The organism is Rhizorhabdus argentea (genome assembly GCF_037861105.1).
GTDB classification, from domain to species: Bacteria; Pseudomonadota; Alphaproteobacteria; order Sphingomonadales; family Sphingomonadaceae; genus Rhizorhabdus; species Rhizorhabdus argentea.
This window is the reverse complement of the sequence record NZ_JBANFK010000001.1, coordinates 1-56,043: the sequence shown is the minus strand read 5'-3', so window position 1 is coordinate 56,043 and position 56,043 is coordinate 1. Positions and strand designations below refer to the sequence as shown.

At 63.7% G+C, this 56,043-nt stretch carries 55 protein-coding genes (1 of these 55 only partly in view); 31 read left to right on the top strand and 24 right to left on the bottom strand.

Features of this window, described 5'->3' with window-relative positions:
- On the bottom strand, positions 1–1,322 hold the 5' portion of the coding sequence (locus AAC645_RS00275; protein ID WP_340312992.1) for a hypothetical protein. It extends 478 nt beyond the left edge of the window; 1,322 of the gene's 1,800 nt are visible here — the first part of the coding sequence; it begins with the start codon at positions 1,320–1,322; its stop codon lies off the left edge, out of view.
- The gene (locus AAC645_RS00270; protein ID WP_340312991.1) at positions 1,303–1,440 is read right to left on the bottom strand and encodes a hypothetical protein; all 138 of its coding nucleotides are present in this window, start codon (positions 1,438–1,440) and stop codon (positions 1,303–1,305) included. The genes AAC645_RS00275 and AAC645_RS00270 overlap by 20 nt, the downstream gene beginning before the upstream one ends.
- 72 nt (positions 1,441–1,512) lie before the next feature.
- Between AAC645_RS00270 and AAC645_RS00265 the strand changes: the two genes are divergently transcribed.
- The gene (locus AAC645_RS00265; RefSeq protein ID WP_340313315.1) at positions 1,513–2,055 is read left to right on the top strand and encodes a shikimate kinase; all 543 of its coding nucleotides are present in this window, start codon (positions 1,513–1,515) and stop codon (positions 2,053–2,055) included.
- The gene (gene aroB / locus AAC645_RS00260; protein WP_340312990.1) at positions 2,052–3,152 is read left to right on the top strand and encodes a 3-dehydroquinate synthase; all 1,101 of its coding nucleotides are present in this window, start codon (positions 2,052–2,054) and stop codon (positions 3,150–3,152) included. Before AAC645_RS00265 ends, aroB begins: the two co-directional genes overlap by 4 nt.
- Before the next feature lie 28 nt (positions 3,153–3,180).
- On the opposite strand, the gene AAC645_RS00255 is transcribed toward aroB, so the two are convergent.
- From AAC645_RS00255 to mutM, 6 genes are all read right to left on the bottom strand, one after another.
- Positions 3,181–3,534, bottom strand: a complete 354-nt coding sequence (locus tag AAC645_RS00255; protein WP_340312989.1) for a DUF423 domain-containing protein — start codon at positions 3,532–3,534, stop codon at positions 3,181–3,183.
- Positions 3,531–5,315 carry a cation:proton antiporter domain-containing protein gene (locus AAC645_RS00250; protein ID WP_340312988.1) on the bottom strand — a complete coding sequence of 595 codons (1,785 nt, stop codon included), beginning with the start codon at positions 5,313–5,315 and terminating at the stop codon, positions 3,531–3,533. The genes AAC645_RS00255 and AAC645_RS00250 overlap by 4 nt, the downstream gene beginning before the upstream one ends.
- Positions 5,312–5,749: an iron-sulfur cluster assembly scaffold protein gene (locus AAC645_RS00245; protein WP_340313314.1), complete on the bottom strand. Its 438-nt coding sequence runs from the start codon at positions 5,747–5,749 to the stop codon at positions 5,312–5,314. Before AAC645_RS00245 ends, AAC645_RS00250 begins: the two co-directional genes overlap by 4 nt.
- A gap of 68 nt (positions 5,750–5,817) precedes the next feature.
- On the bottom strand, positions 5,818–7,230 hold the full coding sequence (gene dnaA, locus AAC645_RS00240) for a chromosomal replication initiator protein DnaA (protein WP_340313313.1): 1,413 nt from the start codon (positions 7,228–7,230) through the stop codon (positions 5,818–5,820).
- A 442-nt stretch (positions 7,231–7,672) separates the two neighbouring features.
- On the bottom strand, positions 7,673–7,936 hold the full coding sequence (rpsT, locus tag AAC645_RS00235; protein ID WP_340312986.1) for a 30S ribosomal protein S20: 264 nt from the start codon (positions 7,934–7,936) through the stop codon (positions 7,673–7,675).
- 116 nt (positions 7,937–8,052) lie between these two features.
- Positions 8,053–8,865 carry a bifunctional DNA-formamidopyrimidine glycosylase/DNA-(apurinic or apyrimidinic site) lyase gene (gene mutM, locus AAC645_RS00230; RefSeq protein WP_340312985.1) on the bottom strand — a complete coding sequence of 271 codons (813 nt, stop codon included), beginning with the start codon at positions 8,863–8,865 and terminating at the stop codon, positions 8,053–8,055.
- A 148-nt stretch (positions 8,866–9,013) separates the two neighbouring features.
- On the opposite strand from mutM, the gene AAC645_RS00225 reads away from it, so the two are divergent.
- Genes AAC645_RS00225 through AAC645_RS00200 form a run of 6 tightly spaced genes read left to right on the top strand, consistent with a single transcriptional unit; the run spans position 9,014 to position 14,064 of the window.
- Positions 9,014–9,745 carry a class I SAM-dependent methyltransferase gene (locus AAC645_RS00225; protein WP_340312983.1) on the top strand — a complete coding sequence of 244 codons (732 nt, stop codon included), beginning with the start codon at positions 9,014–9,016 and terminating at the stop codon, positions 9,743–9,745.
- The gene (gene ubiB, locus AAC645_RS00220) at positions 9,742–11,274 is read left to right on the top strand and encodes a 2-polyprenylphenol 6-hydroxylase (RefSeq protein WP_340312982.1); all 1,533 of its coding nucleotides are present in this window, start codon (positions 9,742–9,744) and stop codon (positions 11,272–11,274) included. Before AAC645_RS00225 ends, ubiB begins: the two co-directional genes overlap by 4 nt.
- 5 nt (positions 11,275–11,279) lie before the next feature.
- On the top strand, positions 11,280–12,497 hold the full coding sequence (gene coaBC, locus AAC645_RS00215) for a bifunctional phosphopantothenoylcysteine decarboxylase/phosphopantothenate--cysteine ligase CoaBC (protein ID WP_340312981.1): 1,218 nt from the start codon (positions 11,280–11,282) through the stop codon (positions 12,495–12,497).
- The gene (gene dut, locus AAC645_RS00210; RefSeq protein ID WP_340312980.1) at positions 12,484–12,933 is read left to right on the top strand and encodes a dUTP diphosphatase; all 450 of its coding nucleotides are present in this window, start codon (positions 12,484–12,486) and stop codon (positions 12,931–12,933) included. Before coaBC ends, dut begins: the two co-directional genes overlap by 14 nt.
- 31 nt (positions 12,934–12,964) lie before the next feature.
- Positions 12,965–13,714: a HesA/MoeB/ThiF family protein gene (locus tag AAC645_RS00205; RefSeq protein ID WP_340312979.1), complete on the top strand. Its 750-nt coding sequence runs from the start codon at positions 12,965–12,967 to the stop codon at positions 13,712–13,714.
- Positions 13,696–14,064, top strand: coding sequence for a hypothetical protein (locus AAC645_RS00200; protein WP_340312978.1), 369 nt, complete (start codon positions 13,696–13,698; stop codon positions 14,062–14,064). Before AAC645_RS00205 ends, AAC645_RS00200 begins: the two co-directional genes overlap by 19 nt.
- A 16-nt stretch (positions 14,065–14,080) precedes the next feature.
- Here the strand turns inward: AAC645_RS00200 and AAC645_RS00195 are convergent, their stop codons facing one another.
- Positions 14,081–15,184, bottom strand: a complete 1,104-nt coding sequence (locus AAC645_RS00195; RefSeq protein ID WP_340312976.1) for an NAD(P)/FAD-dependent oxidoreductase — start codon at positions 15,182–15,184, stop codon at positions 14,081–14,083.
- A gap of 48 nt (positions 15,185–15,232) precedes the next feature.
- Here AAC645_RS00195 and AAC645_RS00190 point away from each other — a divergent pair, with 48 nt between their 5' ends.
- From AAC645_RS00190 to AAC645_RS00155, 8 genes are all read left to right on the top strand, one after another.
- Positions 15,233–15,706, top strand: a complete 474-nt coding sequence (locus AAC645_RS00190; protein ID WP_340312975.1) for an A24 family peptidase — start codon at positions 15,233–15,235, stop codon at positions 15,704–15,706.
- Between the two features lie 69 nt (positions 15,707–15,775).
- Complete coding sequence (gene cpaB, locus AAC645_RS00185) at positions 15,776–16,777, top strand: Flp pilus assembly protein CpaB (protein WP_340312974.1); 1,002 nt, start codon at positions 15,776–15,778, stop codon at positions 16,775–16,777.
- A 2-nt stretch (positions 16,778–16,779) separates the two neighbouring features.
- Complete coding sequence (locus AAC645_RS00180) at positions 16,780–18,393, top strand: type II and III secretion system protein family protein (protein WP_340312973.1); 1,614 nt, start codon at positions 16,780–16,782, stop codon at positions 18,391–18,393.
- Between the two features lie 13 nt (positions 18,394–18,406).
- The gene (locus AAC645_RS00175; RefSeq protein ID WP_340312972.1) at positions 18,407–19,039 is read left to right on the top strand and encodes a CpaD family pilus assembly protein; all 633 of its coding nucleotides are present in this window, start codon (positions 18,407–18,409) and stop codon (positions 19,037–19,039) included.
- Entirely contained in the window at positions 19,039–20,310 is a 1,272-nt protein-coding gene (locus tag AAC645_RS00170; protein WP_340312970.1) for a pilus assembly protein CpaE, read from the top strand. The genes AAC645_RS00175 and AAC645_RS00170 overlap by 1 nt, the downstream gene beginning before the upstream one ends.
- A 22-nt stretch (positions 20,311–20,332) precedes the next feature.
- Complete coding sequence (locus AAC645_RS00165; RefSeq protein ID WP_340312969.1) at positions 20,333–21,307, top strand: type II secretion system F family protein; 975 nt, start codon at positions 20,333–20,335, stop codon at positions 21,305–21,307.
- Between the two features lie 7 nt (positions 21,308–21,314).
- Positions 21,315–22,307, top strand: a complete 993-nt coding sequence (locus AAC645_RS00160; protein ID WP_340312968.1) for a type II secretion system F family protein — start codon at positions 21,315–21,317, stop codon at positions 22,305–22,307.
- Positions 22,308–22,365: 58 nt separating this feature from the next.
- Positions 22,366–22,938 carry a hypothetical protein gene (locus AAC645_RS00155; RefSeq protein ID WP_340312967.1) on the top strand — a complete coding sequence of 191 codons (573 nt, stop codon included), beginning with the start codon at positions 22,366–22,368 and terminating at the stop codon, positions 22,936–22,938.
- 48 nt (positions 22,939–22,986) lie between these two features.
- On the opposite strand, the gene AAC645_RS00150 is transcribed toward AAC645_RS00155, so the two are convergent.
- From AAC645_RS00150 to AAC645_RS00135, 4 genes are all read right to left on the bottom strand, one after another.
- Complete coding sequence (locus AAC645_RS00150; protein ID WP_340312966.1) at positions 22,987–24,159, bottom strand: DUF418 domain-containing protein; 1,173 nt, start codon at positions 24,157–24,159, stop codon at positions 22,987–22,989.
- 138 nt (positions 24,160–24,297) lie between these two features.
- Positions 24,298–26,967 carry a pyruvate, phosphate dikinase gene (gene ppdK, locus AAC645_RS00145; RefSeq protein ID WP_340312965.1) on the bottom strand — a complete coding sequence of 890 codons (2,670 nt, stop codon included), beginning with the start codon at positions 26,965–26,967 and terminating at the stop codon, positions 24,298–24,300.
- Between the two features lie 54 nt (positions 26,968–27,021).
- Positions 27,022–29,328: a glycine--tRNA ligase subunit beta gene (glyS, locus tag AAC645_RS00140; RefSeq protein ID WP_340312964.1), complete on the bottom strand. Its 2,307-nt coding sequence runs from the start codon at positions 29,326–29,328 to the stop codon at positions 27,022–27,024.
- Between the two features lie 2 nt (positions 29,329–29,330).
- Positions 29,331–30,206, bottom strand: coding sequence for a glycine--tRNA ligase subunit alpha (locus tag AAC645_RS00135; protein WP_340312963.1), 876 nt, complete (start codon positions 30,204–30,206; stop codon positions 29,331–29,333).
- Positions 30,207–30,895: 689 nt separating this feature from the next.
- On the opposite strand from AAC645_RS00135, the gene AAC645_RS00130 reads away from it, so the two are divergent.
- From AAC645_RS00130 to AAC645_RS00120, 3 genes are all read left to right on the top strand, one after another.
- The gene (locus AAC645_RS00130; RefSeq protein ID WP_340312962.1) at positions 30,896–32,617 is read left to right on the top strand and encodes a calcium-binding protein; all 1,722 of its coding nucleotides are present in this window, start codon (positions 30,896–30,898) and stop codon (positions 32,615–32,617) included.
- 70 nt (positions 32,618–32,687) lie between these two features.
- Positions 32,688–33,620, top strand: a complete 933-nt coding sequence (locus AAC645_RS00125; protein WP_340312961.1) for a TraB/GumN family protein — start codon at positions 32,688–32,690, stop codon at positions 33,618–33,620.
- Positions 33,621–33,733: 113 nt separating this feature from the next.
- Positions 33,734–33,910 carry a hypothetical protein gene (locus AAC645_RS00120; protein ID WP_340312960.1) on the top strand — a complete coding sequence of 59 codons (177 nt, stop codon included), beginning with the start codon at positions 33,734–33,736 and terminating at the stop codon, positions 33,908–33,910.
- Positions 33,911–33,948: 38 nt separating this feature from the next.
- Here AAC645_RS00120 and AAC645_RS00115 read toward each other — a convergent pair whose 3' ends face one another.
- Positions 33,949–34,992: a glycosyltransferase family 4 protein gene (locus tag AAC645_RS00115; RefSeq protein WP_340312958.1), complete on the bottom strand. Its 1,044-nt coding sequence runs from the start codon at positions 34,990–34,992 to the stop codon at positions 33,949–33,951.
- 107 nt (positions 34,993–35,099) lie between these two features.
- Between AAC645_RS00115 and AAC645_RS00110 the strand changes: the two genes are divergently transcribed.
- Both AAC645_RS00110 and AAC645_RS00105 read left to right on the top strand, forming a co-directional pair.
- Positions 35,100–36,017, top strand: a complete 918-nt coding sequence (locus AAC645_RS00110) for a polysaccharide pyruvyl transferase family protein (protein ID WP_340312956.1) — start codon at positions 35,100–35,102, stop codon at positions 36,015–36,017.
- Positions 36,010–36,885 (top strand): glycosyltransferase family 2 protein, encoded by an 876-nt coding sequence (locus tag AAC645_RS00105; protein WP_340312955.1) that lies wholly within the window; start codon positions 36,010–36,012, stop codon positions 36,883–36,885. The genes AAC645_RS00110 and AAC645_RS00105 overlap by 8 nt, the downstream gene beginning before the upstream one ends.
- 13 nt (positions 36,886–36,898) lie before the next feature.
- Here the strand turns inward: AAC645_RS00105 and AAC645_RS00100 are convergent, their stop codons facing one another.
- Complete coding sequence (locus AAC645_RS00100; RefSeq protein ID WP_340312954.1) at positions 36,899–37,117, bottom strand: hypothetical protein; 219 nt, start codon at positions 37,115–37,117, stop codon at positions 36,899–36,901.
- 278 nt (positions 37,118–37,395) lie between these two features.
- Positions 37,396–38,115, bottom strand: a complete 720-nt coding sequence (locus AAC645_RS00095; RefSeq protein WP_340312953.1) for a dienelactone hydrolase family protein — start codon at positions 38,113–38,115, stop codon at positions 37,396–37,398.
- A gap of 308 nt (positions 38,116–38,423) precedes the next feature.
- On the opposite strand from AAC645_RS00095, the gene AAC645_RS00090 reads away from it, so the two are divergent.
- Positions 38,424–38,603, top strand: a complete 180-nt coding sequence (locus AAC645_RS00090; protein WP_340312952.1) for a hypothetical protein — start codon at positions 38,424–38,426, stop codon at positions 38,601–38,603.
- Positions 38,604–38,732: 129 nt separating this feature from the next.
- Positions 38,733–39,428, top strand: coding sequence for a response regulator transcription factor CtrA (ctrA, locus tag AAC645_RS00085; RefSeq protein ID WP_340312950.1), 696 nt, complete (start codon positions 38,733–38,735; stop codon positions 39,426–39,428).
- Between the two features lie 96 nt (positions 39,429–39,524).
- Here the strand turns inward: ctrA and AAC645_RS00080 are convergent, their stop codons facing one another.
- Positions 39,525–39,914 carry a nuclear transport factor 2 family protein gene (locus AAC645_RS00080; protein ID WP_340312949.1) on the bottom strand — a complete coding sequence of 130 codons (390 nt, stop codon included), beginning with the start codon at positions 39,912–39,914 and terminating at the stop codon, positions 39,525–39,527.
- 57 nt (positions 39,915–39,971) lie between these two features.
- Between AAC645_RS00080 and AAC645_RS00075 the strand changes: the two genes are divergently transcribed.
- A complete protein-coding gene (locus tag AAC645_RS00075; RefSeq protein ID WP_340312948.1) occupies positions 39,972–41,903 on the top strand; it encodes a CHASE2 domain-containing protein in 1,932 nt (643 codons plus the stop codon).
- 162 nt (positions 41,904–42,065) lie between these two features.
- Positions 42,066–42,509 carry a BLUF domain-containing protein gene (locus AAC645_RS00070; RefSeq protein WP_340312947.1) on the top strand — a complete coding sequence of 148 codons (444 nt, stop codon included), beginning with the start codon at positions 42,066–42,068 and terminating at the stop codon, positions 42,507–42,509.
- Between the two features lie 87 nt (positions 42,510–42,596).
- Here the strand turns inward: AAC645_RS00070 and AAC645_RS00065 are convergent, their stop codons facing one another.
- From AAC645_RS00065 to AAC645_RS00055, 3 genes are read right to left on the bottom strand one after another with little or no spacing between them, the layout of a single operon-like run.
- Entirely contained in the window at positions 42,597–43,070 is a 474-nt protein-coding gene (locus AAC645_RS00065) for a GreA/GreB family elongation factor (protein WP_340312946.1), read from the bottom strand.
- Entirely contained in the window at positions 43,067–43,864 is a 798-nt protein-coding gene (locus tag AAC645_RS00060) for a DUF1365 domain-containing protein (protein WP_340312944.1), read from the bottom strand. Before AAC645_RS00060 ends, AAC645_RS00065 begins: the two co-directional genes overlap by 4 nt.
- A complete protein-coding gene (locus AAC645_RS00055; protein ID WP_340312942.1) occupies positions 43,861–45,207 on the bottom strand; it encodes an NAD(P)/FAD-dependent oxidoreductase in 1,347 nt (448 codons plus the stop codon). The genes AAC645_RS00060 and AAC645_RS00055 overlap by 4 nt, the downstream gene beginning before the upstream one ends.
- A gap of 224 nt (positions 45,208–45,431) precedes the next feature.
- Between AAC645_RS00055 and AAC645_RS00050 the strand changes: the two genes are divergently transcribed.
- From AAC645_RS00050 to AAC645_RS00040, 3 genes are all read left to right on the top strand, one after another.
- Entirely contained in the window at positions 45,432–46,232 is an 801-nt protein-coding gene (locus tag AAC645_RS00050) for a DUF1295 domain-containing protein (RefSeq protein WP_340312940.1), read from the top strand.
- Between the two features lie 13 nt (positions 46,233–46,245).
- Positions 46,246–47,271, top strand: a complete 1,026-nt coding sequence (locus AAC645_RS00045; RefSeq protein WP_340312938.1) for an SAM-dependent methyltransferase — start codon at positions 46,246–46,248, stop codon at positions 47,269–47,271.
- 134 nt (positions 47,272–47,405) lie between these two features.
- Complete coding sequence (locus AAC645_RS00040; RefSeq protein WP_340312937.1) at positions 47,406–47,918, top strand: host attachment family protein; 513 nt, start codon at positions 47,406–47,408, stop codon at positions 47,916–47,918.
- A gap of 230 nt (positions 47,919–48,148) precedes the next feature.
- Here the strand turns inward: AAC645_RS00040 and AAC645_RS00035 are convergent, their stop codons facing one another.
- Positions 48,149–49,366 (bottom strand): cytochrome P450, encoded by a 1,218-nt coding sequence (locus tag AAC645_RS00035; protein WP_340312936.1) that lies wholly within the window; start codon positions 49,364–49,366, stop codon positions 48,149–48,151.
- A gap of 198 nt (positions 49,367–49,564) precedes the next feature.
- Between AAC645_RS00035 and AAC645_RS00030 the strand changes: the two genes are divergently transcribed.
- The 3 genes from AAC645_RS00030 to AAC645_RS00020 all read left to right on the top strand — a co-directional run bounded on the left by AAC645_RS00030 (position 49,565) and on the right by AAC645_RS00020 (position 53,126).
- Positions 49,565–50,248 (top strand): TetR/AcrR family transcriptional regulator, encoded by a 684-nt coding sequence (locus AAC645_RS00030; protein ID WP_340312934.1) that lies wholly within the window; start codon positions 49,565–49,567, stop codon positions 50,246–50,248.
- A 262-nt stretch (positions 50,249–50,510) separates the two neighbouring features.
- The gene (locus AAC645_RS00025; RefSeq protein ID WP_340312933.1) at positions 50,511–51,137 is read left to right on the top strand and encodes a TetR/AcrR family transcriptional regulator; all 627 of its coding nucleotides are present in this window, start codon (positions 50,511–50,513) and stop codon (positions 51,135–51,137) included.
- A gap of 360 nt (positions 51,138–51,497) precedes the next feature.
- A complete protein-coding gene (locus AAC645_RS00020; RefSeq protein WP_340312932.1) occupies positions 51,498–53,126 on the top strand; it encodes a L,D-transpeptidase family protein in 1,629 nt (542 codons plus the stop codon).
- Positions 53,127–53,235: 109 nt separating this feature from the next.
- On the opposite strand, the gene AAC645_RS00015 is transcribed toward AAC645_RS00020, so the two are convergent.
- The 3 genes from AAC645_RS00015 to AAC645_RS00005 all read right to left on the bottom strand — a co-directional run bounded on the left by AAC645_RS00015 (position 53,236) and on the right by AAC645_RS00005 (position 55,528).
- Positions 53,236–53,736, bottom strand: a complete 501-nt coding sequence (locus AAC645_RS00015) for an SRPBCC family protein (RefSeq protein ID WP_340312931.1) — start codon at positions 53,734–53,736, stop codon at positions 53,236–53,238.
- Positions 53,737–53,859: 123 nt separating this feature from the next.
- Complete coding sequence (locus tag AAC645_RS00010) at positions 53,860–54,387, bottom strand: SRPBCC family protein (RefSeq protein ID WP_340312929.1); 528 nt, start codon at positions 54,385–54,387, stop codon at positions 53,860–53,862.
- A gap of 310 nt (positions 54,388–54,697) precedes the next feature.
- Positions 54,698–55,528: an alpha/beta fold hydrolase gene (locus AAC645_RS00005; protein WP_340312927.1), complete on the bottom strand. Its 831-nt coding sequence runs from the start codon at positions 55,526–55,528 to the stop codon at positions 54,698–54,700.
- Positions 55,529–56,043 lie beyond the last annotated feature (515 nt).

The window sequence follows — 56,043 nt, the reverse complement described above, 5'->3', positions numbered from 1 at the left end:
CCGGCCGACATCATAGACCCGACCAGTTCGGCGGCATCGCCCGAACGGTTGCCGTCCGGCGCGATCCGCGCCGCGGCACGTGCGGTCAGGATGAGGTTGGCGTAGCGATCGACGGTCTTGCCTTCGCCCAGTCCCTCGCCGCTCCAGAAGCCGCGCATCGACGAGACGCGGGCGCCGTCGCCATCCGCCACGAAGCAGGCGCGTAGCCGCCCCGCCGGTGTATCACTGGTGATCTCGCCGCTGTCGTCGCCGGCCTGCGCGTAGAGATCGACCAGAGCCGAACTTGAGAAGACGCCCAGTCGGGCGGCGGTCATCGCCGCGTCCAGCCGTTCGGCCGCGGGGATCATCGGCGCGCGCGCCGACCAGGCGATCACCTGCGGGCCCACCGTCTGCACCAGATCCGATGGAATGGTGAGCCCGAGGGCGCTCGCCATGCCGAAACGCCAGCTGGTCAGCTGGTTCACTCCGGCCCATTCGATGTTGACGCTGCGGCGTCCCGCACCGTTCACCCCCATCATCCGTTCCGCCAGCTGAATGTCTATCCCCCGAGGATCCTTGGTGCGGCGGCGCGCCTGGTCCATCAGCACGTCGGCGATGGCGCTGTCGCCCGACAGCGCTGCGCAGATCGCCCGTGCCATCGGCCACAGCGGCTCCTTGCTGCGGATCTGCCCACCTTCGGCTAACGGACAGAGCCCCGCCGCGTCCGCGGTGGCAAGCGCGCTTTGTCCGGCGACGGCATAGAGTTTGGCGTTGAAATCATCGACATCGACGCCCTGGACGAGCATCCGCGCGCCATCCGCCTCTCCCATCCTCAGGAGCAGCCAGGCCCGTTCCGCCACCCAGTCGGGCGCGGAGACATGATCGGGCGTGCCGACCCGGGTCAGCAACGCTCGCCGCAGCGTGATCGAGGCCCAGCGCGAGGCGATCGGCACGTCGAGCCGCCGCATCAGCGTCGACAGGAAACGTCCGTCGCTATCGCCCCATGCGTGGCGGCCGAACCCTTCGAACGGCCCCGCGACATCAATCGAGCGGCGCGCCGAATCAGGCAGTTCCGCAGGCGGCTCAACGGGCTGCTCCTCGTCTGCTGCCGAGGCGAAGATCGCAGGATCCAGGTCGAACGCAGGCGGCGCGGCCGGCGTCGGCGTCGGGGCCGGCTGTCCGGGCGCCGGCGTGCCGACCTGCTGCGGGCGATTGGATGGTCCGGGCTGGGTGCCGAAGCCTGGAGGAAGCAGCGACTCCTGCGCCAGCGCGGCGGCGGCGGCCAGAGCGGCAGCCCCCGCCGTTACCGCGAGAACCGCCTTCTTACTTGGGCTGAGCTTCATTCAGCATCGCCTTCTCGACCGTCACGGGCGGTTTCTCCGGATTGACGAAGCTCAGCGCCAGCAGCGCCCCGATGATGATGACGATGACACTCAGTAGGATGAAGCTGAACCGCGACATGTGTGTATCCGGATGGTTGCAATGGAGGCGCTTTTGCCCGAGGGGGCCGCCATGTGTATAGCCCTCGAAGACATGCCGCAAAGCCTGCTGCCAAATCTTCCGCGTTTTGATCGCCCGCTCGTCCTGATAGGCCTGATGGGCGCTGGCAAGTCGACCATCGGCAAGCGCCTGGCGGCACGCCTCCACCTTCCTTTCGTCGATGCCGATCACGAGATCGAGCGCGCTGCCGGCCTAAGCATACCAGAAATCTTCGAGCGATTCGGCGAGAAGGAGTTTCGCGATGGGGAGCGGCGGGTGATCGGCCGGCTGATAGACGGCAAGCCCAAGGTCATCGCCACCGGCGGCGGCGCGTTCATGCAGGACGAAACCCGCGAGCTGATCCTCCAGCGGGCGTTGGCGATCTGGCTGGACGCCGATATCGACATCCTCGCCGAGCGGGTCCAGCGCCGCGAAGGCAGCCGGCCGCTGCTCAAGGATCGCGATCCTCGCGTGGCGCTCGCCGAGCTCGCCGCGATCCGCAACCCGGTCTATGCGCTGGCGCCCTATCGCGTGCGCAGCCAGCCATTGCCGCACGACGCTACCGTCGACAGCATATTGAAGGTGCTTGCAGAATGACCGTTCGTGTCGCGCTCGGCGAACGCAGCTACGATATCAGGATCGAGGCCGGCGCACTGGACCGGGCTGGCGAACTGCTCGCCCCCTATGCCGCGCGCGGCCGCTTCATCGTGGTGACTGACAGAAATATTGTTCCTAATCAGCTATATCGGCTGGAGAACTCACTCACGGCAGCAGGTATTGCCAGCGCCGTCGAGGTGCTACCGCCTGGCGAGTCCACCAAGAGCTGGAAGATGCTCGAGAAGCTCAGCGACGCGTTGCTCGCTTATGGCGTGGAACGCAATGACACGATCATCGCACTGGGAGGCGGGGTGATCGGCGACCTGGTGGGCTTCGCGGCTTCGATCCTCAAACGCGGCTGTCGCTTCGTGCAGATCCCGACAACCTTGCTTGCCCAGGTCGATTCATCGGTTGGCGGCAAAACCGCGATCAACAGCAAGGCCGGGAAGAACCTGATCGGCGCCTTCTATCAACCGGCGCATGTCCTGATCGATCCTACGACGCTCGACAGCCTGCCGCAGCGTCAACTGCGCGCCGGCTATGCCGAGGTCGTCAAATACGGCCTTATCGACGATCCGGCCTTCTTCACCTGGTGCGAAGATAATGGCGGCAAGCTGCTGAGCGGCGACAGCAACGCCCGCACCCATGCCATCACGGCGAGCGTCAGCGCCAAGGCCAGGATCGTCGGCGAAGACGAACGCGAGACCAGCGGCCGGCGTGCGCTGCTGAACCTCGGCCATACCTTCGGCCACGCGCTCGAAGCGGAGATCGGCTTTTCCGACAAGCTGCTCCACGGCGAAGCGGTCGCGGCCGGCATGGCGCTGGCCTTCCGCTTTTCGGCCTCGCTCGGTCTTTGCCCGCCGGAGGACGCCCGCCGCGTCACGGCCCATCTCGACGCCGCCGGTCTGCCGGCCACGCTGCGGGCGGCTCGCATCGACGCGAGCGGCCACGCCCTCGTCGCGCACATGATGCACGACAAGAAGATGGAGGGCGGCCAGCTGCCCTTCCTGCTGGCGCGCGGGATCGGGAAGACCTTTCTCGAAAAGAAGGTGGACTTGGCGGCAGTCGAAGCGTTCCTGGACAGCGAGCGCGCCTAGCGCCTTACCCCGCCCCGTCGGAGTGACGCTAACGTCCCCGCAGGTACAACAGCGCGAGCCACATCCAGCCGAGGATCATCGCCAGCCCTCCAAGCGGCGTGACCGCGCCCAGCCATCGCGGGCCGCCAAACGCCATTGCGTAGAGCGTGCCCGCGAACAGCGCGGCCCCCAGCAGGAAGAGCGCGGCAGGGCCCCGCGCCTTGCCAAGCGCCACCAGCCCCGCCACGGCGTGGATCATCTGGTAATGAGCGCCGGTGTTCAGCCATTCGGCGGGCTTGCCCCCGACGCCATGGGCTCCATAGGCCCCGGCGATCACCGCGATCGCACCGGACAGCGCAAGCAGCGCGGCAAGCGGATCGCCTGCCGTCCGTCCTCTCTTCATGAAGCCTTTCCTTCCTCTGGCTCGAGATCGAGGCTGCGCTCATGGGTGAACATCGTGTCGCGCTGGATGGCAATATCGCCGGTCGCCATCTGAGCCTCGAGGCGCGAGCCATCGCGGCGGCGATACTCCGCCTCGACCCTGCCGATATTCTCCGCGCTGACGCCGACTGCCTCTAGCGCCTCGCACCCCAGCGTCACCGCCGACTCGAACAGTTCGCGCACCGCACCGGCGATATCGAGACGCGCCAGCACCATCATGTGCCGACGGTCGAACGCGCGCACCAGCACCGCCGCGTTGGGAAATGTGCTGAGCACCGGCTGGAGCTCCTTCTTGCCGAGCTGATCGCCATCGACGCAGAAGATGATCACCTGCGCCTGCTCGGCTCCGGCCTGGCGGAGCAGAGCGACGCGGGTGCCGTCGCCATAATGGACTTTCACGTCGAAGGTCTGGGCGATATCGATCTGCGCGACCTCCTTGTCGATGATGCTGACCCGCGTGCCCGCCGCCAGCAGCATCTGCGCCACGGTCTGCCCAAAACGGCCATAGCCGACCACAATCGCCATGGGCGCGTCGCTGCCGTCGGGGCCGTCGCGCTCCTCCTGCCGGGCCGGCGCCGCGAGGAATCGGCGCGACACCATCATCAGGAACGGCGTCGTTGCCATAGACAGCGTCACCACCGCCCCGAACAGGCTCGCCGCTTCAGGCTGGATCAGCAGCGCATCGCGCGCCTGGCTGAACAGCACGAAGGCGAATTCGCCACCCTGGCTCAGCAACAGGCCAAAGCTGAGCGCACCGCGATTCGATACCCCGAACAGCCGGGCGATGCCGAACATGGTGACGGCCTTGGTCGCGACCACCGCCAGCGCCATGCCGATCACGAAGAAGGGGCGTTCGGCAATGACGTGGAGGTCCAGCAGCATGCCGACAGCGATGAAGAACAAACCGAGCAGGATCGTGCGGAACGGCTCGACATCGGCTTCGAGCTCATGGCGGAAAGGCGAATCCGCCAGCATGACCCCGGCGACGAAGGCGCCGAGCGCGGTCGAAAGGTGCAGCGCCTCCATCACCGCGGCGCTGGCAAGCACGGTGAACAGTCCGGCGGCCACGAACAGCTCGCGCTCACCCAGATTGCCGACCAGCCGGAACAGCGGGTTGATGACATAGCGGCCGGCGATGACAAGGCCAGCCACCGCCGCGACGCTGTAGATGCCAAGCAGCCAACCCGGGGGTGTACCCGCAGCCGCCGGGGTGCGGGATAGTGTGGCGATGATCGTGATCAGCGGGATGAGCGACAGATCCTGAAACAACAGCACCGAGAAGGCTCGCTCGCCGCCGGGCGTGTTCATGCGGCCGGCGGACCGCAGCATCGGCAGTACCTGCGCGGTCGAGGACAGCGCAAGCGGCAGACCGAGCGCGATCGCCGCCGCTCCGCTGAACGCGGTGCCGACATAGATAACCGCGCTCAGCGCCAGCCCGCAGATCACCACCTGCGCAAGGCCGAGGCCGAAGATGTCGCGGCGCAGGCGCCACAGCCTGTTGGGATGGAGTTCAAGCCCGACCAGGAACAGCAGCAGGACGATACCGAGTTCGGCAATCCCCAGCTTCGATTCGGCGTCGCCTATCAGCCCCAGCCCTTGCGGCCCGATCAGCGCGCCTGCGACGAGGTAGCCCAGCGTCGCGCCAAGCCCGAGCCGTCGGAACAACAGCACGAAGACGATCGCTGCGCCCAGCAGCAGCACACCATCGCGCAGCAGCAGGGTTGCCTCGGTGGCTTCGGTCATTCCGCAGTATCGCCCGCGGCTCGGGCGGCGGCCTCCGCGACCGCTTCGAACGCCAGCCGGATCGATGGGTGGCGTGCGGCGTGCGGCCGCGCCGGCGCGAACAGTTCGAGGCCCGGCCACTCGCCAGGATCATTGCGCTCGCCCGCCAGAAACGCGGCCAGCGCGTCTCGCGCGCAGGCGAGCTCCGCTGGCGTTCGCCCGATCGCATACTCGCCCATCAGCGCCGCCGACGCCTGGCCGAGCGCGCAGGCACGGACCTCCTGGCCCAGCTCAACGAGCCGCCCGTCGTCATCGACGACAACGTCGACCGTCACCCGGCTGCCGCAGATCGGCGACCGTTTCGACACTGTTGCCTGCGGCGCGCCGAGGCGCGCCTGGTGCGGGATGCTGGTGGCAAGGCGGAGGATATTGGAATTGTAGAGCGCGGCCGACATGCCTTCCATGTAGGGTGGTTTTCGTCCGATCACCACCACCAGATAGGCTTCGCCGGAGAGGCTGGAGCTCAGCCTTCGAGTTGGCGGATCAGCAGCCTGACGTCGGCGTCGAGTTCGGCGTCGGTCTGGCGCAGCTTCTCGATCTGCTTGACCGCGTGGATCACGGTGGTGTGGTCGCGTCCGCCGAAGCGGCGGCCAATCTCGGGCAGCGAGCGCGGGGTAAGCTGCTTGGCGAGATACATCGCCACCTGGCGCGGCCGGGCGACTTCGCGAGCGCGGCGCGCGCTCGACATCTCCGCCTGGCGGATTCGATAGTGATCCGAAACCTTGCGCTGTATCTCGTCGATCGTGACGCGGCGCTGGTTTGCGCGCAATATGTCGGCCAGCGTCGCCTGAGTGAAATCGACATCGACCGGCTTGCCGGATAGCGCGGCATAGGCCACGACCCGGTTGAGCGCCCCTTCAAGTTCGCGAACATTGGCGCTGATCCGGCGCGCGAGAAACATCACCACATCCTGCGGCACATTGGCCTGCGGCATACCCTGAAGCTTGCGAGTGAGGATGTTGAGGCGCAGTTCGAAGTCGGCCGGATTGACATCCGCGACCAGGCCCCAGGACAGCCGCGACAGGATACGGCTTTCGATGCCGTCGAGATCCTGTGGCGAACGATCGGCGCTGATCACCAGGCGACGGCCCGCCGAGATCAGCTCATTCATCGTGTGGAAGAATTCCTCCTGGGTCGATTCCTTGCCGGCGATGAACTGCACATCGTCGATCATCAGCAGGTCGGCCGCGCGCAGCCGCTGCTTGAAGCTGAACGTGTCCTTCGCGCGCATCGCCGAGACGAACTCGAACATGAACTTCTCGGCCGACATGTAGACGACCTTCGCGCCAGGATGGCGGGCCAGATATTCATGGCCGATCGCATGCATCAGATGAGTCTTGCCGAGCCCCGTTCCGCCGTGGAGAAACAGCGGGTTGAAGACGAGCTTGCCGCCCTCGGCCAGGGTGCGCGCCGCATTATAGGCAACCTCGTTCGCTTTGCCGACGACGAAGCTTTCGAACGTATAGCGGCTTTCCAACGGCGTGCCGCAACGTACGCCGACATCAGCCCCGATCGGCTCATCGACGACCACGGCGTCGGCCGGAGCCGTTTCCGCCGGCTCGGCCGAAAACATCGCAGGCCGCTCGGCGCCCGATGCCGGGACAATGGAAACCTGGCGAATCTGCGGCAGCAGGGCGCGCCAGCCATGGAGCAGGTGCTCGACGAAGTGGGTCGTAGCCCAATTGGCCATGAACTCGCTGGGCGCAACCAGCTTCAGCGTGCCGCCCGCAAGATCGCATTCGCCGAGCGTCAGTGGCTTCAGCCAGCCATCAAAGGTGCGCGCACCGATGCCGCGCCGGAGATTTGCCCGGATTGTCTCCCAAGCCTGCGCTAGCGCGACATCGACGCCGCCGCCGTTCGGCGAGCCGTCATCCATGTCCCACCCGCCAATGTCTTGAGGCACGCTGCTTCCTTCCCGAGCAAACGATGTCTGCTCCCCCCGAAATACTAAAATTTGAGGGCAATGCCCTCCCCCAGTCCGGAGGCATATCCCCCAGAACACCCGTGTCGAAATCAACTAGAAGCCGGTTGCGACAGAATCGCGCTCCAGCCATCGAGGCACTTTATGAAGCAGGCGCGACACCGATCAAGAGCATCAATTTTGTCACCAACCCGCAATATGGCTTGACACGCCATAAGCCGGGGGCTTGCCGCGCATTTTATTTTTTTATCAGCTTTTACAATTGGTTAAGTTCCGATTCCGGAACGAATCAAGCTAATTCCGAGGGTTACGTTTCGATGACCCAAATATGACGAAAGCCCGCCGGCATTGCTGCCGACGGGCCCGTTATAACTTAGATTAGCGCCAGCGCTAGCGTTCAGCCGAGCGCGGAAAGCCGCTTCGTGAGACGCGAGAACTTACGGGCAGCGGTGTTCTTGTGCACCACGCCCTTCGAGACGCCGCGGAACAGTTCGGGCTGGGCAGCGGCGAGCGCAGCAGCAGCTGCCGTCTTGTCGCCGGCAGCGAGCGCGGACTCGACCTTCTTGACGAAGGTGCGGATCCGGCTGACCCGGGCACCGTTGATTTCGGCGCGACGGTCGTTGCGACGGATGCGCTTTTTTGCCTGCGGCGTGTTCGCCATGCTCGATGTAACCCTAGCTAAAATGACAAAACAGCGGGAGAATCCACTCCCGCCGGGAGGCCGCGCCAATACACAGCGCCGCCAACATGGTCAACCATGGAACTGACGAGCCGGGGCTACTTCTGGCATTTCGGGCAGTAGAAGGTCGAACGACCGCCGTCCGCCCGGCGCGCGACCGTCGCTCCGCAAGAACAGCTTTCGCCTTCGCGGCCATAGACGCGCCATTGCTTCGCGAAATAGCCGAGCTCGCCATCGGGTCGGGCATAGTCGCGCAAGGTAGAGCCACCGGCCTCGATCGCCGCAACCAGCACTTCACGGATCGACTCGACGAGGCGGTCGAGCCGCTTGCCCGCAATCCTTCCCGCCGGCGTCGTCGGCGCGATGCCGGTCATGTGGAGCGCCTCGCACACATATATATTGCCGAGACCAGCGACGATCCGCTGATCCAACAGCATCGCCTTGATGGGCGCGACGCGGCCATCTAGCGCCTTGGCCAGATAGGCACCGGTCAGTTCGGGACCGAGCGGCTCCGGCCCCAAAACCTTGAAAGCCGGGAAGTCGGCGAGGTCCGCCTTGCGCACCAGATCGATCGATCCGAATCGCCGCGGATCGCAGAGCGCCAGCACGCGCCCCTCGTCGGTTTCGAGAACCAGATGATCATGTCGGCCGATCTCCGACGGATCGATCCGCCACCGGCCTGACATGCCGAGATGAAAGATCATGACATCGTCGCGATCGGTCTCCAGCAATCCGTATTTGGCGCGCCGCCCGAAGCCGATGATCGTCGCTCCCGTCATGCGTTGGCGCAGGTCGGCCGGGAACGGTCGGCGCAGATCGGCACGCCGCGTCTCGACACGGGTCAGGCGGTGGCCTTCCAGCGGAGGCCGCAGGCCGCGGACAGTGGTTTCAACCTCGGGAAGCTCAGGCATGAGGCGGACCTAGACGACAGCGCATCGCCGTGAAAGCCGCGATCTCGCGCAGCCATGCCGGGAAGCATCGCTATCAAGCTTTCGCGGGAATGACAAAATACCGATACATGGTTTGCGAGCGGAGCAACCTGAAGCTAGAGCGTCGTCCATGAGCGACACCGTTTCCTTCGGCTATACCGACGTCTCGCCCGACGAGAAAACCGCGAAAGTCGGCGAGGTCTTCCGCAGCGTGGCGCAGCGTTACGACCTGATGAACGACGCCATGTCGGGCGGAATGCATCGGCTTTGGAAGGACCGCTTCGTACGCCGGGTGAAGCCGCGCGCAGGCGAGGCGATCCTCGACATGGCAGGCGGCACCGGCGACATCGCTTTCCGGCTGGCGCGCTCCGGGGCGCAGGTCACCGTCTCCGACATAAACGGCGCGATGCTGGCTGTAGGGCAGGAGCGCGCGCAGAAGCGCGGCATCGACGGGCTTGCCTGGTCCGAGCAGAACGCCGAGACGCTCAGCTTCGCCAATAGCAGCTTCGACGCTTATACGATCGCCTTCGGGATCCGCAACGTCACCCGCCGTGCCCAGGCGCTGGCCGAGGCACACCGCGTGCTGAAGCGTGGCGGGCGCTTCTTCTGCCTCGAATTCTCGACGACGCTGTGGCCGGGCTTCAAGGAAGCCTATGATGCCTATTCGCATCGGCTGGTCCCGAAGCTGGGCAAGCTGCTCGCCGGCGACGAGGAGAGCTATCGTTACCTCGTCGAGTCGATCCGCCGTTTCCCGACGATGGATGCGTTTCGCGCCGAGATCGAGGCGGCTGGCTTCGTGCAGACCAGGGTCGAGCCCATGCTCGGCGGCCTCGTCGCCATTCACAGCGGTTGGAAGATTTGACCACAAGCGTCACCCATATCTGGCGGTTGCTCCGCTGGGGCCGCACGCTCGCGCGCCATGGAGCGTTGCGCGGAATCGAGCGCGACCCGCTCACCCCCACGCCGGTACGCCGCCTGGTGCGGCTGGCGCGGTTCGGCGCCCGCATCCCCAAGCAGCCCGCTTATGCCGAAGCCTTCGAGGCGTTGGGCCCGGCGGCGATCAAGCTCGGCCAGGCATTGGCGACACGGCCTGACCTGGTCGGCGAACAGGCCGCCGCCGAGCTGTTCCGGCTGCAGGACGCACTTCCACCGGCGCCCTTCCCCGCCATTCGTGCCGCGATCGAGCAGAGCCTCGGCAAGCCGATCGAAGCGATGTTCTCCGCGTTCGACGAGGTCGCCGTCGGTGCTGCGTCGATCGCGCAGGTCCATCGGGCGGTGACGACCGAGGGCCGTATCGTCGCGGTCAAGGTGCTGCGACCGGGGATCGAGGAAGAATTCGCCCGCGCGCTCGAGACCTATGAATGGGCAGCCGCCCATGCCGAGTTGATGGGTGGCGAGGTCACCCGGCTGCGCCCCCGCCTCGTGATCGCGACCTTCCGGCAGTGGACAGCCCGCGAACTGGACCTGCGGCGCGAAGCGGCGTCGGCTTCCGAGCTTGCCGAGAATATGGCGGCCGTACCCGGCTTCATTGCCCCTGCGATCGACTGGAATCGCACCGCCCGCCGGGTGATGACGATGGAGTGGATCGACGGGGTCAAATTTGCCGATCGCACCGCACTGATCGAGGCTGGGCATGACGGCAAGGCGCTGGCGAAGCTGCTCGTCCAGGCTTTTCTGCGCCAGGCCATCGCCGACGGCTTTTTCCACGCCGATCTTCACCAGGGCAACTTATTTGCGCTGTCCGATGGTCGGATTGCAGCCATCGACTTCGGCATCATGGGGCGGATCGATCGGCGCGCGCGGGTCTGGTTGGCCGAAATCCTGCACGGGCTGATCACCGGCAATTACCGGCGCGTGGCGGAGATCCATTTCGAAGCCGGCTATGTGCCGCCGCACCATAATGTCGGAGAGTTCACCACGGCGCTCCGCGCGGTCGGCGAGCCCATCCGCGGGCTGGCCGTGAAGGATATATCGATCGGCCAGATGCTCGATGGCCTGTTCGGCATCACCCGCGACTTCGACATGCAGACGCAGCCGCACCTGCTGCTGCTGCAGAAGACGATGGTAATGGTCGAGGGCGTCGCGACAACGCTCGATCCCGATCTCAACATGTGGGAGACGGCCGGCCCCTTCGTGAAGGAATGGCTTCGCTCCGAACTCGGCCCCGAAGCCTGGCTCGCCGACCGGATCGCCGGCGACCTGCGCACCTTCGCCAGCCTCCCCGAGCTGATCCGTCGCATCGAGGCGCAATACCCCGCCCCCGGGGCCGCACCGCCGCCGCCGCCGCTGCGCGAGGTGCAGGTGATCCGCATCGCGAGCGGCTGGCGCTATACGGCAGTGGCCCTTCTCGCGGCGGCGGCTGGCGTCGGCGCGGCGCTGCTCCTACACTGACGCCCATGATCGCCCCACGCATCCTGCTGATCATCGGCGGTGGTATCGCAGCCTACAAGGCGTGCGAGCTGGTGCGGCTGATCCGCAAGGGCGGCGGCAGCGTGCGCTGTGTGCTGACCGAAGGCGCGCAGCATTTCGTGACGCCGATGACACTGGCGGCCCTCAGTGAGCAGGAGGTCCACACCAGCCTGTGGGATCTCAAGAACGAAACCGAGATGGGTCATATCCAGCTTAGCCGGGAGGCCGATCTCGTGGTGGTCTGCCCCGCCACCGCCGATCTCATGGCGAAGATGACGGCGGGCATAGCCGACGACCTCGCGACGACGCTGTTGCTCGCCACCGACAAGCCGGTGCTGGCCGTGCCTGCCATGAACGTGCGGATGTGGCTCCATGCCGCGACCCAGCGCAACGTGGCGCGGTTGCGCGGCGATGGCGTGACCGTGCTCGATCCCGACGATGGCGCGATGGCCTGCGGCGAGTATGGGCCAGGCCGCCTGCCCGAGCCGCCATTCGTCTGGGATGCCATTCTCAAGCTGCTCGAAGACCGACGCGCCCGGCCCGGGCCCGGCATCAAGGGCGGCGCTCTCGCGGGCCGGCATGTGCTGGTGACGGCCGGGCCGACCCATGAGCCGATCGATCCGGTGCGCTACATCGCCAACCGCTCGTCCGGGAAGCAGGGCTACGCGATCGCCGCTGCTCTCGCCGAGCTGGGAGCTCGGGTAACGCTGGTCTCAGGCCCGGTGAGCCTGCCAACGCCGCAAGCGGTACATCGCGTCGATGTCGAAACCGCACGGGAAATGGCCGCTGCCGTCGAGGCCGCGTTACCGGCAGATGCCGCCGTGATGGTGGCAGCGGTGGCCGACTGGCGCGCCGAAAGCGCATCGGGCCAGAAGATCAAGAAGGGCGTCTCCGGGTCGACTCCTGCGCTCACGCTCACAGAGAATCCCGACATCCTGGCGGGGCTGGCCCGCAGCGAGCGCCGCCCTCGCCTGCTGATCGGGTTCGCCGCGGAAACCGAGAAGGTCGTGGACCATGCCGTCGCCAAGCGCCTGCGCAAGGACGCCGATTGGATCGTTGCAAACGATGTGTCCGGTGACGTCATGGGCGGTGACAGCAACAGCATCCATATAGTCACGCGCGACGGAGTCGAAAGCTGGGATATGCTTCCCAAGGCCGATGTCGCGCGCCGCCTCGCCGCAAGGATTGCCGATGAGTTCGCCTGAGATTGGGATTCGACTGAAGCGCCTCGACCACGGCGCGGGCCTGCCGCTACCCGTCTATGCCACCGCCCATGCCGCCGGCCTGGACGTGGTGGCGGCCGAGGATGTGACGCTCGCCCCCGGTGCACGGCATGCAGTTGCGACAGGCTTCGCCATCGCGATCCCCGAAGGCTTTGAAGTTCAGGTCCGCCCGCGCTCGGGCCTCGCGCTCAAGCACGGCATCACCTGCCTCAACACGCCTGGCACGATCGATGCCGACTATCGCGGCGAGGTGAAGGTGATTCTCGCCAATCTCGGCGGCGAGCCATTCGACGTGAAGCGTGGCGAGCGGATCGCCCAGCTTGTGCCGGCGGCGGTCCAGCGCGCGGCCTTTGCCGAAGTCGCCGAACTCGACGAGACGGTTCGCGGTGCCGGCGGCTTCGGATCGACCGGACGCTGACCCTTCGTCGCTCATACGGTAAGGTGCCGTCATGTCCCTGACCGACCCCCAACTCGATCGCTATGCGCGCCACATCATCCTGAAGGAGATCGGCGGCGCTGGACAGCAGGCGCTGCTGGCGTCGACGGTCGTGGTTATCGGCGCCGGCGGGATCGGGTCGCCGGCCATCCAGTATCTCGCCGCAGCCGGGGTCGGACGCCTGCGGGTGATCGATGACGATGTCGTCGACCTCTCCAACCTCCAGCGCCAGACGCTGTTCGGCACCGCCGATATCGGCCGGCCGAAGGCGTCTGTCGCCGTCGAGCGCGTCGCAGCGACGAACCCCGATGTGGCAGTGGAGCCGATAACGGTGCGCATCGACGCCAGCACCGCCGATGGGCTGCTCGCTGGTGCCGACCTGATCCTCGACGGATGCGATAATTTCGATACCCGGCTCGCGATATCCGATGCGGCAACGCGGCTGCGCATTCCGCTGATATCGTCGGCAGTCGGCCAGTTCGACGGACAGCTGGGGGTATGGCGCGGTTGGGAGGGCGGCAAGCCTTGCTATCGCTGCCTGGTCGGCGACGAGCCGGGGCGGCCTGATGTCAGCTGCGCCGATCAGGGCGTGCTCGGGGCGCTGACCGGCGTGATGGGCAGCCTGGGCGCGATGGAGGCGATCCGCGCGCTCACCGGTTTTGGCGACGATCCGGCCGGACGGCTATTGCTGGTCGATGCGCTCGCCTTTCGCTTCCGCACCGTCATCGTGCCCAAGGACCCGGCATGCCGATGCGCGGCCTGACGATCCTGGTCGCCGCTGCCGACGCGGAACGGTTCCATGCCGCGCTGACCTATGCCGCAGCGGGCGCGGCAAGCGGCAGTGCGGTTCGGCTCCATCTGCACGAAGGCGCCGTCGGGCTGCTGCGCCCGCCGCTCACGGCAGCGGCAGACCCGGCGCGTGCCGCCGCAGGGCTGCCGACACTGCCGCAGATCCTGGACGAAGCGCTCGATCAGGGGGTGGCGATCACCGTCTGCCAGAGCGGCCTTGCGCTCGCCGGGTTGAGTCTCTCGCAGCTCGATCCCCGCGTCGAAGCGCAGGGCGCCGTCGGCATGCTAGCAGCACTGGGCGACGACCGGCTGATCACCTTCTAGAGTCGCACAAGGCGGGCTATGCGAAGCGGTCCGGTGCGTAGCGGACCGGATCGATATGCCGGACCGGCTGCGGCAGCGGACGGCTCGACAGCAGCGCCGCCCCTATCATCGCCGCCGCCGGGGCGGTCTGGATGCCGAATCCGCCCTGCCCCGCGAACCAGAAAAATTCCGGCGCATGCGCGTCATAACCGTAGACCGGGAGCCGGTCGGGCGCGAAGCTGCGCAAGCCTGCCCAGGCACGCTCGCGCCGCACGATGCGCCAGTCGACGACCTGCTCGAGCCGATCGATCGCGATCGCGATGTCCAGTTCCTCCGGCGCTGCGTCACAGGCGGCGGTCGGCGTCTCGTCATGCGGGGAGAGCCAGATGCGGCCGCCGGCCTCTGGCTTGAAGTAGAATGTTTCGGCGACATCCATCACCAGCGGCATCGCCGGGGATGCGGGGGGATCGACCTGCAGCTGGATCACGGTACGGCGATGCGGGGTTATCGGGATTGGCGCCGCACCCGCGAGCGCAGCGATCTCACCCGCCCACGCGCCTGCCGCATTGACGACCAGCGGCGCCACCACGGCGCCGGCGTCGGTTTCGATCCGCCAGGCATGATTATCGCGGATGACCGCCCTCACTCGAGCGTCGGCGAGCAGGACCGCTCCGGCGCGTTTGGCGCGACCCAGATAATGGGCATGGAGCCCGGCTACATCGATGTCGCGGCAGCTCGGCTCGGCCAGCCCGCCACCATCGCTGGAGCGCAGCCCCGGTATCAGCGCCGCCACCTCCTTGGCATCGAGCCGCTCGAACCGGACGACCTTACCATAGTCGCGCAGCAGCGCCGCCAGCGCCGCTTCTCCGCCACGGCCCACGAGATGGACTGCGCCGCGATCATGGAGAAAACCGTTGCCGTCGAGATAGGCATGGGACGCGGTGGTCAGCGGCTGGACAGCCGGCCCGCCATAGCTTTCGGACCAGAATGCCGCCGAGCGGCCCGTGCTGTGATAGCCGGGCTGCGCCTCGGCTTCGATCAGGATCACCCGCGCCGCATTGCCGATCTCGGCGGCCAGGCTCGCGCCTGCCATGCCGGCGCCGATGATCGCGATATCAGCGGGAATGTTCGCTGCTTCCATGCAACGCGTTTAGGTTTTGGTAAGGCGCGGCGTCTAGCCTCCTTAACCATGACCGTTCAACTTCCCGATATCTTCGGCATTCTGCTGGCCGTCCTGCTGCTGATGGCGGCGTGGAGCGACATCAGGACGCGCACCATCTCCAACGAGCTGAATGCGACGATCGCGCTGATGGCGATTGCCTTCTGGTGGGTGGCAGGCGAGGCGCTGTGGCCCGATGTCGCGATCCGGATCGGCGTGGCTATCGGCTTGTTCGCGCTATGCGCGCTGCTGTTCATGCTCAGGATGATGGGCGGCGGCGATGTGAAGATGATCGCCGCGCTGGCCCTGTGGCTGCCGCTCAATGCGCTGATGGTGATGCTGACTGTCATGGCGCTCGCGGGCGGAGTCATCACCCTGGCCCTGCTCATCCGCCAACGCTGGCGCCCAAACCTCCCGCGCCCCGAGATTCCCTATGGCGTCGCCATCGCAATTGGCGGGCTGTGGGTCATCGCGAACGGCTTGTTAACCATATCCGGGGCATAGCCGCACGACAGGTCCGGATCGGACCTCATATTTTAACGCCCCTGTTGGGCGAAGATTGGGTCTGAACCGATGGATGCCAGGAAGTTGCTTCTGTTGATCATGGCGCTGGTGATGGCGGGGATTTCAGCCGTCGTCGTGCGCGGAATGTTCGGAGGCAAGAGCGAGGCGGAAGCTGCGCCGATGATGGCCGCCCCGCAGCCGACCGGGCCGGAGGTCGCGGTAGCGGTCCGACCGCTCCCCGTCGGCACGATCATCGGCCCGGAAAGCTTCCGCTACCAGCGCTGGCCCGCCGAACTCGTCAACAAAACCTATTATATCAAGGGCGAGAGCGACCTCGCCTCGCTGAACGGCTCGGTGGTGCGCTATGCCGTCACCGCCGGTGCGCCGGTCACCCAGGGTGCGCTGGTCAAGCCCGGCGATCGCGGCTTCCTGGCCGCGGCGCTTGGGCCGGGCATGCGCGCCGTCACCATCTCGGTTTCAGCACAGTCGGGCGTGGCGGGTTTCGTCTTCCCTGGCGACCGCGTCGATCTGATGCTCACCCAGGAAGTGCCGGGCGGCGGCGAAGGCCCGCCGCTCAAGGCGGCCGAAACCATTATCCGCAATATCCGAGTGCTCGCCGCCGACCAGCGTACCGACAAGACGGTCGACGAACAGGGCAAGACCATCGTCGCCAACACCTCCAGCGTCACGCTCGAAGCGACGCCCAAGATCGCCGAAAAGATCGCGGTGGCGCAGACCATCGGCCAGCTTTCGCTGTCGCTCCGCTCGATCGCCGACGACAAGGCCGAGCTCGAGGAGCGGATCGCCAGCGGCGAGGTAAAGCTGCCCGCCGACGCCGATCCCAAGGCGGAGCGCCAGATGCTGCTCGAAATCGCCTCGCGGCCGATCGACACCGATACCACCTACACGGTTGGCGCCGACGTATCGCGCTACCAGCGCTCGAGCGTGCCCGCCAAGCCCAGCGGGAGCGCCTCGAGCACCCCCGTTGCCAACGCTGCCGCTCCGGCCGGTCCCGTCGTTCGCGTGGCTCGCGGTAACAATGTCACCGCCAGCACGGTGGGAGCCAAGTGAAGATGCGCAGGCTTATCCAGCAGACGTTCGGCGCCGCTTTGATGGGTGCGGTCGCGCTGGCGCCGATCGCGACCGCAACAGCCGCCGTCTCAAGCGGCAGCAGCGGCGTCCGCACCGCGACGATCGGCAAGCCGGCGGAGACGACGACGCTGTCGATCGGGTCGGGCCAGATGGTCGCTCTTCCCAGTGCGATGAGCGACCTGTTCGTGGCGGACGACAAGATCGCCGATGTCCAGGTGCGCTCGTCGACCCAGCTCTACATCTTCGGCAAGGGGCCGGGCGAGACTGCGGTCTACGCCACCGACAAGACCGGCAAGGTGATCTGGTCGTCGATCGTCCGGGTTGGCAGCAACATCACCAGCGTCGACACGATGCTCAAACTTGCGATGCCCGAGGCGGCGATCACCGCGACTACGATGAACGGCATCGTCCTGCTGACCGGCGCGGTCGCCGCTCCTAGCGATATCGAGGAAGCGCAGAAGCTGGTCGAGCAGTTCGTCGGCAAGGATATACAGGTAGTGAACCGGCTGAAGTCGGCGGTGCCACTGCAGGTCAGTCTGCACGTCAAGATCGCCGAAGTCAGCCGCGAGTTCGCCAAGACGATCGGCGTCAACCTGCTCAACCGTGACACGACCGGCGGCTTTCTGTTCGGCGTTGCTCAAGGCCGCAACTTCGGCACCATCGGCAACGCAGACCTGTCTTCCTTTCCCAAGGTCGATGCATCGTCGGTATACGGATTGCCCACTGGGTCGGTGTCGTTGCCGTTCAATCCGGCAACAGGCCAGTTCATCACCGGCCCCGGCACCGCCTACGACCTGAAGACTCTCGGCAGGGGCGTTGGAACTTCGCTCGGTCTCGCGGGGAAATTCCTCGGCATGGACCTGGCCGCTGCCATCGACCTTGCCGAGTCGGACGGCCTCGTCTCCACCCTGGCACAGCCGAACCTCACTGCCATTTCAGGAGAGACTGCCAGCTTCCTGGCTGGCGGCGAAATCCCTATCCCGATCTCGCAAGGGCTCGGCGCAGTCTCGGTGGAGTTCAAGCAATATGGCGTCAGCCTCTCGTTCACGCCGACAGTACTTGCCGATGGACGCATCTCGATCCGCGTCCGGCCGGAAGTGTCGCAGCTAACCGACGCCGGCTCGGTAAAGCTCAACGGGTTCACAATTCCCGGCATCACCACAAGGCGTGCGGAGACGACCGTCGAGCTGGGTTCGGGCCAAGCCTTCATGATCGGCGGGCTGATGTCGAACGGACAGAACAGCACCGTCGATAAGGCGCCGTTCCTCGGCGACCTACCTGTGCTCGGCGCCTTATTTCGTTCGAACGGGTTCAAGCGCAACGAAACAGAACTCATGATCGTGGTGACCCCTTATCTGGTGAAGCCGGTTTCACCCAATAACATCGTGTTGCCGACCGCCGGTCTGCGCGGGGCGACGGATGGCGAGAGGATCATCGCCGGCCAGACCTTCACGGGTAAATCTGGCGAGAAGAGTCCGATTCCTCGTCCGGCCCCACCGCAGACGATCCCGTCGACCGACCGTGTTTCAAAGACCGATCACCCGTCCAAAACGAAGTCCGCGTCCGTGCCCGACGCCGGCTTCTCGCTGAATTGATGAGAGGTTGATCATGAGCTTCCGGACGCCTTCTCTCCCGCTCGCGATGCTGATCGCCGCCCTGGCCGGCACAGCGGTCAATGCGGGCCGCTTCAACCGCGGGGTCGAGTCGGTCCACCAGCCGCTGGTCCAGCGCAGCGACTATGTGATGGATGTATCCGGCAACGGGCTCGACCCAGCTGAAGCTTCGCGCGTCGCGCAATGGTTAGACGCGATCAGGGTCGGCTATGGCGATCGCATCAGCGTTGACACGAGCGTCGGCACGGCGGCATCGAACAACGATATCGCCGCCATTGCAGGTCGCTACGGCCTGTTCGTCAGCGATGTCGCGCCGGCGACCGAGGGCGCGATCCCGCCAGGCCATGTCCGCATCGTCGTCAGCCGGTCGACCGCCAGCGTCCCCGATTGCCCCGATTACAGCCAGCCATCGCAGCCCAATTTCACCGCGGCCTCGTCATCCAACTATGGCTGCGCGATGAACTCCACCTTGGCGGCGATGGTTGCCAACCCAGAGGATCTGGTGCGTGGCCAGGAAGCCCGCGGGTCGAGCGCCGAGACCGCCGCCAAGGCGATCCGGGTGTGGCGCAACGCCGATCCCAGCGCCACCAAGGGGCTCAAGATCGAATCGGTGAAGGGCGGCAACTGATGAACGCACCGTTCAACGCTCATCCCAAGCAGCAGACGCGCAACCCCTTCGCCGCCTATGTCTGTGACGATATCAGTTCGGAGCTGCTCAAGCCGCTCATCTTCGAACTCGGCTGGGCGCCCGAATCCGTCTGCAAGGGCGGCCTGCGGACAGCGATCCAGTCGCTGTCGGTATCGGCAAGCCCCACCATATTGTTCGTCGATCTCGCCGACTCGGTCGATCCGCTGAGCGACGTCAACGCACTTGCAGAGGTGTGCGAGCCGGGCACGATCGTGATCGCGGCGGGCGCCACCAACGATGTCCGACTGTACCGCGAACTGCTCAACAGCGGCATCCAGGATTACCTGCTCAAGCCCTTCACCGCCGACCAGATCCGCGACTCGCTCGCCCAGGCGCAGATGATGCTGATGGGACCGCGCCATGGCATGGCAGCCGAGGAAAAGATCCACCTGATGACGGCCGTCATCGGTGTCCGCGGCGGCGTCGGCGCTTCCACAGTCGCGACCTCGATCGCCTGGCTGATGGGCGAGAATGGCGACCGCGGCACGGCGCTGCTGGACCTCGACGTGCATTTCGGAACCGGTGCGCTGTCGCTCGACCTGGAGCCCGGCCGCGGCCTTACCGACGCGATCGACAATCCAACCCGCATCGACGGGCTGTTCCTCGAACGCGCCTTGGTGAAGGCGAACGACAAGCTGTCGGTGCTGTCGTCCGAGGCCCCGATCAACAATCCGATCATCACCGACGGCGGCGCCTATTTCCAGCTGCAGGAGGAGATGAAGGGCGCGTTCGAGTGTACCGTTGTCGACGTACCCCGCGGCATGATGGTGCAGCACCCCCATCTGTTCCACGACGTGCAGTCGGTGGTGCTGGTGGTGGATCTGACCCTCGCCGCGACCCGCGACACGATCCGTATACTCGCTTGGCTGAAGAACAACGCTCCGCAGGCCGGCGTGCTGGTGGTGGCCAACCGCGTCCACCCGAGCCTGACTGAAATCAGCCGCAAGGATTTCGAGAATTCGATCGAGCGCCAGATCGATTTCGTGCTGCCGTTCGACCACAAACAGGCGGTCAATGCCGCCAAACTCGGCAAGCCGCTCGCCGAAGCGGCCAAGACCGCCAAGATCGGCCAGGCCCTTGCGCAGGTCTCGCAAAAGCTGCTGGAACTGGTGAACGACGATTTTACGGCGGATGGCAAGAAGGCGAAGCCGTCATTGCTGGATGAGCTCGCTGCCATCTTCCAACCCAAGTCCAAGATAGCCAAGAAATGATCGGGCGGGCGATCGCGATCCCATGATCACGGCGCTGTTCATGATGGTCATGGCGGTGGTCATGACCATGTTCTTCTTCGTGGTCGCGCGGCCGCCGGCGCAGCGTTCGCTGGTTCGGCGGCTATCGGGCGTTCGCGGCCGCTATAACGTCAGCGGCGAACCCGTCGTCAACGAGCAGGTTCGCAGATTGCTCGCCAGCCGCGCAGCGACGGTGCGCAAGGAAAAGACTCTTTTCGACCGCTTCCTGCCCGATCCGCTCGATATCCAGCGCAAGATACAGGCTGCCGGCAAGAAGTGGACGGTGAAGCAATATTTCATTGGCAGCGCGATAACCGGCCTGGTCCCCTTCCTGGGTCTCGGCATTGCGGGCCTGCCGGTGTGGATGGCGTTGATCGCCGGGACCGGCGCGGGATTGGCATTACCCAAATTCTGGCTGAACATGCTTGGCAAGCGCCGCCTTGCCCAATTCGTCGCCCGTTTCCCCGACGCGATCGAGCTGCTGGTACGCGGCCTGCGCGCCGGCCTGCCGATCGCAGAGACGATGGGCGCCGTCGCGACCGAGATCGAAGGACCGGTGGGCAGCGAATTCCAGGCCGTCAGCGATCGCATGAAGATCGGCCGCACCCTCGAGGCGGCGCTGCAGGAGACCGCCGACCGGCTAGGTACGTCGGAATTCCAGTTTTTCGTGATCACCCTTGCGATCCAGCGCGAAACCGGCGGCAATCTGGCCGAAACGCTGTCGAATCTGTCGGAAGTGCTGCGCAAGCGCATGCAGATGAAACTCAAGATCGCTGCCATGTCATCGGAATCCAAGGCGTCCGCCTATATCATCGGCGTGCTGCCGTTCATGGTCTTCGGCCTGATCAGCTTCATCAGCCCCAACTATATGGGCGCCTTCTTCCATGACCAGCGGCTGATAATCGCCGGGATGGGCGGAATGGTATGGATGTCGATCGGCGCATACATCATGCGCCAGATGATCAATTTCGAGATCTGAGGCGGCGATGGACCACGCAGTCACCCCGCATTTCTTCAGCACGCTGATTTCAATCGGAATCGCGTTGACCACCGCTATCATCATCCTGGTCGTCGGCCATAGCCTGGTGAAGTCGGTCGCGCGCGATCCGATGTCGCGCCGGGTACGCGCGCTCAACGATCGCCGCGAGCAGCTCAAGGCCGGCGTCGCCGCCTCCAAGACGCGCCGCCGCGCCAACATGGAGAAGAAGGCCAGCGTCTCGATCAACCGAATGAAATCGGTCCTTGGCAGCATGAAGATGCTCCAGGATTCGCAGCTCAAGACGGCGTCGCTCAATCTGTCTCGGGCCGGCATCCGCACCAAGGATGCCGCGATCACGGTGATCTTCTTCCGCCTGGTCGCGCCGATCCTGATCGGCGGCACCGCCGCGATCGGCGTTTACCTGCTCAACTGGTTCCCTGACGCGAGCGCGCTCAAGAAATACATGATCGTCGCCGGCGCGCTCATCGCCAGCTACAAGGCACCCGACATCTATGTGAAGAACCTGGTCACCAAGCGCCAGCATGCGATCCGCAAGGCTCTGCCCGATGCGCTCGATCTGCTGGTGATCTGCGCCGAGGCCGGCCTGTCGGTCGATCTCGCCTTCAATCGCGTCGCGCGCGAGCTGGCCAAGGCCTACCCCGAACTCGGCGACGAGTTCGCGTTGACCGCAATCGAACTCGGCTTCCTGACCGACCGCCGCCAGGCCTTCGAGAATCTCGCCCAGCGCGTCAATCTCGACTCGATCCGAGGCGTCGTCACCACGCTGATCCAGACCGAGAAGTACGGCACGCCGCTCGCTGCGGCACTCCGTGTGCTCTCCGCCGAATTCCGCCACGAACGCATGATGCGCGCCGAGGAAAAGGCCGCGCGGCTGCCGGCGATCATGACGGTGCCGCTGATCCTGTTCATCCTCCCGGTGCTGTTCATCGTGATCCTCGGCCCCGCGGCCTGCTCGATCAAGGACAACGTGATGAGCTAAGGGCCGGAACGTACTTCCAGCGGAACGGTTTAGCCTCGCATCAGATTGGGAGGCTTTCATGCCGGCTTTTACCACCAACCAATGGGCTATCCTCGGCCTCGTGCTGATCCTGGGCTGGTTCCTGGGGCTGCTGACGATGGCGGGCAGGCGCAAATGGCGGCGGGCGTTCGAACAGGAGCACGTCGAACGGATCGCTGCGGACGCGGAGGTCGATCGACTCCGCACGAGGCTGAGTGCGCTGGAAGGCGAACGCGACCGACGAATCGCGCTAGAGCAGGAGCGCGACGACCATATTGCGCGCGCCACCGCCAGCAACGAGCGCATCGTCGAACTCGAAAAGCATCGCCCGTCCGTTCGTGACGGCGCGGCCGGCGACGGCGGCGTTGCGGCCGCCAGCCGGCGCGACGATCTCGCGCGCATCTTCGGCGTCGGGCGAAGCGGCGAGGCCAAGCTCAATGAACTCGGCATCCACCGCTATGCCGATATCATTACCCTGTCGCTATCCGACGAGGCGGCGCTCGAACAGCGAATGGGCCTGGCGCCAGGCACCATCGCCGACGAACGCTGGCGGGACCAGGCCGAGATGCTCCGCAAGGGCAAGTTCGACGAACATGCCAGGATGTTCGCGTAACTGGGAGCCGGGCGGCCTGTCCGCCGCCCGGCCGTTCCCCGGAGTGCATCACCTGAGCAACACAGGCCGCTGCCGATATGTGCTCCAGCGCCAGATCCACTCGACCGGCCCGTAGCGGAACGCCTTGAACCAGAGGGTCGCGAACAGCGCCTCGATCGCCAGGATGGCAGGCGCGACGAGCCACAGCTGCGGCCAGGACAGGCGGTTCCACAGGCCGAGGCCGAAGCCCGAGAAGATCAACGCAGCTATCAGGCTTTGGCCCAGATAGAGGGTGAGCGCCATCCGCCCCATCGTCGCGAAAGACCCCATCATGCGAGGCGCAACGCCTCCGCGCCAGAGCAGCAGGAACAGGCCGACATGACCGAGAGTCATCGCCAACCGCCCAGGCTGGTCGATCAGCGCGCTGAGCAGGGTCGGCCCGCCGTCGTGGCTCCAGACCAGCACGACGTGGATCAGCCGCAAGATCAAGCCCAGGCCATAGCCGAAAGAGGCCAATCGCACCGGCAGGCGACGATCGACAGCGGGTCCGAACAGACCCTCCCGATACAGGCCCATGCCTATCAGCATGAAGGCGGCTGCGTCGCCCACCCAGCGAAAGGTCAGCGCATTCATCGTCCAGTTCCAGCTGACATAACGCATATAGTCGAACGTCTGCCAGTAGCCGCCGAGCCGCGCCGCACCTTCGTGTGCCAGCATGGCTGGAGAGTAGATCGTTGCAAGCGGCGATATCCCGCGCGCCTCATAAGCCGCCCACGCCGAAATCAGCATCAGGATGGCCCCGGCGGCAGCGAATAGCTGTGCAGGCGTGAGCCGGTGCAGGATCAACACGACGGTACCGGCGAGCGCATAGATGACGAGGATATCGCCCGGCCATAGCAGCAGCGTACTGTCGACTATCCCGAACAGCAGTAGCAGCACGAGCCGGCGCAGATAGAGGCGCGAGCGATCGGCGCTCGGATCATCGCCGACAAAGATCAGCAGCCCGAGCCCGAACAACATGGAGAACAGCCCGCGCATCGTGCCGGTGATGAACAGTTGGGCGATCGCCCACACCTGCCAGTCGGCATCGCCGAGCGTCGGCACGGTGAGCGGCCGGTCCATCGCGATCGGGCCGCCCATGTCGAAGATGTTGACCAGCAATATGCCGCACAGGGCGATCCCGCGCAGGGCGTCGATCGAGGCGATGCGCGCCGCGGGATCGACGGGCTGCGGGACGGTCATGGCGCGGCGCCTTCTATCGTCATCCCAGCGAAGGCTGGGATCCATGTCTGCCGTCTCGCGCGATGAAGTCGATCCATCGCCCAGCCTGTAGAGACATGGATGCCAGCCTTCGCTGGCATGACCAAGAAATCAGGTACGTCAGCCCCTCGCCTTCAGCGCCGCCTGCGCCGCCGCCAACCGGGCGATCGGCACGCGATAGGGCGAGGCCGAGACGTAATCGAGGCCGGTCGCCTCGCAGAAGGCGATCGAGGCCGGATCGCCGCCATGCTCGCCGCAGATGCCCAGCTTGATGCCCGGCCGCGTCTTGCGCCCACGCTCGGCCGCCATCTCGATCAGTTCGCCGACGCCTTCGATATCGAGGCTGACGAAGGGGTCCTTGGCGTAAATGCCCTTGTCGACATAGGTCGTCAGGAACCGGCCGGCGTCGTCACGGCTGACGCCCAGCGTGGTCTGGGTCAGGTCGTTGGTGCCGAAGGAGAAGAACTCGCCGACCTCGGCGATCTCACCCGCCTTGAGCGCGGCGCGCGGCAGCTCGATCATCGTGCCGACCAGATATTCGAGGGTGCGCCCCTTCTCGGCGAACACCGCCTTAGCGGCCTTGTCGATCACGATCTTCATCAGCTCGAGTTCGCGGCGGGTTCCGACCAGCGGCACCATCACCTCGGGAATCGGCGCCTTGCCGCTCTTTTCGGCGACGTCGCAGGCCGCCTCGAAGATCGCGCGCGCCTGCATCTCGTAGATTTCGGGATAGGTGACGCCGAGCCGGCAGCCGCGATGGCCCAACATCGGGTTGAACTCGTGCAGCTCGGCCGCGCGGCGGCGGAGCGCCTCGACGCCGATGCCGGTCGCCAGTGCAACCTCGGCAAACTCCTCCTCCTCATGGGGAAGGAACTCGTGCAGCGGCGGATCCAGCAGGCGGATCGTCACCGGCAGGCCTGCCATGATCTCGAATATCTCGGTGAAGTCGGCGCGCTGTTCGGGCAGCAGCTTCTCCAGCGCGACGCGGCGGCCCTTCTCGTCCTCGGCCAGGATCATCTGGCGGACCGCGGTGATCCGCCCAGCATCGAAGAACATATGCTCGGTGCGGCACAGCCCGACGCCTTCGGCCCCGAAGATGCGGGCCGTCTTGCAGTCCAGCGGGGTCTCGGCGTTGGCGCGGACCTTCAGGCGGCGGACCTTGTCGGCCCATTCCATGAGCGTGCCGAAATCGCCGGCCAATTCGGGCTGCACGGTCGGGACCGCGCCGATCATCACTTCGCCGGTCGCACCGTCGATGGTGATGATGTCGCCCTCGCGCACTTCGCGACCGGCGACGCGGAAGATCTTCGCCTTGGCATCGATGGCGAGGTTGCCGACGCCCGAGACGCAGGGGCGGCCCATGCCGCGCGCAACCACCGCCGCGTGGCTGGTCATCCCGCCGCGCGCCGTCAGGATGCCGCGTGCCGCATGCATGCCGTGGATGTCTTCCGGCGAAGTTTCGGTACGCACCAGGATGACATGATCGCCCAGTTCGGCGCGCTCCGCGGCGGTTTCCGCGTCGAACACCACCATGCCGGACGCCGCGCCCGGCGAGGCGGGCAGGCCCTTGGCGATCACGTCGCGATGCGCCTTGGGATCGAGCGTGGGGTGGAGCAGCTGGTCGAGCGCCGACGGATCGACCCGTGCGACGGCTTCCTCCTGGGTGATCAGCCCCTCATTGGCCATGTCGACGGCGATCTTCAGCGCGGCCTTGGCGGTGCGCTTGCCGGCGCGTGTCTGCAGCATCCACAGCTTGCCCTGCTGCACCGTGAACTCGATATCCTGCATGTCGCGGTAATGCGTCTCGAGCAGGTCGAACACCTTGGCGAGCTGGCCATAGACCTCGGGCAGCGCCTCTTCCATCGAGGCGGGCTTGGCACCGGCCTGCTCGCGCGCTTCCTTCGTCAGATATTGCGGCGTGCGGATGCCGGCGACGACGTCCTCGCCCTGCGCATTGATCAGGAACTCGCCATAATAGGCGCGGTCGCCCTTGGCCGGATCGCGGGTGAAAGCGACCCCAGTGGCCGAGGTGTCGCCCATGTTGCCGAACACCATGGCCTGGACATTGACCGCGGTGCCCCATTCGGACGGGATGTCGTTGAGCCGGCGATAGACCTTGGCCCGCTCCGACTGCCACGAACCGAACACGGCGCCGATCGCACCCCACAGCTGTTCGTGGACGTCCTGCGGGAACGGCTTGTCCCACAACTCGATGACGAGCTCCTGGTAGCGCTTGACCAGCGCCTCCCAATCCTCGGCCTGCATTTCGGTATCGAGATAATAGCCCTTGTCCTCCTTGGCGATCTCAAGCGCTTCCTCGAACGCGCTGTGATCAAGCTCCAGGACGACGTCCGAATACATCTGGATAAACCGGCGATAGCTGTCCCACGCGAAGCGGGCGTCGCCGGAATTGTTGGCGAGACCGCGGACCGTCTCGTCGTTGAGACCGAGATTGAGAACCGTGTCCATCATGCCCGGCATCGAGGCGCGCGCGCCCGAGCGGACCGAGACGAGCAGCGGGTCGGCGGCCACCCCGAACTTCTTGTTGGTGATCGCCTCGATATGCGCGATCCCCATCGCGACTTCGTTCTTCAGGCTCTCGGGGAAAGCCTGACCTTCGTCATAATAGAGCTGGCACATCTCGGTCGAGATGGTGAAGCCGGGAGGAACCGGCAGGCCGATCGCCGCCATCTCCGCAAGATTGGCGCCCTTGCCGCCGAGAAGATTCTTGTCGCCCTTGCCCCCATCGGACACGCCACCACCGAAACGATACACAAATTGCGTCGTCATAAGCCGTCACTCTTCCCTATCACGACCCGCCCTTTTGTGGGCGCGGCAATCGAATCAGCCTTCTATTTTCGAGAAGTCGGCAACGTTGTGCACCGCAGCACGGATTTTTTCAAGCAGTGCGAGGCGGGTCGTTCGCTTGACGGGATCGGCATCGTTCACCGTGACCTTGTCAAAGAAGGCATCGATCGGCCCGCGCAGCGTTGCGAGCGCGGACATGGCGGCGGCGAAATCCTCCGCCTGGATGGCGGCGGTCGCATTGCTTTCGGCGGTGTCGAGCGCATCTGCGAGCGCCTGTTCCGCAGCCTCTGGCTCATACCCCCACTCCGTCATGCCAGCGGAGGCTGGCATCTCTTGAGAAGGCGCGGCACCCTCGCCTCTCGAGACCCCAGCTGGGGTGACGGAAGAGGGGGATTCCTTCTTCAGGATATTGGCCGCGCGCTTGTAGCCGGCGAGCAGGTTCGCCCCATCCTCGGTCTCGACGAACGCCTGCAGCGCCTTCACCCGCGCGAGCAGTCGGACAAGATCATCCTCACCACCGAGCGCGAACACCGCATCGATCAGGTCGTGCCGGACACCGGCCTCGCGCTGCTGTACCTTGAGGCGATCCGCTAAAAAGGCGACGTGGTCCGGTGGTGAACTAAATAGTTTCTCGGATAATGCAATGATTGCTCGATACTGCTGACGCAGTTCGGTTCTGAGCCTGACTTCATGTCCAGCAACGAGGTGGGAAGGACCGCCCTCTCCTTCAAAAATGGGATTGCCACTGCGCCAGCCATCAAACCACTGGTCATTGGGGTGCTCTTCGACGACAGACTGGTCGACTGGAACACGATCGATGTCACGGATGAGTTCCGCGTAGTATTGCGTCGGGATAGACCTAAGAGAAACTCTAGTATTGTTCTCAATCAACAGGCGGATTATTCCTAAAGCAGCACGACGTAGCGCGAACGGATCTTTTGAGCCTGTTGGAGCTTGATCTATTGAGAAAAAAGAAATGATCGAATCCAGTTTCTCCGCAAGAGCCAATATCACGGATACAGGAGCAGAAGGTACAGAATCAGCGGGCCCGATTGGCCTATATTGATCACGAATTGCGTCAGCGACAGCGTCGTTGAACGAGCTGTCACTGCGCACATAATATCCGCCCATAATTCCCTGTAGCTCGGGAAACTCGCCGACCATCTGCGAAACCAAATCTGCCTTTGAGAGCAAAGCGGCTCGCCTAACGTCTTCCTTGTCGGCTGGGATGGCGTTCTCTCTCAACCATTCGGCCAGAATTTGAATTCGAGCTACTCGGTGCCAGATCGATCCCAACCGCTCATGGTACACAATTCGCGGCAGCTTCCCGTTCCAGCTATCCAAATCGCTATCGAGATCCTGCTGCCAGAAGAATTTCGCGTCGGACAGCCGCGCTGCCAACACCTTCCCGTTCCCAGCAACGATCCCGACGCCGCCATCTTTCGCGGTGATGTTCGCGGTGCAGATGAAGGCGGGGGCGAGCTTGCCCGCGGCGTCGTTGAGCACGAAATATTTCTGGTTGGTGCGCAGCGTGAGCTGGATCACCTCGCGCGGCACGTCGAGGAAGGCCGGGTCGAAATGGCCGAGCAGCGGCACCGGCCATTCGGTCAGTCCGGCGTTCTCGGCGACCAGTCCTTCGTCGGGCACCACCGTCAGCCCTGCCTCGGCGGCCAGCTCGGCGGTGCGCGCGCGGATGATGTCGCGGCGTTCGGCATGATCGACGATGACATGGCAGGCGCGCAGCTTCGCGACATAATCGTCGGCATTACCGATCGTGATCTGCCCCGGATGGTGAAAGCGATGACCCATGGTCGCTGCACCGCTGACGATGCCGTCGACCTCGATCGCTACCACATCGTCGCCGAGCAGCGCGACGATGCCCTGCAGCGGGCGTACCCAGCGCAGCGCAGCGGTCGATTGCGAGGCGGTGCCCCAGCGCATCGACTTGGGCCAAGGGAAGCCGCGGATGATCGCGGGGATCGCCTCGGCGAGCACGTCCGCGGTGGCGCGGCCGGGCTTCTCGACGACTGCGAACAGGATGCCGTCGCGCTCGACGAGCTGCTCACGTGCGAGGCCGGTCTTGCGAAGGAACCCTTCGAGCGCCTGCGGCGGCGCAGAGGCCTTCGGGCCCTTGATCTCTTCGGACACGGCAGTTGTCTCGAGCGGCAGACCGCGCGCGATCAGCGCGAGGCGGCGCGGCGTGACATAACTTGTCAGGCTGTCGGGCTTCAGCCCGGCTCTCGCGAGCTCTTCGCCGAACAGGCGGGCGAGATCGGCCGATGCCTTCTCCTGCATCCGCGCGGGGATTTCCTCGGAGAGGAGTTCGAGGAGGAAATCAGCCACGATCACGCTTCCCACCCGTTATGCTGCATCCAGGCCGCGCAGGCACCCTTGGCCAGCTCGCGGACGCGGCCGATATAGGCCTGGCGCTCGGCGACCGAGATCACCCCCCGCGCCTGCAGCGTATTGAAGATGTGGCTCGCCTTGATCGCCTGGTCATAGGCCGGCAGCGGCAGCGGCTTTTCGCGGTCGAGCAGCGCGCGGCATTCGTCGGCGGCCTGGGTGAACTGCCGGAACAGCAGATCGGTGTTGGCCGCTTCGAAATTATAGGCGCTGAACTGACGTTCGTTCTCGAGGAAGACGTCGCCATAGCTGACGCCCTCGTCGTTGAAGGCCAGGTCGTAAACCCGATCGACGCCCTGGATATACATTGCCAGCCGTTCGAGCCCATAGGTCAGCTCGCCCGCGACCGGCTTGCAGTCGAAGCCGCCGACCTGTTGGAAATAGGTGAACTGAGTCACCTCCATGCCGTCGCACCACACTTCCCAGCCGAGGCCCCATGCCCCCAGCGTCGGGCTCTCCCAGTCATCCTCGACGAAGCGGATGTCATGCGCGAGCGGGTCGATACCGATGCGCTCCAGGCTGCCGAGATACAGCTCCTGCAGATTGGCGGGGGAAGGCTTCAGGATCACCTGATATTGATAATAATGGCCGAGGCGGTTCGGGTTCTCGCCATAGCGTCCGTCGGTCGGCCGCCGCGATGGCTGGACATAGGCGGCCTTCCACGGCTGCGGTCCAAGGGCCCGCAACGTAGTCGCCGGATGGAAGGTGCCGGCGCCCATTTCCATGTCATAGGGCTGCAGAATGACGCAGCCCTGATCGCTCCAATAATCATGGAGGGTCAGGATCAGGCGCTGGAACGAGAGCGGCTTGGTCGCCAAGGCATGTCCTTCTGGGGCGGTATCGATGTCGCACGCCCTTTGCGGCAGGGGCGGCGGCGGGTCAAGAAAGAGCCCCAACTCCCTTCGCCCGGTGCGCGGATCGTGACGACGCGAGTGCCATTGACCCGGTCCCGCCCCGGCGGCTAAGGGCAAAGACCAAGGCGCTCGTCCGAGCTTGGCCTTTGTAAGCGTTCCTGTCGACAGCACCGTTCCGTTGCCCGCTTTTCCGGCAATTCAGGCGCGTGACGCCGCGCGTTTTCAGCCGCCACAACTCTAAAAAACGTTTCGCTATCGTCACGTCGGGGCCTGCAAACGCTTTGCCTCCAAAAAGGTTCCCTGTAATCTTAGGTTAATAAAACTTTTCCTAGCCGGGGGTTTGTCAACCACGGGGGAAGAACGACATGAGTAATCCGACACGCGCGGCCGACTTCGTTGGAAGCATCGGCATTAATGTTCACATGGCGTATAATGACGGAAAATATGCCGACTACACAAAAGTCATTTCGGATCTGAAATATTTGGGCATAAATACTGTACGGGACCACGCACCGACAGTGTGGTATCAATCAAAAGCCGATAACGCTATGGCAAGCGCGGGCATAAAGTTCGATTTCTCCGCAATAGGAAATCAGTCGCCAGCCCAATTCATTTCTGCGGTTACAACGTTCGCGCAGGCTCATCCCGGCTCGGTGATCGCGCTGGAGGGTCTCAACGAAATCAACAACTGGCCGGTCAGCTACGGGGGCCAGACCGGTACGGCCGGCGCGCTGAGCTATATGACGGCCTTGACCAAGGCACTGGCCGGCAGCGCGACGCTCGCCGGCATCGACACCTATGGCCTGACCGGTGCCAATCTCGTGCAGAACGTCGATTTCGCGAACATGCACGCCTATCCGAAACAGGGTTTCCAGCCGCTTCCCACGCTCCTCAACGCTGTCCGGGACCAGACATCGGCCATGCCGGACAAGCCGATGGTGCTAACCGAGGCCGGCTATTACACCGCGCCGGCCAGCTCGAACTGGGGCGGCGTCGACCAACCTACCCAGGCCAAGATGACGCTTAACCTGCTGATGGATGCCACCAAGCTGGGCGTTTCCCATACCTATCTCTATCAGCTGCTCGATGCCTATCCCGACACTACGAAGTTGAGCGTCGACAAGAATGTCGGCCTGTTCGACATCGCCGGCAATCCGAAGCAGGCGGCCACGGCAATCCACAATCTCACGACGATCCTGGCCGACACCGGCGCCAACGCCTCGACCTTCACGACCCACGCACTGCCCTATACGGTGGCGAACCTGCCGGCCGATGGCGCGGTGCTGGCGATGCAGAAGTCGAACGGCAAGACCGACCTGGTGGCCTGGTCCGAGCCCGACATCTGGGACCAGGTCAATCATCACTCGCTTACCGCGGCCGCCAAGACTCTCACCTTCGACTTCGGCAGCAATCATGTCAGCATCGCCGTGTTCGACCCGCTGAAATCGGCGAGCCCGATCGCCACCTACGCGGACGTTACCTCGGTCAAGGTCAACGTGGTCGATCATCCGGTGATTGTCGAAGTGACCGATATTCCCGACAGCGGAACGACGACTAGTGGCATGACACCACCCGCCCCGGTTCCCGCCCCCACCAGCACCATATTGGCCTCCAACTATTCGGTGGATGCGCCGTCGGCAACGTTGCTGGCCTCGCTCGACGCCAGCGGGGCGTTCGCAGGCTCTGGCACCTTCCTATCGACCAATCTGTCCACGACTTATCCGGATTATCTCGGCGGGGCCGGTCAGGATCAGGTCTATGGCAACGGCATGGCCAACATCATCGTCGGCCGTGACGGCAACGACATCCTCTACGGCGGCGGTGGCGACGACAAATTGTATGGCGGCGCCGGCAACGACGTGATGGACGGTGGCAACGGGCATAACATCCTCTACGGCGGCACCGGCAACGACAAGATCTATGGCGGCCAGGACGGCAGCAAGCTGATCGGCGGCAGCGGAAACGACACGATCATGGGCGGCGCGGGCAACGACCTGATCGTCGGCGGCAAGGACGCCGATGTGATGACCGGCAACGGCGGCGTCGACACCTTCAGCTTCGCTGCGGGCCATTCGGCCGGGCTCTACAGCAACGACTTCGACCGGATCGTCGACTGGCACTCCGACGACCGGCTGAACGTCGGAATCATCGCCACGTCAGGCAATTATCGCGAGTCCACGGCGATCGATCTTACCGACGCCCGCGCCGATGCGAATGCCCTGTTCGCAGCCGGCACGGTCAAGCTGGCAGCGGCGCAGGTCGGATCGGACGTGTTCATCTTCGCCGAGACTGATTCCGCCCATGCCGGCTATGATCTGTCGTTCGAACTCAACAACACCAATCTGTCGACGGTGGGTTACGCCACCTTCGTCTGATGCTGCCGGGCCGGGGGTGCGCTGCGTCCCCGGCCTCGTAATCCGCTCGCACAATCCCTACACCAAGAAGATGACATTCTTCCGCCGCGCACTCGCGTCGTTTCTCGCCCTGCTGCTGGCCAGCCCCGCTGCTGCTGCACCGGCGCTGTGGAAGTTCGGCGATGCGGACACCACCATCTATCTGTTCGGGACGATTCATGCGCTCCCGCCCGGATACAAGTGGCAGGACGCCCGGATCGGCGAGGCGCTCGCAAAAGCTGACACGCTCGTCATCGAAACGGTGATCGACAAGGACCCCCAGGCCATCGCCCGGCTGTTCCCGCCACCGGACCCGAGCCTGCCGCCGATCCTCGACCGTGTGCCGGCGAAAAGCCGCGCCGCCTTCGCCCGCGAGGTCGCCCGATCGGGGTTGAGCCAGGCCGCGCTCGATCGCATGCCGACATGGCAGGCCGCGTTCATGATGATGGGCGCGATGATGCGGCATCTCGGCATCCAGCGCGATGCCGGGGTGGAGAACAACATCGCCCCCGCCTTCGAAGCGCCGCCCGCTGCCGGTGGCGTGCCCCGCAAGATCGAGGGGCTCGAGACGGCGTCCGCCCAACTCGCCCTGTTCGCCAATCTCTCCGAGGCCGATCAGCGTGAATTGCTGGCGAGCATCGTCGACGGGCAGAACGACGCCCGCACCGACTATGCGCGCATGCTCCGGGCCTGGGCCAATGGCGATGAACCGGCGATCGCCAAGGCGTTCGCCGACGACAAGGATCTCACCCCGCATCTGCGCGAGGTGCTGTTGCGGCAGCGCAACGCCAGTTGGACGCAGTGGCTGAAGGAACGGCTCGCCACGCCCGGTACCGTCTTCGTCGCGGTCGGCGCGGGGCACCTTGCCGGGCCGCTCTCGGTGCAGGCGATGCTGACGGCCGACGGCATAAAGGTCGAGCGCATCGTGGATCAGCCCCTTGGGGCTCACCCGACGACGCGCCCCAAGGTCATCGCGACACGTTAAGGAGCAGGAAAAACGGCCGTACCAGGCCCATGGCTCAGGCTGCGGAACCTTCGCCGCAGAGAGCCGTTGCAGGACTGGTTGTGGCGCTGGACTGTCCGAAGGATATCGAGGCGATGGCATCTTACAGATTGCAGTTCAGGAACATCGCCTATGCGGCGCACTATATCGATGCCAAGACCGACGCCGAGGCGCTGGCGATATGCCGCCGGGAACTCAAAGGCCATGACTGGGATCTACGGTGTGGCGAGCGCCGCGTGGCCGTTGCCCGGTCAGGCCTGCATCCGATGTAATGATGACGGGTGCCGTCGCCAGATGATCCCCGATGGCTTCAAAGATCGAGATGGCAGCGCAGTATATCGTCCATCCCGCGCGCCGCCACGTCCCAGGAAAACAGCCGTGCCCGCTCCAGACTCGCCTCGCTCAACTCCTGCCGCAACGACGGCTCGGACCACAGGCTGATCATCTGTCGGGAAAGGTCTGCCGGATCGTCGGCGTCCACATAGATCGCGGCCGAACCGCCTACCTCGGGCAAGCTGGTAAGCGCCGTGGTTACCGGCGGCGTGCCGCACGCCATCGCTTCCAGGATCGGCAATCCAAAACCTTCATAACGGCTAGGATACAGCAATGCACAGGCACCGCCGAGCAGCGCGGGAAGATCGGCGTCGGGCACGAAGCCCGCGCGAAGCACGCCGCTGCCCGAGATCTCTTCTTCGCCGCTGCCGGAGAAAATATGCGTCGCGCCTCCCGACCCGAGCAACAGCAGTTGCACATCGCGGGGAAGAAGAGCGCGGGCGCTCTGCCAGGCGCGCAACACCAGCGACAGGTTCTTTCGGGGCTCGATCGTGGAGAGGGTGACGAAATATCGCTGCGGCTGGACGCCATATTGTGTCGCGACGCTCGATATCTGCTCGGCGGTGGAAACGCAGAAGCGGGACGAGACCCCATTGGGGACGACATCGATAGCGCCTGGCGCGATGTCGAGCGCCTCGGCCAGGCGGCGGCGCGAATAGTCGGAAACGGTGACGACGCGCCTCACCCGGCGCGCCAGTCGCGGCCAAAGGAGTCGATAGGTTTGAACGAATGCGCGAGAAAACCATTCAGGATGGTCGAACACCACCGCGTCGTGGAATGTCACGACCTGTTCGCGAACAGCAAGAGGACCGGTATTGCATGGACTCCAGAGCGGCTCGCCATGACTGAGCAGCGGCAGCATCGTCTGCTCCCAGAGATGGCCACGCATGCCCGTCGCATGCCGCACCGGGATATGCTCGATGGTTTGAACACCCAGCCGCTCGATCAATTCCGAGGCCACGCGCTGCACGCCGGTTTGCGGGCCGCGCCTGAAACGCCCATTAATTCCGAGGCTTGTCATCCCGCTCGTCCTTCCGATCGTCCGCGCAGTGGCCAAAGGCGAATAGCGTTTGACCTCGGCGTTCGCTACCCGGTACGTTTGCTGCAGTGCAAGATGAGGAGCGCTCGGTGACGGTCGATCTACCGAAAGACTTCGCTTCCCACAGGTCGAATGCCTTCATCCACCCCGATGCCGTGGATAGGCTGCGCGCGCCGTTCGCCGGTCTCGCCGACGCCCTCGTGAAGGCCTCCGCGGGCCGGGACGTCTATTTCATGCGCAACGACGGAAATTACGGCGACGCGCTGATCCACCGCGGGACCGAGGTCTTCCTGGAAGATGTCGGCATCCGCTATACCCTGCTCGACATGGCCTCGCGCGGTGCGAAGATACGCGGCATGCTCCGCGGGGCCGCGGACCGGCTTCGATCGAGCGACCGCAGGGCACTGTTCATCTACAGCGGCGGCGGCGGCTGGGCGGATGTCTGCAATGTGGCGCTGAAGAATGTTCGTCGGCAATTTGCCATAACCAAGGACATGTTCGTGCTGCCGAGCACAATCGAGCACGCCCTTCCGGACCCGTCTCTGCCGCTGTTCGTGCGCGACCTGTATCAGAGCCACAGCAATCTGCCGTCGGCGCCGTTCTGCCACGACATGGCCTTCTATCTGGCGCTCGTCGATCCGGAGCGGCTGCTCGCAGATCGCACGGCCCCAACCAAGCGCCTCGGCCTCGTTTTCCGTACCGACAACGAAGCGCGCATCTCGTCGGCGGTCCAGCACCCCGACAATGTGGACATCAGCGCGCTCGGCACCACGGGAAGCCCCATCGAAGGGTTCCTGCGTCATCTCGACCAGTATGAGCATGTCCTCACGGATCGACTCCATGCGGCGATCGGGGCGGCGCTGCTGGGCAAGCGGGTGTCGATCGTCACCGGCTCCTATTTCAAGATCGAGGCGATCTACCGGTCCTCGATCGAGAATATCTTTCGGAACTGCACGCTGGTGAGCGACGGCGAGGCCGCCGCCCTGATGGAGCAGATGCATGACTGACGCCGAGAAGCGGCCCGGATTCTCGCTCGTCGTCTCGACACTGGGCCGGTGCGAGACAATCCTGGCCCTGCTCGCAAGCCTTCAGGCGCAAAGCTTCCAGGACTTCGAGGTGATCATCATCGACCAGAATGACGATGACCGTCTGGAAGCCGCGCTGGCCGGCAGCCGTTTCGGCCTCAACCTTCGTCACATCCGGACACCCGGCGAGCGAGGGCTGAGCCGCGGGCGGAACCGCGGATGGCGGGCGGCGACCGGAGGTCTCCTGCTCTTCCCCGACGACGACTGCTGGTATCCGGTCGACTTCCTGTCGCAGATCGCGGCGTCGATGGCTTCGTCCGATATCGATGTACTGGCGGGGCGCGCGGCCGATGAAGACGGGCGCAGCATCAACGGGCGATATGCAGCCACCCGGCAGGAGATCACGCGAGCCAATATCTGGATCACGCAGATCGAGTGGGTGGTCACCTTCCGCCGCGAAGTTCTGGAACAGGTCGGCGGCTATGACGAGGATATCGGCGTGGGCGCGTCCTCCGCCTGGCAGTCGGGCGAGGGGCAGGACATCATGCTCCGCGTGCTGGCAGCCGGCTTCCGATGCGTGTTCGATCCCTCGATCGCCGGCCATCATGCCGAGTTGAACGTCACCGACCCCGATCGCGCGATGTGCAACAAGGGCCGGCAATATGGGCGGGGCATGGGCCATGTGCTCCGCAAGCACCGCTTCGGGCTGCTTGCGAAGATGAAATGGCTGATGCGTCCCTTGGCGGGTGCGATTCTGTACCTGCCCCGCAACGCCCGGCGATCGCAATATTATGCGTCGGTCTGTATCGGCAGAGTCGAGGGGATCGTCGGCAGAACCTGTCGGCAGTAGCGCCGAGACGCCATCAAGCCTGAAGTGTGCCAGCCCCGTTGGGCGCCGCGTACAGCGCGCTCGCCCGCGTATGCAGCTCGGAAATCTGGGCGACCGTCAGGCACACGCGCTCGGATTGTCCATTCTCGAGCGCCTCGGTCAGCACGAACATGCCATCGCCCATGTGGTCTGCGATTATGGCCGGCGCATCCGCATCGAAATGGTCCACGAGGTCGAAACTGGTTTCGGTCATTAAGGAATTCCCCCGGAATCGCGAACGCCCCCCGTTCGCTGAGTAACGCATAATCATCTGCACTATAATTGAAAATAGGGTAGTGAAAATGATTCTATTTTCGGTCCCGGAATAGCACAGTATGCAACCTTTGCTATATCGCCTCTTTGACGTCCTCACCGCATTTCTCGGATTTTCGCCAGATCTACTCAAAAAAAACGCGAGTATCGAAACAGGGGCGAAACAATTCGGCGGAAACCTATGGACTGAACCTTCTCACCCTGCGCCTCCGCCACCGGCTATGCGCTCGCGGCGAAGCTATCGTCGAGGAACCCCTGTAGCGCGGTCCATGACTGACGGTCGGCCAGCGGATCATAGGCCATCCGCGGATCACCCATCCCGTCGACGGCTTCGTTGGTGAAGCTGTGCAGGGCGCGGCCATAGACGATGAGCTGCCAGTCGGCCGCCGCCGCAGTCATCTCAGCCTGGAAGGCCGCGACATCCTCGGGCGGCACCAGCGGATCGAGCGCCCCGGTGCATGCCAGGATCCGCGCTACGATTTCGCCTGCAGCGGCGGGCACGGTGGTGGTGAGCAGTCCGTGGAAACTCGCAACCGCGCACAGCGGCGCGCCCGAGCGGGCGAATTCGAGCACCGCAAGCCCACCGAAGCAATAGCCGATCGCAGCGATGCGGTTGGCCGGTAGCGTGCTGACTGCCGCCAGTGCATCAAACCCTGCGCGCACCCGGCGCCGCAGCAGCGCCGGATCGCCGCGGAAGCGCGCCATCGCCGGGGCGATCTCCGGGCCGTCGAGCACCCGCCCGCCGCCGTGCAGATCGGCCGCCGCGGCAATATAGCCCACGCTGGACAGCTGGGCGCAGCGCCGCCGTACATTGCCACCAATGCCGTCCGCCTCATGGACGACGAGCACGGCGCGCCCGTTGGCCGCCCCGGCAGGCCTGTGAAGCTCCCCCAGCAATTGGATGTCGCCATCGCGATAGGCGAACGCTTCGATTGTCATGGGTTCGCGCTCCGTCGTGGTCCCTGGCGTAGAGATTAACGTCCGCGCCGGCGCTTATGTCCCCCACGATCCTGGCGATCTGCCCTGCCTGATCGCATGGGACGGGCAATGATGTGGAACCAGATATGGGGTCGGCTGTTCTAGCCTCGCCGATGTAAGCGCCCCCGCTCTTCGGTACAGGACCCATCGGCATCCCCCCCGTTGCCGATGGGTCCAAATCTACGAGTGAGCGAGCGCGGTTTCGTGACGGCAACGGCATGTCCGGCAAGCAGTGTGATAACCTGGAGAGGTTCAGGGAAGCTTCGCAGATGCTTGATTATGAATATTATGCCAGCCGCGCCGAGGTCGAACTGAGACTTGCGATATCCGCGGCACATCCGGCTGCGGCGCGCGCGCATTACCATCTCGCCGGCTATTACCTCGACAAAGCCTACAGCGAACGGCCGCAGCGCGATAAGCGCCCGCCCGCACACACAATTTTTACCTAGGTAAAAACCGCTAATGGCTTTTAACGCCGCATTAATCTTTTACCTTCATTAACGACGTGGTTAATCACTGGTTCACGGGCGGCACGGGGCACGTCGTTCCCACGCCAACGCTAGAGCAGGAACAGTCGCATGCGGGTATTGTTGATCGAGGATGACCCCACCACCGCCAAGAGCATCGAGCTCATGCTGGGATCGGAAGGGTTTAACGTCTACACGACCGATCTTGGCGAGGAAGGCCTCGATCTGGGCAAGCTCTATGATTATGACATCATCGCGCTCGACCTGAACCTGCCCGATATGCACGGCTACGACGTGCTGAAGAAGCTGCGCACCGCCAAGGTCCAGACGCCGGTGATGATCCTGTCCGGCATCGGCGAGATGGACTCGAAGGTCCGGGCGCTCGGTTTCGGCGCTGACGATTATGTCACCAAGCCTTTCCACCGCGAAGAGTTGGTTGCCCGCATCCATGCGATCGTGCGCCGCTCGAAAGGCCACAGCCAGTCGGTCATCCGCACCGGCAAGCTCGCGGTCAACCTCGATGCCAAGACGGTTGAGGTCGACGGCGCCCGCGTGCACCTGACCGGCAAGGAATATGCGATGCTCGAGCTGCTATCGCTGCGCAAGGGCACTACGCTGACCAAGGAAATGTTCCTCAATCATCTCTATGGCGGGATGGACGAGCCCGAGCTCAAGATCATCGATGTCTTCATCTGCAAGCTGCGCAAGAAGCTGAGCCTCGCCTGCGGCGGCGACAATTATATCGAGACAGTCTGGGGCCGCGGCTATGTGCTGCGCGATCCCGAAGAGGGTCAGGTCGCGGCCTGAACGTACAAGTTTGCTACAGGGGCAAAGCGAGGCCGCGTTCCACAAGGAGCGCGGCCTTTTCGTGTTTGACAGATATGAAGCCTCAGGCGGGCACATTCAGCCGAGGGTGAGGTAGATTTCCGCCTCGATCACCCACTGCGCGCCGATCTTCCGCCACTTTGCGCTATAGTCTCCTGACGCAAGCGACTGACCCGTTCCAGCGGCGGCGCCTTGCCACCGGCCATGTTCAAAAGCGATCGGCTCGACCGGCGATGCGATGATCCTTTCCGGCGCGCGCGTGTAAATGGTGCGCGCCGGCCCGGCGAATTCGCGCTTCCACGCCAGGAGCTGCGCCTTGCGGCCGGAGAGAAGCGCGCTGTCGGTGCCGGCGACGAGGATGACGTTCGGCGCAAGAAGCGGACCGATGGCGTCGAGGTCGGCTTCAGCCAGGGCACGATTGAAGGCGGCGCGACGCAGGCGGATGGCGAGATCGGTCGAAGGAGTCATTCCGGGCTTTCGGCGGAGGGGATGGACGCCCCTGATCTATCATAGCACAACGAGGCAATGCGCCATCCTTCCGACGGTCTCGACATATTCAGCGACGAGGAACCGACCTTGGCCAAAATTGGCCCGCGATCGACGATCAGCGCACGCGTCGCGGTCGAATGGCTGGTGCTCGCGCTGCTGGCGAGCATGCTGGTCGCGGCGCTTGTGCTCGGGCGGGTCACGGAACGGCTCGACTATATCGTCTATGATCATGCGCTGGCTTCGGCCGAGCGCCCCCCGCCGGATGACATCGTCATCGTCGCTATCGACAATCGCAGCATGGAGGAGATCGGCCGCTGGCCCTGGCGGCGCAGCATCCATGCCCAGCTGCTGGACCGCCTGGCCGAAGCGCGTCCGCGCGCCATCGGCTATGACGTGCTGTTCGTCGACCCCAGCCCTGACGACGCAATGCTCGCAGCGGCGGTACGGCGCACCCGGACCTATCTGCCGCTGGTGATCGACACGCCCGGCAGCAACGGCGCGGCCTATGACATTGCGGCCCCTTCGGGCCCGCTGGCGGCGGCAGCCGCCGCGATGGCTCAGGTAAACCTTCACTTCGATGGCGATCGCGTCGTCCGCAAAGTCTATCTCGAGGAAGGCGGCGGCGGTCGGTCCTGGCTTCAGCTTGGCGCCGTCATGGCCGGCCTGCGGGCAGCGGGCGACGGCGGAGCGGGCCTGGCCGGATTGCACCAGGAGCGGCCGGTGCTGATCCCCTATGGGGGAACGACCGGCCATGTCCCGTCTATCTCCTTTGTGGACCTGCTCGACGGACGAGTGCCGCCCGAGCTGCTGGCGGGCCGCTATGTCCTGATCGGCGCTACCGCCGATGGCCTGGGCGACAGCTACCCCACGCCCACCTCGGGCGCGACCAGCCAGATGTCCGGAGTGGAGATCCAGGCCCATCTACTCGACACGCTGCTGCGCGGCGATGCCATCACCCCGGCTTCGCCGGCTTGGCAGCTCGCCTTCGCCCTTGCGGGAATCTCGATCGTGCTGATCGGCCTGCTGCGACTGCGATCGCGCGGCAACGCCCTGCTCGCTCTTGGGGCTACCCTGGCGATCATCAGCCTAAGCCTCGGGTTGTTTCGCTTCGCTCACATCTGGTTGCCGCCGGTTTCGGCGCTGATCGGCCTGCTGTTCGTCGTTTCGATCGCGGCGTGGCGAGAACGCATGCGGCTCCGCCAGACGCTACTGCGCGAACGAATAGTGGCGGCGGCGACCGAGGGCGAGTTGCAGGCGGCACGGAGCATCCAGCTAGGTATGCTGCCGCCGCGGGCCGATCTCGCCAGCTTCGATCCGCGGATCGACATCGACGCCCTGCTCGAGCCCGCGCGATCGATCGGCGGCGATCTCTACGACGTGATCCGCATCGATGCCGACCGGATTGCCTTCCTGGTGGGGGACGTCACCGGCAAGGGCGTGCCCGCCGCGCTGTTCATGGCGCTGTCCAAGGCGCTCGCCAAGAGCGTGCTGCTACGCGGCCTCCCGAGCCTCGCCGACGCGGCCGCCGTCCTCAATCAGGAACTGGACCGCGACAACAGCGAAGCGATGAACGTGACGATGCTGATCGGCATTATCGATTTGGCAGCCGGCGATCTGGTGCTGACCAGCGCCGGGCACGAGGACCCGCTTCACATCCATGCAGACGGCGGCATCGCACCGCGCAAGCTGGATGGCGGGCCGCCTTTCTGCATCGTCGACTTTCCCTATCCCGAAGAGAGGATGAAGCTGATGCCCGGCGAAACCCTGCTGCTGGTATCCGACGGTGTCAGCGAAGCGCTCGACGGACGCGATGCGCTGTTCGGCCATGAACGCCTGCTCGCAGCGCTCGCTGGACGCCATAGCGCCAGCGAGATGGTCGAAGCGGTCCGCGACGCGGTGCGCGCCTTCGAGGACGGCACCGATCCCACCGATGACCTGACGGTGATGGCGGTGCGCTATCTGGGTTAGGGCGGCGCTGGACTGAACGCAGGGCGCGTTGTCGAGCCGACCGGCGGGGCTGGCCGACAAGCGCCACGCCGCTTGGATGCGCAATCTTCCGGGGTAGACGGAGAGCCGGGTCTGACGAAAAAGGAGGAGCTGCGTTCAATCTTTTGTTCGAGGAGTTGCCGAATGGTTTCACCTTACACGCTTTTATGTGTCAGCGAGGCATCCCGGGGGTTTCGGCTCCATCCAGCCATCGATGAGATCGTGGAAAGATCGGTTCGCAGGAACCACAGCGTCGGCATCACGGGTGTCCTGATCTACAGCGGCGGCTATTTCTCGCAATATCTCGAAGGAATGCAGCACGATGTCGACGCCCTCGTCGACAGAATCCGGGCAGATCCGCGGCATCATTCGCTAAGGGTGATGAACACGGCCATCAGGAGCGAGCGACTATGTTCCGAATGGAGCCTCGCTTATGCCGGCGACGCCGGCTTCGTACAGAAGGAAGTGACGAGGCTGTTCGCCGCCGCGCAAAATGCGAGTTTCAGGACGAGCGCCTCGATGCGCATGATCGACCTGATGCAAGATTTCATCGCGATGCGCGGGAAGCGGGGGCCGACGATCCATTGACCATGGAGGTGTGATCGGCAGAAACGCTTCCTTGCCCTTGGCGAGTCTGCCGGATCAGCGAGAAAGCGTGGCCAGCTGCGGCGCCTGTCAGATCGCCACCACCCCCAGCACCTCGATAGCATCCGCCTCCCCACCAAAATCCGCGAAGTCCCCCCTGCCCGCGCCGATTAGCGCGCGTGCCAGCGGCGATGCATAGGACACCAGACCGGCCGCCGGATCGGCCTCGTCGTCACCCACAATCGAAACCTCCGCTTCCTTGCCGCGCAGCCGGTATCGGACGCGAGTCCCGAACGCCGCCACCTCGCCATCGGCGGGGGGCTGGATTTCCATCGTCGCGCGGCGGGTGTGCCAGTAGCGCAGATCGCGCTTACCAGCTTTGAGTTCATCCTCCGCGGCGTCCGCTTTGGTCGCGGCGTCGATTGCCGCCTCGATCTCGGCGATGCGCGCCTCGATCAGCTTCGCGCCGCGTTCGGTGACGAGGTTGGGGCCAGGCGGGATCGGCAGTTCGAACTTGGGTTCGAGATGTTCCTCGTCGCTCTCGCGGCGGAACGCGACGCTCATGCCGGGACGACCGGCACGTCACTGCAGGCGACGATCGAGACACCATCGCCGCCGCTGGCGATGTGACGGCGCACTCCGACGCGCTTGAGGAACAGCCACAGCGCCTCGAGATGGATGCCGGCGACCACCTTCAGCGTCAGCAGCGGGTGGCGCAGGAAGGCCCTGGCGAGCGCGCCGTCGCTCAACTCCCGGCGCTTGCCCGAGAAAGCCGCGACGATCAGGGGACCTTTCGCGTCGCCACCAGCGACCACGACCCGCGCCTTCTCCATCGGCGGCTCGACGGTGAAGTCGTAACGCATGTCGATATCCATGAAGGGCGAGACATAGAGGCGCTTGTCGCAGGCTTGACGGATTATCGGCGCACGCGCCTGGCCCTCGGCCACCGGGATCACATAGCTGTGCCGTTCCTTGAAGGTATTCGTCACCTCGTAGATGATCGTCGCCAGCCGGCCGTCGCGGCGGTGGCAGAACCACACCGAAATAGGATTGAAGACATGGCCCAGCATGCGCGGCATGGTGAGCAAACGGATTGGGCCGCCGTCCGGTTCCTGCCCCGCGCGCGCCATCAGCGCCTCGATCTGGAAGCGCAGCGGTATTTCGCTGCGGTTTGCGAAGTCCTTGTCGTGGAAGGAGAAGAGGTTGAAGCGGTTGCGCGAGAACAGCCGCAGCCGGCCCGCCATCGCGTCGATCTCGTCAAGGTCGAACAGGCACTGGAAAACGCGGTAGCGCAGCCGGTGGACCCGCGGCCGAAAGCGCTGGTGGAAGACTTCTCCGGTGTAGATCGAGGATTTCACGCCGCCGCTTCGCGCGTCTGCGCGAGCTCCATCGCCAGCCGGCCATTTGGCTCCTCGACTGTCCAGGGCCGCGCGGCGCCGAGCATCTCGGCGACGGCAAGGCCCGACTGCAGCCCATCCTCATGGAAGCCCGCGCCGAAATGCGCTCCGCAGTAGAAAGTATTGCGCTGGCCCTGGATCGCCCAGATCCGCCGCTGCGCGTCCAGCGCGGCATGATCGAAGATCGGGTGCTCGAAGCTGGCGCGGTCGATCTCGTGCCCCGCGCCGATGGCGCGATTAGGATTGAGCGTGACGACCAGTGGCCGTTTCGTCTCAAAACCCTGCAGCCGGTTCATCCAGTAGCTAACGCAGAGATCGCCGGTAGCGTCGTTGGCATGGCGGCGACCGAAATAATTCCACGCGCCCCATAGCGCGCGGCGCTTGGGCATCAGTGCCGGATCGTCGTGCAGCACGGCCAGATTGTTGCTGTAGCGGAATGCTCCGAGCAGCTGGCGTTCCTGCGGGCTGGGATCGGCGAGCATCGCCAGCGCCTGGTTGCCATGCGCGGCGATCACCACCTCATCGAAGCGGTCAGCGTTGCCAGTGCAGTCGGTGATCGTCACCTGTCCGCCTTTTCGCTCGACCTTCGCGACCGGCGTGCCGAGCCGCAGTTCGCCGTTGAACTCCGCCAGGATGCGGTCGACATAGGTGCGGCTGCCGCCGATAACGGTGCGCCACTTCGGGCGGCGGCCGAGATCGAGCAGGCCATGATTGTCGCAGAAGCGGACAAACGCCTCCGCCGGATAGTCGAGCAGCAGCTGCGCCGGTGCCGACCAGATCGCCGCGGCCATCGGCAGCAGGTGATCATCGCGGAACGCATTGCCATATCGGCCCTGCTCCAGCATCTGACCCAGCGTCATCTCGCCGAAGCTGCCGATCTGCGCACCCGCCTCGCGATAGAAGCGGACAAGGTTGCGCAGCATCGACCAGAAGCGGCGCGAGAACAGGTTCGAAGGCTGGGCGAAAAGCTGCCAGATGCGATCGCCGGCAGCATATTCGAGCTTGCCGTCGTCGAGCGACACCGCGAAGCTCATGTCGGTGGCGCGCGCCGGAACGCCGAGGTGGTCGAGCATCGCGATCAGGTTGGGATAGGTGCGATCGTTGAACACGATGAACCCGGTGTCGACGCCGAGCGAACTGCCATCGCCCATATCCACGTCAATGGTGCGGGTGTGGCCGCCGGGCCGGGACTCGGCTTCGTACAGCACCACGTCGTTCTGCCTGGAAAGCATCCAGGCGGCCGAGAGCCCGGTGATCCCGCTGCCAATAACAGCGATACGCTGGCCCGCGCGGCCTTTCGACATGAACCTGTTCCCCGTCATCGCCCTGCCCCATCTGCCTCGGCCCAGATACGGCGCCCGGCGGGAAGAGGTTGCGTGCTAGCCCGCTCCGACTGCTAACCCACGTTATGGAAAGCGCAATCCCGAATCGTCGGGCGACATGCCGCAACGCATTGGCTTGAGCCGCCGTATAGGATTAGGAGAGCGGGCTCGGGGTGTTGTGAGTTCTTTGGGGGGGCAGCGAAACAATGGGCGCGATTACCGCCATCACCGTCGCATCACTGATCATGTCGGCGATGATGATGGTCGCCTGGGCCGTGCAGAAGGCGACCGCACAATCCGGCTGGGCCGATGTCTTCTGGTCGTTCGCGATCGGCATTGGCGGGCTAGTCGTGTCGCTGCTGGTGAAGGGCGATGCACCGTTCGAGCGCAACCTGCTGGTAGGTGCGATGGTGGTGTTCTGGTCGATGCGACTGGGCTTCCACATCCTCGCCCGCACCGCCTCCGCCAGCTACGAGGATCCGCGCTATGCCGATCTACGCCGTGCGTGGGGCGACAGGTTCCAGCTCCGGCTGTTTCTGTTCCTGCAGATCCAGGCGCTGTGTGGGATCGGGCTGGTCGTCACAGTCTATGCCGCCGCGCATCGGCCAGGGGCGCTGTCGATCGCTGACTTTGCCGGGCTGGCGCTGCTGATCGTCTCGGTCATCGGCGAAGGCATCGCGGATCGTCAACTGCGCGCATTCACCGCGGACAAGGCAAATCACGGCAAGGTCTGCGAGACGGGGCTGTGGTCCTGGTCGCGGCACCCCAATTATTTCTTCGAATGGCTCGGCTGGTTGTCCTATCCGGTCATGGCGATCTCGCCGACAGGTGGCTGGTGGCAAGGTTGGCTCGCGTTGATCGGGCCTGTGTTGATGTACTGGCTGCTGGTGCATGTCTCGGGCATTCCGCCGCTCGAGGCGCACATGCTCAAGAGCCGTGGCGACGCCTTTCGCAAATCGATGGCGCGGACCAGCGCCTTCTTCCCCCTGCCCCCTCGCAAAAGCTGATGGATATATACTGATGGACCTTATCGCCGCCGCCACTGCCGCCGTCGAGCGGCTGCCCCTGCCCGACGCCGTTACCCTTGCGGGTGTCGAGTTTCTCGTCGGGCGCACCGGCCGCAAGCTTGCGCGGCAGCCGGACAACAGCGAAGCCTTCGCACGCACGATGGGCGACTATCCGATCGCTATCCATGTCGAAGACGCCAATGCCCAGCATTATGAGGTGCCTGCCGCCTTCTTCGACCTCTGCCTGGGTCCGCGTCGCAAATATAGCTGCTGCTACTACGAAGCCCCAAGCACGACAATCGCAGAGGCGGAAGACGCCGCGCTCGCCCAGACCGTCGAGCATGCCCGGCTGGCGGACGGACAGCATATCCTCGAACTCGGCTGCGGCTGGGGCTCGCTCAGCCTCTATATGGCCGCGCGCTACCCGAATGCCCGCATCACCGCGGTATCGAATTCGCATTCGCAGCGGCGGCATATCGAGAAGCTCGCCGCGGCGCAGGGATCCACCAACCTGAACGTCGTCACCTGCGACATGAACGACTTCCAGGCCGAGGCGCTGTTCGATCGCGTGGTCTCGGTCGAGATGTTCGAGCATATGTCGAACTGGGAAGCGCTGCTCACCAAGGTGAAGTCCTGGCTGAGGCCCGACGGCTATCTGTTCATCCACATCTTCACCCACGACGGGGCAAGCTACCGCTTCGATCATGCCGACAAGGCCGACTGGATCGCTCAACATTTCTTCACCGGCGGCATCATGCCGAGCCACAGCCTGATCGGCCATTTCCCAAAGCTCTTCGCGGTGGAGGAGGAATGGCGCTGGAATGGCGAGCATTACGCCCGCACCGCATTCGACTGGCTGGCGCGATTCGATGTCAATCAGCCGGCGATCGCCGCGATCTTCCGCGAAACCTACGGCAAGGACGCCCAACTGTGGGAGCGCCGCTGGCGCCTGTTCTTCCTCGCGACCGCGGGGCTTTTCAGGCATCAGGGCGGGGGCCCCTGGGCCGTCAGCCATTATCGGCTGAAGCCGGCATCCTAACGTCCGATCATTTTTGAATCTTGAGCCGCATTTCAGGCTGGTTCAATCCAAACCGGCCAAGATCCATCTGCCCCGCCGCCGCAACCTTGCCTTTGGATCAGGCGTTGGGTCCGAGCATTGGCAGGAGAAGAGCTATGCGAGTTCCCCACAACGCGTTCGTTGTCATAGCAGACGGTCGCAAGATGCTGTTTTTACGGAACGAAGGCGATACGGAGGTTCTCAATCTCCAGGTAGAGCGCAAGGAGATTCACGAGAATCCCAAGGATTCGGATCAGAAGCGGGATGCTTCCGGAAGGGCACCGTCCACCCAGAGCGGACCGGGCGCACCATCCATCGCTCAGAACGGCTCCATGCACGCACGAGGCGGCGGCGCACAGTTCGCGCCGTCTCGCGGCACCATGGGCGAGACCGACTTTCATCAACTTGAGGAAGACCGCTTCGCCGAGGAGATCGCGGAGATGCTCAGGAAGCGAGCACTGTCGAATAATTTCGAAACGCTGATCATCGCCGCGCCTCCGCGTACCCTCGGCGAGCTGCGCAAACATTATCACAAGGAAGTGAAGGAGCGGCTCGCGGGCGAGATCGACAAGGATCTTACCGGCCATACGGTGCCCCAGATCGAAGAGGCGCTGCTCAACGCCGCTTGAGTTCATAGGCTGTCGTAACCACGCGAAGCGCTTGCGGATCCGTTGCCTCGCGGGGAGACGCGGTCGAACTCCTGGTCTGACGTCGCCCGTTTTGGCGATCGTCGCCTTGGTGAGAAAGGGCACACTCTCCGCCGGGAGCGCGCTCCGGCCTTTGAGCCTTTGAGGTAGCTGTCGGACCTACAGACGCATCCGCTTCAGCACCGCGAGAGCAGCCGCCGCGACATTCACCGCTATCGCCGGTCGAACGACATCCAGAGTGCCCGCAAGCCATAGGGGGTATAGCCTTCCAGCGGAACGCAGCTTGCGTCGCCACGGCTAAACCTGAAATTTTTGAGCCGCCGCGTAAGCGCCTGGAAGGCCAGGCGCATCTCGCCTCGGGCCAGCTGGTTGCCGATGCACAGATGAATGCCAGCACCGAACGCCAGATGGCCGCTCGCGTTTTTCCGCTGCAGATCGATGTCGGCAGGGCAGCTGAACTGCGCCGGATCTCGATTGGCCGCGCCGAAACGCACCTCTACGATTGAACCGGCCGGGACGGTTACGTCTCCGAACTGCACGTCCTCGAGCGCCTTGCGCCAAAGGCACTGCAGCGGCGAGGCTGTCCGCAGAGCTTCCTCGGAGAGCATCTTGGCAAGCGACGGGTCCGCGTGAACGGACTCGGCCAGTGCGGGCTGCTCGATCATCAGCCGCATGCCCGAGCCGAGCGTCGTCGTCGTCGTTTCGTTGCCTGCGACGAGGATCTGCATGATCAAGCTCTGCAGTTCGCGATTGTCCAGCCGGCGACCATCCGTCTCCAGATTGGCAAGGCGGCTGAGCAGCATGTCGTCGGGTTTGGCGCGGACGCGATCGATCTCATGCGACATATATTGCTGCATCTCGATCGTAATGCGCGCCAGTTCCAGCTGACGTTCAGGGGCCACGGGCGCCGTCGTTTCCACCGCCGCATCCGACCAGCGCTTAAACATCACGCGGTCCTCTCGCCGTACACCCAGCTGTTCGGCGATCACATACATCGGCAAGGGCACGGCGAAGTCTTCGAGAAAATCAATCTCGTCACAATCGATGAAGGCATCGATCAATTCCCCGATGATCTCGATGATCCTCGGTTCAAGTGCAGTAACCTTGGCGGTTGCGAAAACCTTGTCAACAAGGGTGCGATAGGTGCGATGTTCGGGCTGGTCGTTGGAGACCAGCGTGTCCATCGGAAGCCAGCCTCCCTTTGCGAACAGCTCATTAGCCTCGGGGGTCCAGCGATCGCCTATGAAACCCGCACGATTACTGAGAACGGAATGGCTCAACAATGCCTTGCGAACATCGTCATAGCGGGTGAGAACATAATAGCCGGTGGCAGGATCGTGGTACACCGGCTGCTCGTCCCGCAGCATGTCATAAACCGGAAACGGGCACTTTTGAACCTCAGGGTCCATAAAAGTCGGCATCGATGCCATGATCTTGCACTCTCCTGATCCCCTGCTCTGCAGGGTGCGGGCAATGACTTGCCGCATAAATCCATATGGTGTCCTTGCGCCAACTCGATATGTGAGTCAACAAAAGGAATGATCGTTCATTCCGATGCGGCGTGGATAGTGCGGTACCGGGTTCGAGTTTATAGGGCGTATTGCGAACGGCCGCACAGAAAGGTGATAATGGCACAATCGGCAGAAGCGACTTCGCGTCGGAAAGAACGGTTCGAGCGGCGGCAAGCTCAGATTCTGGACGCAGCACGCGCTTGCGTTCGTGCCGAAGGGTTCCACGCCGCCAGCATGAAGCGCATCGCCGCGGGAGCATCGATGGGCATTGGGCACATTTACCAATATTTCGAGAACAAAGAGGCGATCATGATCGCACTCAGCGAGTGCGACTTCGAAGACTTCATGCTGCACATCACTCAACTGGGCGATTGTACGGGCCTGGACGTGGACATGATCGTCAGAACCTTTTCAGGCAAGATCATGTGGCTGCTCGACCATGATCGCGCAGCACTCGCACTAGAGGTGATGGCCGAAGCGGGACGCAACCCTAAAGTGTCAGAACTGGTCGTGCGTGTAGATCACCGAGTCCGCAACGCAATCCGCAAGATTATTGAACCAGTGCTGGAAGGGCTTACCCCGCAGGAAATCGACGTGCGTATCGAAATGCTGCTGGTGATGACGCGCGCCCTTGCCATCCATGCGGGCACACATCCGGCCAGCGAGCGCCAGGTCCTTGCCGCCGGGTTCGAACTGGCGCTTCGAGGCGTGCTGTCGCCGGCGCGGGACCCTGGAGCCGCACATGGGGCATCGGTTCCCAGGAAGGTGCGCAGTTCAAGCGTCGCCTCGGAACGGAAATAGCCCGCCGCCAGTTCGCGGGGGTAGCAGGGCAGGTCTGCGTTCGATGCGCGCCTGCGCGCTGTGCTTGACCGCATCGAAGCCAATAGCGACGATTTGGATCGCTCCGTCACCGTGAAGGTGACCACATCGATCCGAGATCGCTCGAAGAGGAGCAAGGCGTGTATGTTCGCTTTTTTTCTGGACTAAACGTTGTAGCCATGGAATTTGGCAGACTAACGGGCAGGGGCTGTCGCTGAAGGCGATACGAAGGAGTTGGACGTCCATGACGGCGCGACGAGAAGAACGTATTAAGCGGCGGCGAACTCAGATCATCGACGCGGCGCGAGCATGCGTTCGCGATCATGGCTTCCACGCCGCAAGCATCAGTCGCATCGCCGCTACGGCAGCAATGAGTGCGGGGCACATCTACAAGTATTTTGAGAATAAAGAAGCGATCATGACAGCGCTTATAGAGCATGACATGGATGAGTTCATGCTACTCATAAGTCAGGTAGTCCAGTCCGAAAATCGGAGCATCGAATCTATTATCGAGTCGTTTGTTACCAAGCTTCCTTCAATTCTTGAAGGCGACCGCACGATCCTTTGGCTAGAGATTCAGGCCGAGGCTGGGCGCAATCCGAGAGTCAAAGAAATGGCCGTAAGGGCGGCTAGGCGATTCCTAGAGACAATTCGTAAGGTCATAGACCCCGTGCTTGAAGGATATACCGAGGAAGAACTCGAGAATCGTGCCGAAATGCTGCTGATATGCATGCACGGTCTTGGTCTGCAGGCAAGCGTACATTCAGGCAGCGGCGTCTCTGCCCTCCCGACTTCAGTTGGGTTCGTCTTTCAGACCGTGCTGTCGACGGCCTTTCAACCTGTGGCGCCGCGCAAGGTTAAAGCCGCATAGGGGCGCAGCCGCCACGGGGAGCTGGGCGGTGATCAACGTGTATTTTACCTCGAAGATTTCGAGACGGTCGAGGCTTGCTCCGGACGAGTTCGTTCGGCACTTTACTAATCCACAGCCTGCCCGCTACGCATTGTTGCGGCTGGCACGGCTCCGGCATGGGGAAGCTAAACCTTGTCCGGATACCTGATGAGCCGTCGACGCATCAGGCGCGCCAGTTTCGGATGATCGCGGTGACAGAGTTCGCGCAATTGGCCCGATTATCTCGACGGCAAATTACCGCTCTTTCCACGCAAATATGAGCTGCAGGCAATGCCTGGATGCGCCGTGAGTATTTCGCGTTCGCATAGGAGCGGCCCAGATATGCGCCGCGGGCGCCAGGGCCAAAACCTCGCACGCCGGCGAGATCCCGCCAACCCGAGATTAACCGCCAATAGCCGGCATCGCCCGTCGAAATGTTCGTATGCGATGCCACCGACGCGCGAGTTTGCCTCTCGGTTATTAAGGTCGGCACCTGATCGGCTCGAGGGCGTTGTAACCTGTGTCAGAGGAGAGTGTGTGCGCAGATCTGTCGTCGCTTCGGTGCTTTTGATTTCGGCCTTCGGATTATCGGCTTGTGGCTTTCGTCCCGAGGAGGGGGACGCAAGCAAAGTCGAGGCCCAGGTTGGTTGGAACCGGGAAAGTGCAGCCCAGTTGAAGAAGGCGATCGAGGCGCGGGCTGCTCACGGCCTCGATCGGATCGCGTTCGAAACCGACGCAGAGCCAGGGAGCGCCGAGGGGGACGCCCGGCTTACTCAGGCTGCGCTGGCCTTCGCCGGAGCGCTAGCGCGTGGAGTAGCCGAGCCGGAAAAGCTCTACGAGCTCTATACTGTACCGCGGCCACGGCCCAACCTGAGGCATGATCTGCATGTCGCCCTCGGCTCGGGCAAGCTGGAGGAATGGCTTCAAAGCCTTGCACCGCAAGATGCCAATTACCGCAGACTCTCCGACCAATATCTGGCACTGCGAAAGCCGGATACGAGTAGGAAGCCGCACATAGCGGCCGACGCAGAGCCCATCAGGCCCGGCGCGCGCGATCCACGGATGGCCGCCATTGCGCGACAATTGATCGAGTATGACTATCTCGGCCCACAAGCGACCGGCGACCGCTATACGCCGGCCATAGTGGTTGCTGTGAAGAAGATGCAGGCCGATTACGGCATCGCTCCTGATGGCCTGATCGGAAACGACGCCATCACGATCCTCAACCTGTCCGATGAGGAGCGCGCGCGTGCCATAGCCGTCAACATGGAGCGCCTGCGGTGGCTCGATCGCAGTTCGCCTCCCACTCGAATAGACGTGAACCTGGCGGCGGCGCGGCTGAGCTACTGGCGAGACGGCAAGCTTGTCGACATGCGTCGAGTGGTGGTCGGGCGGCCTGACAGGCCAACTCCGCAGCTCGGATCGCCGATCTACCGGCTGGTAGCCAATCCAACATGGACGGTACCGCGCTCAATCCAGCAAAAGGAGATCGCGCTCAAGGGGCCGGGCTATCTCAGAGCCAACAACATGTTTTGGAAGGACGGCTGGATCGTCCAGGGCTCCGGCCCGAAAAATTCACTTGGGCGGGTGAAATTCGACATGTCGAACGAGCACGCGATCTATTTGCATGACACTCCGGCCAAGTCGCTCTTCCAGATGCCGCAACGTCAGCGAAGCCATGGCTGCGTCAGGGTCGAGGATGCGCTCGGTTTCGCCGCGCTATTGGCGCGCGACAGCGGGATCGCCGAACAATGGCAAAAGGCTCTCGCGAGTGGCGAGGAGTCCTACGTGCCGTTGCCGAAGGAAATCCCCGTCCGGATGCTGTATCAGACCGTGCTCTTCGATCAGTCTGGAGATCCGGTTCTCAGGGCTGATCCTTATGAATGGAATGACCGTGTGGCAGCCAGACTCGGCTTCTCGCCACACACGACATATCATCTGAAGTCCGGCCAGGATGATCTCGGACCGTGATGCAACCCGTGGTCCCCGCGTGGTAGGCGGCCGGCAGCCCCGCGCCAACCGCCACCAATCACGACAACGTCAGTCTGTTGATATTCCTATTTTCTAGAAGTCGCGGCTTTCAGGCCGCCGACTTTTGGGAAGCATAATATCCATTGAGGCCCTTGAAGATCATCTCGTAGACCGCTTCCACGACTTCGCGAACATGGTCCACGCTGCCGGGCTCTACGACATCGAACACCGATGAGATGTGCATTTTAGTTCGGCCGTCCGGAAGAGGATCGAGCGCCCACGTCGCCAGATAATTGCGTACGCCCGCGATGAAGCCGTCGGTACCATTGTAAAAGAGCCGGCGTGCGAGGGGATCCTCATGGATCAGCGTCTCTCGATTTATGACTGGAAGACCACCTTCTTCGGTATTCGACCTTTCAAGAACCTTTGTCCGGGGGCAGCGCCCCTTTTCCCCTTCGAGATAGCATTTGCTGACTTTCATGCCCGCTTCCTGCAACTCATTGCCCCACCAGTCCATGGTGCCCCAGTCGGTCAACAGCTCCCAGAGCGTGTCGGCATCGATATCAATGATGCCCTCTCGGCATCCCGCTCCTCGTTGAATGGCAGCCATGATCATCTTCTCCTTCATCCATACATAAGGGCAGAATGACGGTTATTGGGCCCAATGTCGGCTATTCAAAAGAAGGCTCCACGCCAATAGAGATCAACCGCCAGGATCCGCGACACCTTTAGGTCAGACCGAAACAGCATCCGCCTTTTGCTGCTTGGCGAAATATTGTCTGAATCCGTTGACGATTGCATCGGAGTAGGTCCGCTCGATCAGCGAGATCATCAAGTTTAAGTCCGCCTCTTCGACCACGTCGAACTCGGACTTGAACGTCATCAGGGTCTCACCGGTAGGCAAGGCATCCAGCATCGTCGTCGCCAGATAGTTCCTGAACTCGCTGCGCAGGACGGCGCCGTTCGTGCTGGGACGAAAGTTCATGTCATAGACGATGCGCTTGGCTTCATTGTCCTGCAACCACAGCTTTTCGTCGATGGCCGAGCCGGTGACGTGGCGCACAACGCGGGTACGCGGCACCTCGTTCGGCTCACCCACCAGTTCCACGCTGGCGATGTTGGGGCCGGGACGGCCCCCATCTTCCGGCTTGACCCACCAGCGCTCGAAGTTGGCCCAATCTATCAGCAACTCCCAGACATCATCAAGCGGAGCATCGACGATCCCGCGATGTTCCGCATGCCCTCTCTTGTACTTCTGCATAAACCACTCCTTCGAAACCAATTTTAGAGTCACCGGCAGGAGAACCCGCTCCGACTTTCAGTCGGATGCGAACTCCAGCCTTGGACTCGGCAGATAGCTTGTAGCCTCGGAAAAAGGTGAGACGCCACGCCTATCGGCGTCCCACTTTCCCGAGGTCACAAGCTATGCAGGCATTTGACCGTTGTCACACGACATAGGCTGCCTCAATCTGTTTTTCACGCAGATTCCGCCTTGGCACCTCTCATACCACTCTTTGGCAGCAATTCACCCTTCTGGCGCGGGGTCAAGCCGGATAAGACGCGAATCTTGCTCAGGCGTGCGCTTGGGGGGCCTCCTTCACCGAAGCGAGAAATGCCAGGAAGGGCGCAAGGCAATCTTCGAAACGCTCGAAATATAGCTCATGCCCGCGGCCATGGATAACCTCCATGCGCGAATTTGGAGTGAGTTCATGCATACGCTTCTGATCAGCAAATGGCGCAGTCTTGCTGTTGGCCGGCGCCAGAATCAGCGTCGGAACCCGGAGGGTCGGCACCAAGGGAGTCAAGTCGACGCTGGGGAACAGCCGAGCCACGGCTGCAAGATTTTCAGAACGATTCTTGCACCATTCCTGCCGTATCCACCTTTCATGCCCGGCGCTGGTCGGAACGAGGCCACCGCCCTTGATGAGCATATCGACAAAGATCTCCGGCGGTGTATTTGCGACTTTTTCAGCCAGATCGCTATATCCATAACTGTCGGAGCCACGTGTTGGATCGGAGAGTGGCGTGGACATCAGCGTCAGCGATCGCAGACGTTCGGGAACCTTCGCGGCGAGCACTGCGCCGAACACGCCGCCTGCGGACTCACCGATATAATGGACCTTGTCCAGCCCAAGCTCGTCCAAGAAACCTATCATGTCGGACACCAGGATATCGACGGACCATTCGGCTTCCGGAGATGGATCCTCCGAGCGCCCATGGCCGCGCATGTCCCGGCGAATCACACGATAGTTTCCCATAAGGGACAGAGCCCAACGATAGAAAAAGCTCGAGCTCCTACCCCATCCATGCTGTATGACGACAGTCTCCCTATCGTCCCATGGATCGGTGAAATCATGATCCTCATAATAAAATTGAAGTCCATTCACACTGACATAAGGCATGGCGCATCCCTCATTTTTTCAGCGAGCACGCTCCCATGGCTGCGTGCCGGCATGAAGTTTGTATAATCTAAACGGCGTCAGGAAAAACCCTCTAAGAGTATCAATTGAGGACAGCAGTGAAGCTGCCTCGTTCACCCCCTCTTAGGCGCGCCGTTCGTCTCCAGTTCCCTCAATCGGGTGTAGATATTTGCAGCCTCATCGACATAGAGGCGGGACAGTTCAAAAGGACTGTCGCGAGGATGAAGCACATCGAGATCATCCAGCAGTTTGGAACGGCTGCCTGGCACAAGATCCATCACAAAGAGTGACATGACCCCTAGAAAGTCGCGAGCCTCGTCCTGATTCGTTCTGGCTGTCGACTATCAGCCCCATGGCGCCCATCCCTGCGCAGCACGCGATGGTCCCAGGCGTGGCCTGGGACCCAATGATAGGAAAGCTTGGAGCTCCTGCCCCATCCATGCTGGATGAAGACGAGTTCCGGGTCTTTCAGGGACCCGTAGATCGTCGTCGCATGG

Coding starts and splice junctions, on each gene's coding strand:
- AAC645_RS00270 (WP_340312991.1), bottom strand. CDS start 1,440: ATGTCGCGGTTCAGCTTCATCCTACTGAGTGTCATCGTCATCATCATC.
- AAC645_RS00265 (WP_340313315.1), top strand. CDS start 1,513: ATGCCGCAAAGCCTGCTGCCAAATCTTCCGCGTTTTGATCGCCCGCTC.
- aroB (WP_340312990.1), top strand. CDS start 2,052: ATGACCGTTCGTGTCGCGCTCGGCGAACGCAGCTACGATATCAGGATC.
- AAC645_RS00255 (WP_340312989.1), bottom strand. CDS start 3,534: ATGAAGAGAGGACGGACGGCAGGCGATCCGCTTGCCGCGCTGCTTGCG.
- AAC645_RS00250 (WP_340312988.1), bottom strand. CDS start 5,315: ATGACCGAAGCCACCGAGGCAACCCTGCTGCTGCGCGATGGTGTGCTG.
- AAC645_RS00245 (WP_340313314.1), bottom strand. CDS start 5,749: ATGTCGGCCGCGCTCTACAATTCCAATATCCTCCGCCTTGCCACCAGC.
- dnaA (WP_340313313.1), bottom strand. CDS start 7,230: ATGGATGACGGCTCGCCGAACGGCGGCGGCGTCGATGTCGCGCTAGCG.
- rpsT (WP_340312986.1), bottom strand. CDS start 7,936: ATGGCGAACACGCCGCAGGCAAAAAAGCGCATCCGTCGCAACGACCGT.
- mutM (WP_340312985.1), bottom strand. CDS start 8,865: ATGCCTGAGCTTCCCGAGGTTGAAACCACTGTCCGCGGCCTGCGGCCT.
- AAC645_RS00225 (WP_340312983.1), top strand. CDS start 9,014: ATGAGCGACACCGTTTCCTTCGGCTATACCGACGTCTCGCCCGACGAG.
- coaBC (WP_340312981.1), top strand. CDS start 11,280: ATGATCGCCCCACGCATCCTGCTGATCATCGGCGGTGGTATCGCAGCC.
- dut (WP_340312980.1), top strand. CDS start 12,484: ATGAGTTCGCCTGAGATTGGGATTCGACTGAAGCGCCTCGACCACGGC.
- AAC645_RS00205 (WP_340312979.1), top strand. CDS start 12,965: ATGTCCCTGACCGACCCCCAACTCGATCGCTATGCGCGCCACATCATC.
- AAC645_RS00200 (WP_340312978.1), top strand. CDS start 13,696: ATGCCGATGCGCGGCCTGACGATCCTGGTCGCCGCTGCCGACGCGGAA.
- AAC645_RS00195 (WP_340312976.1), bottom strand. CDS start 15,184: ATGGAAGCAGCGAACATTCCCGCTGATATCGCGATCATCGGCGCCGGC.
- AAC645_RS00190 (WP_340312975.1), top strand. CDS start 15,233: ATGACCGTTCAACTTCCCGATATCTTCGGCATTCTGCTGGCCGTCCTG.
- cpaB (WP_340312974.1), top strand. CDS start 15,776: ATGGATGCCAGGAAGTTGCTTCTGTTGATCATGGCGCTGGTGATGGCG.
- AAC645_RS00180 (WP_340312973.1), top strand. CDS start 16,780: ATGCGCAGGCTTATCCAGCAGACGTTCGGCGCCGCTTTGATGGGTGCG.
- AAC645_RS00175 (WP_340312972.1), top strand. CDS start 18,407: ATGAGCTTCCGGACGCCTTCTCTCCCGCTCGCGATGCTGATCGCCGCC.
- AAC645_RS00170 (WP_340312970.1), top strand. CDS start 19,039: ATGAACGCACCGTTCAACGCTCATCCCAAGCAGCAGACGCGCAACCCC.
- AAC645_RS00165 (WP_340312969.1), top strand. CDS start 20,333: ATGATCACGGCGCTGTTCATGATGGTCATGGCGGTGGTCATGACCATG.
- AAC645_RS00160 (WP_340312968.1), top strand. CDS start 21,315: ATGGACCACGCAGTCACCCCGCATTTCTTCAGCACGCTGATTTCAATC.
- AAC645_RS00155 (WP_340312967.1), top strand. CDS start 22,366: ATGCCGGCTTTTACCACCAACCAATGGGCTATCCTCGGCCTCGTGCTG.
- AAC645_RS00150 (WP_340312966.1), bottom strand. CDS start 24,159: ATGACCGTCCCGCAGCCCGTCGATCCCGCGGCGCGCATCGCCTCGATC.
- ppdK (WP_340312965.1), bottom strand. CDS start 26,967: ATGACGACGCAATTTGTGTATCGTTTCGGTGGTGGCGTGTCCGATGGG.
- AAC645_RS00125 (WP_340312961.1), top strand. CDS start 32,688: ATGACATTCTTCCGCCGCGCACTCGCGTCGTTTCTCGCCCTGCTGCTG.
- AAC645_RS00120 (WP_340312960.1), top strand. CDS start 33,734: ATGGCATCTTACAGATTGCAGTTCAGGAACATCGCCTATGCGGCGCAC.
- AAC645_RS00115 (WP_340312958.1), bottom strand. CDS start 34,992: ATGACAAGCCTCGGAATTAATGGGCGTTTCAGGCGCGGCCCGCAAACC.
- AAC645_RS00105 (WP_340312955.1), top strand. CDS start 36,010: ATGACTGACGCCGAGAAGCGGCCCGGATTCTCGCTCGTCGTCTCGACA.
- AAC645_RS00100 (WP_340312954.1), bottom strand. CDS start 37,117: ATGACCGAAACCAGTTTCGACCTCGTGGACCATTTCGATGCGGATGCG.
- AAC645_RS00095 (WP_340312953.1), bottom strand. CDS start 38,115: ATGACAATCGAAGCGTTCGCCTATCGCGATGGCGACATCCAATTGCTG.
- AAC645_RS00090 (WP_340312952.1), top strand. CDS start 38,424: ATGCTTGATTATGAATATTATGCCAGCCGCGCCGAGGTCGAACTGAGA.
- ctrA (WP_340312950.1), top strand. CDS start 38,733: ATGCGGGTATTGTTGATCGAGGATGACCCCACCACCGCCAAGAGCATC.
- AAC645_RS00080 (WP_340312949.1), bottom strand. CDS start 39,914: ATGACTCCTTCGACCGATCTCGCCATCCGCCTGCGTCGCGCCGCCTTC.
- AAC645_RS00075 (WP_340312948.1), top strand. CDS start 39,972: ATGCGCCATCCTTCCGACGGTCTCGACATATTCAGCGACGAGGAACCG.
- AAC645_RS00070 (WP_340312947.1), top strand. CDS start 42,066: ATGGTTTCACCTTACACGCTTTTATGTGTCAGCGAGGCATCCCGGGGG.
- AAC645_RS00065 (WP_340312946.1), bottom strand. CDS start 43,070: ATGAGCGTCGCGTTCCGCCGCGAGAGCGACGAGGAACATCTCGAACCC.
- AAC645_RS00055 (WP_340312942.1), bottom strand. CDS start 45,207: ATGTCGAAAGGCCGCGCGGGCCAGCGTATCGCTGTTATTGGCAGCGGG.
- AAC645_RS00050 (WP_340312940.1), top strand. CDS start 45,432: ATGGGCGCGATTACCGCCATCACCGTCGCATCACTGATCATGTCGGCG.
- AAC645_RS00045 (WP_340312938.1), top strand. CDS start 46,246: ATGGACCTTATCGCCGCCGCCACTGCCGCCGTCGAGCGGCTGCCCCTG.
- AAC645_RS00040 (WP_340312937.1), top strand. CDS start 47,406: ATGCGAGTTCCCCACAACGCGTTCGTTGTCATAGCAGACGGTCGCAAG.
- AAC645_RS00035 (WP_340312936.1), bottom strand. CDS start 49,366: ATGGCATCGATGCCGACTTTTATGGACCCTGAGGTTCAAAAGTGCCCG.
- AAC645_RS00030 (WP_340312934.1), top strand. CDS start 49,565: ATGGCACAATCGGCAGAAGCGACTTCGCGTCGGAAAGAACGGTTCGAG.
- AAC645_RS00025 (WP_340312933.1), top strand. CDS start 50,511: ATGACGGCGCGACGAGAAGAACGTATTAAGCGGCGGCGAACTCAGATC.
- AAC645_RS00020 (WP_340312932.1), top strand. CDS start 51,498: ATGCGCCGCGGGCGCCAGGGCCAAAACCTCGCACGCCGGCGAGATCCC.
- AAC645_RS00015 (WP_340312931.1), bottom strand. CDS start 53,736: ATGGCTGCCATTCAACGAGGAGCGGGATGCCGAGAGGGCATCATTGAT.
- AAC645_RS00010 (WP_340312929.1), bottom strand. CDS start 54,387: ATGCAGAAGTACAAGAGAGGGCATGCGGAACATCGCGGGATCGTCGAT.
- AAC645_RS00005 (WP_340312927.1), bottom strand. CDS start 55,528: ATGCCTTATGTCAGTGTGAATGGACTTCAATTTTATTATGAGGATCAT.